Origin of the sequence: Pantoea sp. EEL5 (assembly GCF_049892805.1) — a bacterium.
Classification (GTDB): domain Bacteria; phylum Pseudomonadota; class Gammaproteobacteria; order Enterobacterales; family Enterobacteriaceae; genus Pantoea; species Pantoea ananatis.
In genome coordinates this window covers 112,636-168,517 of sequence record NZ_JBNDNJ010000001.1, presented here as the reverse complement: position 1 = coordinate 168,517, position 55,882 = coordinate 112,636, and the positions used below count along the sequence as shown (strand labels likewise).

Here is a 55,882-nt window from a genome sequence, read left to right as displayed (position 1 = left end):
CAGCTGCTAGTCGCGAGCGGCGCTTAACTGCGCGCGATCGTGGCGAAAGGTTAAGTCAGTTCGTGTCAGACATGTCGCCACAAACCACGTGAAAAAGGTGCCCTGCTTCAGGCACCTTTTTTCATCCGGCGATTGAGGGTGGTTTACAACGACATATCCACCACAATACGGCCTTCAATCTTGCCCGCATGCATCCGGGCAAAGATATCGTTAATATTGCTGAGCGGTTCCACCGCCACGCTGGCTTTCACTTTATGACGGCTGGCAAAATCCAGCGCCTCCTGTAAATCCTTACGCGTTCCGACGATAGAACCCCGCACCGTAATGCCGTCCAGCACCATATCGAAAATAGACAGATCGAACTTACCAGGCGGCAAGCCGTTTAGCACCATGGTGCCCCCACGACGTAATGTGCCGATCGCCTGCTCAAAGGCTTTAGGCGACACCGCCGTGACCAGCACGCCGTGCGCGCCGCCAAAGTGCTCATGAAACACCCTGGCCGGATCGACGTTTCTGGCATTTGCCACCACGCTGGCGCCCAGGCGCTGGGCAAAGGCCAGCTTATCGTCATCGATATCGACAGCCGCCACGTTCAGCCCCATCGCGACGGCATACTGTATAGCCATGTGCCCTAACCCACCGATGCCGGAAATCACCACCCAGTCACCGGGTTTGGTGTCGGTCATTTTTAACCCTTTGTAGACCGTCACGCCCGCACAGAGCACCGGTGCCACCTCGTTGAATGCGAGGTTTTCGGGGATGATGCCGACATAGTTGGCGTCCGCCACGCAGTATTCGGCAAAACTGCCGTTAACCGAATAGCCGGTATTTTGCTGACTGTGGCACAGCGTTTCCCAGTTATCGAGACAGTGCTCGCAGTGACCGCAGGCGGAGTAGAGCCAGGGCACGCCGACCCGATCGCCCACCTTCAGGTGATGTACGTTATCCCCCACCGCGACCACCTGCCCTACGCCCTCATGTCCCGGGATAAAAGGCGGAACCGGCTTCACCGGCCAGTCGCCCTCTGCCGCATGCAGATCGGTGTGACACACGCCAGTTGCCGCGATTTTTACCAGAATCTGCCCCGACCCAGGCTGGGGTACGGGCACCTGCTCAATCACCAAGGGTTCGCCGAACGCTTTAACAACTGCTGCCTTCATCATCGTGTTGATTTTCATCGTCATGATTTACGCTCCAGGGATAGGTTACGGACTTAAAACAGCCCCAGCGGTGCCGTGTCATAGCTGACTAACAGGTTTTTGGTCTGCTGGTACTGGTTGAGTGCCATTTTGTGTGTTTCGCGACCCACGCCGGACTGTTTGTAACCCCCAAAGGCAGCATGGGCCGGATAGATGTGGTAACAGTTGGTCCAGACGCGCCCGGCTTTAATGGCGCGCCCCATGCGGTAGGCTAAATTGCTGTCCCGCGTCCAGACGCCCGCTCCCAATCCAAACTGGGTTTCATTGGCAATACGCAAGGCTTCAGCCTCATCTTTGAAGGTGGTGATGCCGATAACCGGGCCAAAGATTTCCTCCTGAAAGCAGCGCATGCTGTTGCTGCCTTTAATCAGCGTGGGCTGAATATAGAAACCGTTATCCAGTTCGGACGATATCAAGGCCCGCTCACCCCCGGTCAGGATCTCGCCCCCTTCGTTGCGGGCAATCTCGATATACGACAAAATTTTATCGAACTGCTGACGCGAAGCCTGGGCGCCAATCATCGTGTCGGTATCGAGCGGATCGCCGCGACGAATGGTGGCGACTTTGGCCATCACCCGCGCCATGAAAGGCGCGTAAACGGACTCATGGATTAGCGCACGGGACGGACAGGTACACACCTCGCCCTGATTAAAGAAGCCCAGCACCAGCCCTTCCACCGCCTTGTCAATAAAGTCCGGCTCGCCATTCATGATGTCGGCGAAGTAGATGTTTGGAGATTTCCCGCCCAGCTCCACAGTACAGGGAATAATATTTTCTGCGGCACAGGCCATGATATGACGTCCCACCGGCGTAGAACCGGTGAAGGCGATTTTGGCAATGCGTTTACTGGTTGCCAACGCTTCGCCCGCCTCGCGGCCGAAACCCTGTACCACGTTTAGCACGCCTGCAGGAAACAGGTCGCCGATCATCTCCATCAGCAGCGTAATGCCCAGCGGAGTTTGCTCCGCAGGCTTAAGCACCACACAGTTACCGGCAGCCAGGGCCGGCGCCAGCTTCCATGCGGCCATCAGCAACGGAAAATTCCAGGGAATAATTTGCCCCACCACGCCCAGCGGCTCATGAAAATGGTAGGCCACGGTTTTTTCATCGATCTCGCCGGTGCTGCCCTCCTGCGCGCGCAAGCATCCTGCGAAGTAACGAAAATGGTCGGCCGCCAGCGGCAGATCGGCATTGAGCGTTTCCCGAATCGGTTTGCCGTTGTCCCAGCTTTCCGCCACGGCCAGGGTTTCGAGATTGGCATCAATGCGGTCAGCCACCTGGAGCAGCAGATTAGATCGGGTTTGTACGGAGGTTTTTCCCCAGGCTTCTGCAGCCCGGTGCGCGGCATCCAGCGCTAAATCAATATCGCGCGCATCGGAACGAGGAAACCGGGCAATGTCACTGCCGTTGACGGGTGAGGTATTCATGAAGTACTCACCACTCAGCGGCTCGATAAATTTGCCATCAATGTAGTTGCCGTAGGCAGATTTAAATGTCACTAACGCACCAGGTGTGCCGGGATGGGCATAACGCATCGCAAACTCCTTCTGTAGGGTAGACAGGCAGCGGCATGTTGATTTTTAACGGATAGCGCGCTGTCACCTGACGTTTGCAGGGCCTGTGCCAACTTCCCTTACGCGCTGAAAATCCAGATAAAAATATTAAAATCAATCACCTGAATAGTAATCTCACAGGCATGCGTTGAGGACTAACCGGCTTTGATCCCGCTTTGTGTTGCAAATCGCAACACCGCTAAAACCAAAACGCTACAATCCCGCTACACTTTTCCGAGCCCACGAGGTCATTCATGCAGCACAAGGTTTCCGATGCTCTATTGCCCGCTATCGATAACAACCCCCTGCTGAGTGATTCCTGGCTACGCAGCCAGCTCTACGGACTGGATCGTTCGGCCGATGATTTTCCTCGCGTACGTCAGGCCGAGCTGACAGAGCTGGTGGCCAGTAATACTGACCTCCAGCAGTTTGCTCAGCCCGTCATGCACAAGCTGGCCCAGAAGGTGACGCAGATGCAGTCGGTGGTCATTCTGTCTGACGCGGCAGGCCGGGTGCTGCACACCTTTGGCGAGATGCAGGCGATGCAAAAAGCACAGCGTTTCGCCCTTGCCCCCGGCAACATCTGGAGCGAATGTGGCCGTGGCACCAACGCCATTGGTACGGCGCTGGCGATAGACGACGGTTGTGAAATCGAGGGTAATCAACACTTCCTGACCCGCAACCAGGGGCTTTATTGTGCCGCCATGCCGCTGCAAATGCCCAACGGGCAGATTGCGGGGGTACTGGATGTCTCCGGCCCTGCACACTTTTCCCATGCCCATACGTTTGCCTGGGTCAAACAGGCGGCACGGCACATTGAGTATCTGTGGGTTAAGCAGAGCCTGCATCCCCAACAATGGCTGATGAGCCTGCACAGCGACGCACACCGGCTAGACAGCCCGGATGAGCTGCTGCTGGTGTTTTCAGACAACGTGCTGACTGCCGCAAATCGGCTGGCCCTGCGTGAGCTTGGCCTGCACGCCGAACAGCTTGGCGTCATCACATTTCAGCAGCTGTTTCCTCACGGCGATCTGCGGGCCACCGCACTGCCAACGCCGGTGATGATCGGACCCCAGCCTTATTATTTTCGTCTGCGTGCGCCCACCCGAACCCGCTTCAGCGTAGCAGCAGGCCCTGCGCGTCCGCTGCCTTTCTCACTGCAACATGAGGGAGATAAAATGGTGCGGCTGCTGAATGCCGGCGTTTCATTGTGCATTCGCGGGGAAACCGGCAGCGGAAAAGAGTACGTCAGCCGCGCGTTACATCAGCAAAGCCGCTGGCGGGAAGGAAAATTTGTGGCGATTAACTGCGCCGCGATTCCGGAATCCTTGATCGAATCTGAACTCTTTGGCTACCAGCCGGGGGCATTTACCGGCGCCAGCAAAAATGGCTACATCGGTAAAATCCGTGAGGCCGATGGCGGCGTCCTGTTTCTGGATGAGATCGGCGATATGCCACTGGCGCTGCAAACCCGGCTCTTACGCGTGTTACAGGAAAAAGAGGTCGCGCCGCTGGGATCCAGTCAGAGCTGGCCGGTTAACCTGGCCGTGATCAGCGCGACACATCGGGATCTGGCGCAACGCGTCGCCCAGGGCGACTTCCGCGAGGATCTCCTGTACCGGCTGCAGGAATTTTCATTCACGATCCCGCCGCTGCGTGACTGGTCTTCTCTTCCGGCGTTTATCACGCAACTCTGGGACGCGCTGGGCGGCGGCGCGCGTCAGATCGGCCTGTCTTCCGAAGTGCTGGCGACATTAACGCGCTATCCCTGGCCGGGCAACGTGCGCCAGCTACGCAGCCTGATGAAAGTCTTGCTGGCGCTGGCGGAAGATGGCGATAGCGTGGAGATCACGCATTTACCTGAGGAGTACCGCAGCGGCAACGCCGCGGCATCACCCGCGCGCCAGCAGCATGACGATCGTCTGATAAAAGCGACGTTGCAGCAGTTTAATGGCAACATCAGCAAAACGGCGCAGGCGCTCGGCGTTGCGCGCAGCACGCTGTATCGCCGCGCTGCACGCGAGAAGTGAGCTTAATCGCGGAAGTTTTTAAACTGGAATGGCTGGCCCAGATTTCCCCCGCGCACCAGCGCCATCGCCCCCTGCAGATCGTCACGTGACTTACCAGTGACGCGCAGGGATTCACCCTGAATCTGGGTCTGCACTTTCAGCTTGCTGTCTTTGATCAGCTTCACCAGCTTCTTCGCCACATCGGCTTCAATGCCTTTTTTCATTTTGGCATCCAGGCTCCAGCTCTTGCCGCTGTGCTCAATTTCTTCCGGCACGTCCAGGGCCGCGCCTTCAATGCCGCGCTTGAGCATTTTTTCACGCAGAATATCGACCAGTTGCTTTACCTGAAAGTCAGATTCACTGATGACTTTAATGGTTTCATTTTTTTCATTGAGTTCGTAACTGGCGGTGACGTTACGAAAATCGAAACGGGTGGACAGTTCGCGGTTAGCGTTATCTACCGCATTGCGAACTTCCTGCATGTCGACTTCTGAAACGATATCGAAAGATGGCATCTCTTCTTCTCCTGAGGCTAAACTGGCATGCATAATACGCGTCTTAGGCCACTAAATAAAATCACGCTGTGCAGCGCTATACTTAACCCATTGTCACAGCGCATAAATAATACGCCCGCGAGCGGGAGGCAGCATGAAAATAACCGTATTAGGATGCGGCGCGCTAGGCCAGGTCTGGCTTACCGCCCTTGCCCATTCTGGACATGATGTACAGGGATGGCTGCGTGTCCCCCAGCCCTACTGTTCAGCCAACGTGATTGATCCTCTGGGTCGCGTGTCGAACCGGACCTTTATTGCCAACGATCCGCTGTTTCTGGCCCAGAGTCAGCTGCTGCTGGTTACGCTGAAAGCCCCCCAGGTTTCGACAGCCGTTAAGAATCTGGAGAGCGTGATGACGGAAAACTGTCCCGTGCTGCTGCTGCATAACGGAATGGGGACGCTGGGGGAATTAAAGGGCCTGCGACAGCCGCTGTTGCGCGGCATTACCACGCACGCCGCCATGCGGGACGGAACGGTGATTAAACATGTCGCCAGCGGCGTCACGCATATTGGCCCCGGCAACCGTAAAAGCGAAGGCTGGAGCGCGATTGCCGACGTTCTACATGATGCACTGCCCGACGTCGCCTGGCATGACAATATCCGGGCCGCCTGCTGGCGCAAACTGGCGGTTAACTGCGTAATAAACCCGCTGAGCGTGGAGCACGATTGTCAAAACGGCGCGCTCCGCCAGTACAGCCGTGAAATACAAACCCTGTGCGATGAAATCAGTTGGGTGATGGAACGAGAAGGCCAGTCCGTTGACAGCCAGAGTCTGCAAGATCAGGTATTCGATGTGATAGAAACGACGGCGGCGAATACGTCGTCAATGCTGCAGGATATTCGCGCACAGCGGCTGACGGAGATTGAATACATCACCGGTTTCCTGCTGCGCCGGGCACGCACCCACGGCTTCGTGTTGACAGAAAACACGCGCCTGTATGACATGATTAAACGCAAGGAGTCTTTTTATGGGCGCGAACGCCTCAGTACTGGTCTGTCTGGCTCATGGCAGTGAAGAAATCGAAGCGGTCACCACGCTGGATCTGCTGGTACGTGGCGGGATAAAAACGGTTACCGCCAGCGTGGAAAGCGACGGCAGCCGTGAAATCCTCTGCTCGCGCGGGGTCCGCCTGCTGGCCGATGTCCCGCTGGTCGAGGTCGCGGATAACGCCTACGATGCCATTGTACTGCCCGGCGGATTGAAAGGCGCCGAGACGTTTCGCGACAGTCCGCTGCTGGTGGAAACCGTGCGGCAGTTTCATCTGACCGGGCGTATTGTTGCCGCCATCTGCGCCGCGCCTGGCACGGTGCTGGTGCCGCATAACCTGTTTCCCGTGGGAAACATGACGGGTTTCCCCGGTTTGAAATCCACCATACCGGATGATAAATGGATGGAGCGGCGCGTGGTGTGGGATCCGCGCGTCAATCTGTTAACCAGCCAGGGGCCGGGCACCGCGATGGATTTTGCGCTGAAGTTAATCGATCTGTTAGTCGGCAGTGATAAAGCGCGGGAGGTTGCCGCTCAACTGGTGATGGCGCCCGGCATTTACGATTACCAGGCCAGTTAAGATTCGGCGTCTGAAAAGCGGTACAGGTAGCACTGTGCCCGCTTCCCGGTCGGGTGCGCGGGCACAGCGTACGTTTTAAGGGCGGTAAACTTTGACGTTTTTAAAGCCCTGCTCATGCAGATACAGCGCCTGAAGTTTACTCATCACGCCGCGATCGCAGTACAACAGCCAGGTTTTATTCTGATCGAGGTCGCCAAACTGGGTGCTGAGTTTGTAGAAAGGCATCGACTTCACCTCTGTTCCCACCAACTCAAGCGGTTTGTCTTCCTGCTCATCCACCGAACGGATATCCAGTACGCTGTCGTTTTCGTTCAGCAAGCCGACCGTTTCAACCTCGACCACTTCGTCCTGCGTTTGCTCGGCAATTTCGCGGATATCCACGTTGGTCGCTTCGGCCACCATGCGTTCCAGAATCGAGAAGTCAAAATGGCTTTCTTCAGCGTCGATTTTGCCCTTCACCGCTTTGACGGTTGGGCTTTTGGAAATCACACCGCAATATTCCGGCATGGTACTGGCAAAATCTTCGGTGCCGATCTCACGCGCGACCTTGATGATGTGCTCTTTATCATGGGAGATCAGCGGACGCAGAATCAGCGTGTCCGATGCATTGTCGATCAAACGCAGGTTGGTCAGGGTCTGACTGGAAACCTGTCCAAGCGCTTCACCGGTCACCAGCGCCTGAACGCCATAGCGTTCAGCGACCATCGACGCGGCGCGAACCATCATGCGCTTCAGTACCACGCCCATCTGGCCATCGTCGACTTTTTCTAAAATTTCGCCCACGACCGGTTCGAAGTTTATCGCGACAAAACGGACCCGATGCGAACGACCGAAACGGTTCCAGATATAATGCGCCACCTGACGCACGCCGATTTCGTGTGCGGCACCGCCAAGATTAAAGAAGCAGTAATGCACCCGGCAGCCGCGACGCATCAGCATGTAGCTCGACACGCCAGAGTCAAAGCCGCCCGAGATTAGCGACAGCACATCTTCCTGCGTGCCAATCGGGAAACCGCCCAGCCCCTCATAGCGCGCGGTCACCAGCGTTAAGCGGTTCTCTTCCACTTCGAGATTGACCGTCACCTCTGGCTTTTTAAGCTGCACCGTGGCGCTCTCGATGTGCTGATTCAGGCCACCGCCGACGTAGCGTTCCACATCCTGCGAACTAAAGCTGTGTTTGCCCCGGCGCTTAACACGCACGCAAAACGTTTTGTTTTCAAGAGCATCGCGGTACTGCGCCAGCGTCTGCTCAAAAATATGATGAATATCGGTATATTCACGCTCTTCCACCGCAAGGACATGGTGGATACCGGGAATGCGCATGAGCTCATCAGGAATAACCGTGCGCATGGCTTCATCTTTGCAGCGCACTTCAATATGATCCCAGTAACGGACGACCGCGATCTCGTCGCTGACGGTTTTAAGCACGTTGCGAATATTGCTGGCAAGAATCTTAATAAAGCGCAGGCGCACCGACTGACTCTTGATGGTGATTTCGGGAAATAACTTGACGATAAACTTCATGGCGATACAGCTTCGTTGGGCAAATAAGTGCTAAAACAGGCTGCACTTAGCTGGTAAGATCATAAAATTGCGGGCTGCCAGGCGCATCCGCATCCGAGGCGCGGAAGTATATCACCTTTACCTGGTGACTGCTTCTGCAACAGCATGCACATTGATTATTTTGCTAATCATTCTCTCTCAGCTACCATGACCGATTGCATGATAACGTTCCAACCGTGAGTCGATCCTAACTATGCCGAAAAAAGCCGAACAGCCAGCCAGCTTTGAAACGTCATTGCAGCAGCTGGAACAGATTGTCAGTCGTCTGGAAAGTGGTGAACTGCCGTTGGAAGAGGCCCTCAATGAATTTGAGCGCGGCGTGCAGCTGGCACGCAATGGCCAACAGACGCTGCAACAGGCCGAGCAGCGCGTTCGTATTTTACTCAGCGATGATAAAGACGCCGACCTCTCCTCTTTTACGCCGGAAAACAACTAATGGATTTTCCTAAACTGCTCGACGCTTATCACAGGCAGGTGAATCGTGCGTTGACGGGCTTATTAGACGCCCTGCCTTTTCAGAGTTCTCCTCTGGTGAATGCCATGCAATATGGGGCATTATTAGGCGGCAAACGCCTGCGCCCGTTTCTGGTCTACGCCACCGGCGAGATGCTTCACGCCGACAAAGCGAGTCTGGATGCGCCCGCTGCAGCAGTTGAGTGTATTCATGCCTATTCACTGATTCATGACGATCTTCCTGCCATGGACGATGACGCTCTGCGTCGTGGGCAACCGACCTGCCATATTAAATATGGTGAAGATACCGCCATCCTTGCAGGCGATGCGCTGCAAACGCTGGCATTTTCTATCCTTGCCGACCAGCCCATGCCGGGCGTGAGCGCGGAATATCGGCTGGCCATGCTGTCAGAACTGGCAAAAGCCAGCGGCGTCGCGGGGATGTGCGGCGGTCAGGCACTGGATCTGGCGGCGGAAGGTCAGTCGGTGGGGCTTGCTCAACTTGAACAAATTCATCGTCATAAAACCGGTGCGTTGATCCGCGCGGCAGTTCGGCTTGGCGCGTTTGCCGCTGGCGAAAAAGGCCGCGAGGCGCTTCCGTATCTTGATCGCTATGCAGACGCTATCGGTCTGGCTTTTCAGGTGCAGGATGACATCCTGGATGTGACGGGTGACACAGCTGTCATCGGAAAACGCCAGGGTGCCGATCAAGATCTTGGAAAAAGCACCTATCCTTCACTGATGGGTCTGGATGATGCCCGCACTAAGGCACTGGATTTATATCAGGAAGCCGTCGATGCTTTGCACATGCTCTCTGCCAAATCCTATAACACCAAAGCCTTGAAGGCGCTGGCGAGCTTCGTAATTGAACGCGATAAATAACTTCCATGATGAGTCACTGATGAGTTTTGATATTACAAAATACCCGACACTGGCGCAGGCAGAAACGGTTCAGGCGCTGCGAGCCCTGCCAAAAGAGAAATTGCCTGCGCTCTGCAACGAGCTGCGCCAGTATTTATTAGACAGCGTGAGCCGCTCAAGCGGCCATTTTGCGTCGGGCCTGGGCGTGGTCGAGCTGACCGTGGCGCTGCATTACGTCTATAACACGCCGTTCGATCACCTGGTGTGGGACGTCGGTCATCAGGCTTATCCACATAAAATTTTAACGGGACGCCGCGATCGCATTGGCTCTATTCGCCAAAAGAACGGCGTGCATCCGTTTCCCTGGCGCGGCGAGAGTGAATACGATGTGCTGAGCGTGGGCCACTCTTCGACCTCCATCAGTGCCGGACTGGGCATGGCTGCGGCTGCCGAACGTGAAGGCAAAGGCCGCCGCACGGCCTGCGTTATCGGTGATGGTGCCATTACTGCGGGCATGGCGTTTGAAGCCATGAACCATGCAGGCGATATCAAATCGGATATGCTCGTGATTCTGAATGACAATGAAATGTCGATTTCAGAGAACGTCGGGGCGCTGAACAACCGGCTGGCGCAGATCCTCTCGGGCAAAACCTATGCGCGTCTGCGTGAAGGCGGCAAGCGTGTTCTGACCGGCCTGCCGCCGATTAAAGAATTAGTGAAGCGTACCGAAGAGCATCTCAAAGGCATGGTCGTGCCCGGAACCCTGTTTGAAGAGCTGGGTTTTAACTATATCGGCCCGGTGGACGGCCATGATGTGCTGACGCTGGTAAATACGCTGAGTAATATGCGCAGCCTGAAAGGGCCGCAGTTCCTGCATATTATGACCAAAAAGGGCAAAGGCTACGCGCCGGCAGAACAGGATCCTATTACCTGGCATGCTGTGCCGAAATTTGACGTCGCCAGCGGTGAGCTGCCAAAAAGCGCCGAAGGTTTGCCGAGCTACTCCAAAATTTTCGGCAACTGGCTGTGTGAGATGGCCGCTCACGATACGAAGCTGATGGCAATTACGCCTGCCATGCGTGAAGGTTCAGGCATGGTCGGTTTCTCTCGCAAATACCCCAACCAGTATTTTGACGTTGCCATTGCCGAACAGCACGCGGTGACCTTCGCCGCTGGCCTGGCGATTGGGGGCTACAAACCGGTGGTGGCCATCTACTCCACCTTCCTGCAGCGCGCCTACGATCAGGTCATCCACGACGTGGCAATTCAGAAACTGCCGGTGTTGTTTGCCATCGATCGCGGCGGCATCGTCGGCGCTGACGGGCAGACGCACCAGGGCGCGTTCGATCTCGCCTATCTGCGCTGCGTGCCGGACATGGTGATTATGACGCCAAGCGACGAGAATGAATGTCGCCAGATGCTGTATACCGGTTATCACTATCAGGATGGCCCGGCCGCGGTACGTTATCCGCGCGGTACCGGTACCGGTGCTGCGCTGACACCGCTGCAAAGCCTGCCGCTGGGTAAAGGCGTGGTAAAACGTCAGGGCGAAAAACTGGCCATCCTCAACTTCGGTACGCTGTTGCCGGAAGCGAGCAAGGTGGCGGAAGCGCTGAACGCAACGCTTGTGGACATGCGCTTCGTGAAACCGCTGGATACGTCACTGATCGCCGAACTGGCGGCCAGTCATGAGTCCCTGATTACGCTGGAAGAAGGCGCGATTAAAGGCGGCGCAGGCAGCGGCGTGAATGAGTTTGTCATGGCTAAACGCCTGGGCGTGCCCGTGCTGAATATCGGCCTGCCTGATGAGTTTATTCCGCCTGGTACTCAGGAAGAAATGCGCCACGACTACCAACTGGACATTGACGGTATTCAACAGCAGATCAGCCGCTGGCTGGCGCAGTAGGTCCCCTGCCCGCGCACTGTGGAGCGCGTCATTCCTGCTATGCTTAATCCCCTGGGTTAGACATAGCAGGAGTCTTCATGAAAACCATTCAATTAGCGAACACTGACTTAACGGTTTCCCGGCTTTGCCTGGGTTGTATGACCTTTGGGGAACCCGATCGCGGCAAGCACGCCTGGACACTCCCGGAAGAGAGCAGCCGTCCGCTCATCCAGCAGGCGCTGGAAGCAGGGATCAATTTTTTTGATACCGCGAACAGCTATTCTGACGGCAGTAGCGAGGAGATTGTGGGCCGGGCGCTCAAAGATTTTGCCCGACGTGATGAGGTGGTCGTTGCCACCAAAGTTTTCTTTCCCATGAGCAATCTTTCGCAGGGCTTATCTCGCCAGAACATCCTGCAATCTATCGACGACAGCCTGCAACGGCTGGATATGGAGTATGTCGATCTTCTGCAAATTCATCGCTGGGACTATGACACCCCGCTGGAAGAGACACTGGAAGCCCTTGACGCAGTGGTGAAGTCTGGTAAAGCGCGCTACATCGGCGCCTCCTCAATGCATAGCCACCAGTTTGCTCAGGCCTTAGCCCTGCAGGACCAACAGGGCTGGGCACGCTTTGTCAGCATGCAGGATCAGTACAACCTGATTCAACGTGAAGAAGAGCGGGAGATGCACCCTTTGTGTCTGCGGGAAAACATTGCGGTATTACCCTGGAGCCCCCTGGCACGCGGCAAACTGACCCGCCCCTGGGGAGAAACCACCGCACGATCCGTATCGGATGACGTCATTCCCTCGCTCTATGCCACAACCGAGGAGAACGACGCGATGATAGCCGAGCGCCTGGCAGAGGTTGCGGCGGACAAAGGCGTGACGCGTGCGCAGGTGGCGCTGGCATGGTTACTCAGCAAACCCGCCGTCACCGCCCCAATCATCGGTGCTTCGCGCGCCGGGCAGTTCGCCGAGCTGGCTAATGCCGTCAATGTGGAACTGACCGGGGACGAGATCGCCCATCTGGAAGAGGCCTATCAACCGCACCCGGCAACGGGTTATCAGTAAGCGGGTTGTGAAGCGTTTTGCATGCGGCGCTATGCGCTGTCCGACAGGCAAAGCGGTAGACCGTTCCCGCAGGGGAACGGCCATCATGCTGAACGACGAAATGAGGGAGAACGGGCGGGGTTTTTCGCTGTAGAGGCCCTGTGTGGCAAGCTTAAGCGGCCAAAAAGACGCCCGTCGCGTACAGCATCGCCGCCGCGATAATACCGGCGATAATATCATCTACCATGATGCCCATACCGCCATGCACGTTACGATCGAACCAGCGAATCGGCCAGGGTTTCCAGATATCGAGCACGCGGAACAGAACAAAACCACTCACCACCCATTGCCAGCTGTTGACCGGAATCGCCATCAGGGTAATCCACATCCCGATAAACTCATCCCAGACAATGCTGCCGTGGTCATGCACGCCCATATCCTTGGCGGTGCGATGGCAAAGGTAAACGCCCACACTAATGCCCAGCAAGACCACCAGCGAGTAGAGATCATGGGGGAGCAAGGTCATGAGCCACCAAAACGGAATGGCGGCCAGCGACCCTACCGTTCCGGGCATAAACGGGCTCAGGCCGCTGCCGAAGCCGGTCGCCAGCAAATGCCAGGGATTGCGCAGGCGCAGGCGGCTTTTCGCGAGGGTTTTATCTGAGGTCAAAATGGTCGAATCCTTTATGACGGAATTCCGTGGGTTTACCGTTTTCCAGCAGTGACAGCCCTTCTGACTCCGGTGCCATCTGGCCAATGCAGGTATAAGGCACGCCAAGATGCCCCAGCGCCACATCCAGCGCGCCACGATTGACTTCCGGCACGCTAAAGCACAGCTCGTAATCTTCTCCGCCGCTGAGCGCCCAGCGCAGCACCTGTTCGGCATCAAAGTTTTCACGCAGTGCAGAAGAGAGCGGCAGCGCATCCAGATTCAACCGTGCACCACAGCCGCTGGCTTTCAGTACATGGCCAAGATCGGAGATGAGTCCATCCGATAAATCAATGGCGGACGACGCCAGGGAACGCAGCGACTGTCCCTGTAAAATGCGCGGCATTGGGCGCAGGTGGCGCTTGATCAGGGCTTCGTGTATCGCCGGATCGTCAATGCGGCAGTGATGCTGTAATAACGCCAGCCCGGCAGCGCTGTCGCCCAGCGTACCGGTCACGTAGATCCAGTCACCCGGCCTGGCGCCCGAGCGTTTCAGCGCCTTGCCGTGGGGAATCAAGCCATGAATCCCCAACGTGAGGCTGAGGGGGCCACGCGTGGTATCGCCGCCCACCAGCTGCATGTCGTAGTATTCCAGCAGGTCAAACAGGCTTTCGCTAAAGCTGCTGAGCCAGGTTTCATTCACGTCAGGCAAGGTCATGGCCAGCGTCAGCCAGGCAGGATCGGCTCCCATCGCGGCCAAATCGCTCAGGTTTACCGCCAGAGATTTATACGCTAAATCCGCAGGATGGATGGAAGACAGGAAATGGACGCCGGAAACCAGCGTATCGGTGCTGACCGCCAGCGTCTGTTTTTCGGGCACGCTAAGCAACGCGCAATCGTCGCCAATGCCGAGTTCGACATCACGGCGGCTACGCGTTCTGCGATTGAAGTAGCGTGCGATGAGTTCAAATTCACCACATGACATAATTGCGTTCCGCTTAACCATTAATGAAAAAGGCCGGCAAGCCGGCCTTATTGATTATTTGCGTTGGGGTCTGATTTGTGGACCGGCTTTATCCAGTACGCCGTTGACAAATTTATGGCTGTCTTCGGCACCAAACACTTTCGCCAGCTCAATACCTTCGTTGATGGCCACTTTATAGGGCACATCAGAACGCTTGCTCAATTCATACAGCGAAACACGCAGAATGGCTTTTTCAACCTGTCCCAGCTCTTCGAGCTGACGCGACAGATACGGCTTCATCAGGCCATCCAGGTACGCGCTGTTGGTCGCCACACCGGACAGCAGTTCGCGGAAATAGGTAATGTCGACGTCTTTGACGTCTTGTTCCGCCAGAAACTGGTATTCCACATCGGCAATGTCGTTGTTGGACAACTGCCAGGAGTAAAGCGCCTGGACAGCGCACTCACGGGCGCGACGACGAGCAGCAGGTTTCACAAAATTCCCCTTACAAAAATCAGGCTTTAATGGCTTTCAATACGTTGATCATTTCAAGCGCGGTCAGGGCCGCTTCGGCACCTTTATTACCCGCTTTCGTTCCAGCACGCTCAATGGCCTGCTCGATATTTTCAGTCGTCAGTACGCCGAATGCCACCGGAATATCACTGTCCATGGCAACGCTGGCAATACCGGAGCTGGCTTCACCTGCGACATATTCGAAGTGAGCAGTGCCACCACGAATTACGGTACCCAGCGCGATCACGGCGTCGTACTTGCCGGTTTTGGTCAGCGCACGGGCTGCCAGCGGCAGTTCATAAGCGCCTGGAACCCAGACAACGGTGATATTGTCATCGCTGACCTGGCCAATGCGCTTCAGGGCATCAACCGCGCCGTCTAACAGGCTGTCATTGATAAAGTTGTTAAAACGCGCGATAACGATGGCAATGTTTGCCTCAGGCGTTGCAACGGCAGCTTCGATAACTTTCATACATATCCTTTCAGGGGTTTGTTTGGCCCCGCGCAGGGGGGCGGATTCTAACATACTCTTTGGCGGCGTGCTCTCGCTTTTCCGCCTCCGTTATTGCGGTGTCAGCGTCAGGCGCACATCATCGCCGACCTGACGGATATCGCGAAAGGCAAAGACCGGTGCATCGGCCAACTGCGTTAACCCCGCAAGCTGGCACAGGCCACGCGCGTCATTGCCCAGTAATTTCGGCGCAACATACACAATCAGCTCATCCACCAGCCCGGCCTGAATGAGCGCGCCGGCGAGCGTCGCACCGGCTTCCACCCAGACGCTGTTAATCTGCCGCTGGCCCAGCACCATCATCAGCGCCACTAAATCCAGCTGGCTGTCGCGCAGTGGAACAGGAATCTGCGTCACCGTTTCCGGCCAGTGCCGATCGTCGACCTGCTGGCGCATCAGCCAGGTTTCGCCTAATTGTTCAATAAGTTTGTGGTCCGGCGTTACGCGATTCTGGCTATCGACGATCACTCTTACCGGCTGACGTAGCTCGGCTTCATCCACCAGGCGCTGACTTTCGCTGTCCAGTTCTGACCAGCGCACCGTTAACGAGGGATTATCCGCCAGTACGGTTGCACTGCTGCTGAGGATGGCGGAACTCTGGGCGCGCAGCCGCTGCACGTCGCGCCGGGCCGCCGGCGAGGTGATCCACTGGCTTTCCCCACTGGCCATGGCGGTGCGGCCGTCCAGCGAGGCACCCAGTTTTAACTGTATCCAGGGAAAGCCGGTACGCATGCGTTTCAGAAAACCACGGTTCAGGGCTTCCGCTTCCTGCATCATCAGCCCGTGGCTGACCTCAATGCCCGCCTGATGCAGGCGGTGTAATCCCCGTCCGGCTACCTGCGGATTGGGATCCTGCATGGCCGCCACCACGCGGGTTACACCTGCGGCAATTAATGCATCACAACAGGGCGGCGTGCGCCCGTGGTGACTGCAGGGTTCCAGCGTCACATAGGCGGTTGCGCCACGTGCGCGATCCCCCGCCATACGTAACGCGTGCACTTCCGCATGCGGTTCCCCGGCGCGCTGATGCCAGCCTTCCCCAACAATCTGACCGTCACGCACAATGACGCAGCCTACATTGGGATTGGGTGTGGTGGTAAAACGGCCGCGGCGCGCCAACTCCAGCGCGCGCGCCATATAGCGTTCATCGGTCATGATTTAATCCTGTAATCTGGCAATCTCTTCGCCAAAATCACGCACGTCCTCAAAGCTGCGGTAAACAGAAGCAAAGCGGATATAGGCTACCTTATCGAGCTTCTTCAGCTCGTCCATCACCAGGTTGCCAATCAGCTTGCTGGGGATTTCACGTTCTCCTGTCGCCCGCAGTTGGGTTTTAATATGGCTTACCGCACTCTCAACGGCATCCGCACTGACCGGACGCTTCTCCAGCGCTTTCATCATGCCGCTGGCCAGCTTGTCTTCATTGAAAGGCTCACGCACGTCGTTGCTTTTCACCACGCGCGGCATCACCAGTTCAGCCACTTCAAACGTAGTGAAACGCTCATGGCACACCAGACATTGACGACGGCGCCGCACTGACGAACCCTCACTAACCAGACGAGAATCAATCACTTTAGTGTCTACAGCGGAGCAGAATGGGCAATGCATGACGTTTCCTGACACGAGATAAATGGGTTATACAGTGTAGCGCGAACTGCAGGTCAACAAAATCGATTCCCGTGCTTTCCCCTGCCTGCCTCACAGCCTGAGCGGGCAACAGGCCAGCGACGTTAAACAGTACGACACTTAGAGAGCCGCAGACGGGATGTGGTGAGCAGACCGCCAGCCTCCCTCACCAGAGACACCGGCACACAAGCAGGAACGCGTGAACGGGCCGTAACAGCTTCAGCGCATTACGGCAGCAGCCTTTGCCTGAGCGGGACAACGGGAGAAGGCTGACTCGGCTCCCCTGCCGTTCAGACAATTCCGTTAACGAACAAACCGCCGTCTGGCCGCTCAGGACAGGCTTGACGACATCGCTAACCTGGAAGATAACGTGCTGTTGGCCCTTTCAGGTTACCCAGGCGAAACCGGACAGAGCCATGCCATGAATATTAATGAAACACAGAAGCCACACCGGATAACCTTCACCCGGACAGTTTCTGGCCATTTCTTTATAACGGATAAGGATAAATAATGATCAGGATGGTTTGGGCCCCCGCCGCCCTCTCACTGATGCTGTTGAGCGGTTGCAGCACAACGGCCGGGCAGCCACAGGTTAAACAACTTCATCAGGAAGTTAGTCAGTTGAACCAGCAGATGCAGCGGCTTACCAGCCAGGCAAGCGCGGTGGAGATTCAGGGGCAGCTTAACGGACATTCGCAGCAGGGTGCCTGGTTATTACCTCAGGCCAATACGCCCGTTGAATTACAAACCCAGGCCGGCACGCTTCGCTTGTCTTTATCGCGTGTTGAGGCTGAAGCCAACGGCTCACGCGCTAACCTGACCCTACAGACGCGGGATAATACGCCGCTGCCGGGGCTGGAGGCTACCGTAGTCTGGGGCCAGCTCGATCCCGCGACCGGTAAACCGCTTGAGGCCGACAGCCTGACGCAAACCATCCGGATTCCCGCCTCGCTGACGCCACGCAGTTCGGTCATTGTGCCGTTGCGCCTGGGCGGTATTACGCCGGACCAGCTTGGCTATGTGCGGATTCATCAGGTACTGGCCAAAACGGCTGTACCCACACCATAAAGACAAAAAAAAGCCGCCAGTTGTCTGAACTGGCGGCTTTTTTATCATGCAACAATTACGGCAGGATTGAAGGCTGATCTGCGCCCTCTTTCTCCACTTTCTGTACCAGCATGTGTTCGCGTTTCATGCCCAGCTTCAACGCCAGCGCTGAAGAGACGTAGATCGACGAAATCGTACCAATGGTGACACCGATCAGCATGGTCAGCGAGAAGCCTTTCAGCAGCGCACCACCAAAGATGAACAGGATCAGGATCATCGCCAGCGTCGTCAGCGAGGTGATCAAGGTACGGCTCAACGTCTGGGTCAGGGACACGTTGGTAATGTCGTAAGAAGAGCCGCGACGAATTTTGCGGAAGTTCTCACGAATACGGTCCGAAACCACGATTTTATCGTTAAGCGAGTAACCGATAACCGACATCAGCGAGGCCACGATGGTGAGGTCGACTTCAACCCGGAACAGCGACAGCAGTCCACAGGTGATGATCACGTCGTGCGCCAGCGCCAGCACCGTACCCAGCGCCAGGCGCCACTCAAAGCGAATACCGATGTAGATCAGGATCGCAATCAGTGCCGACAGCAGAGCCAACGCTCCGGCCTGCGCCAGATCGCTACCCACGCTCGGTCCAACAAACTCGATACGTTTTACCGTGGCGTTTTGCTGGGTGGTCTGGTTAATCACCGTGACTACTTTGTTGCCTAACTCTGTGCCTGCAGGCCCCGTGACAGGCGGCATACGCACCATCACGTCGCGGCTGCTACCAAAGTTCTGGATCAGCGGCTCCTGAAAGCCCGCCTTGACCAGCTCGGCACGGATCGTGTCAAGGTCAGCGGGTTTTTCCAGGTTGATCTCAATCACCGTACCGCCGGTGAAATCGAGACCCCAGTTAAAACCACGTACGCCAACAATGGCAATCGAGATGATGATTAACAGTCCCGAAATGATAAATGCCAGCGTATCCCAGCGCATAAAGTCGACGACTTTACGGCCATGGTTTAACTGCTCAATGTTATATTCCTGTGCCACAACGCACTCCTCAGATAGACAGCTTTTTGATGCGCTTGCCACCGTACATCAGGTTAATGATGGCGCGGGTACCGACAATCGATGTGAACATTGAGGTCGCAATACCAATAGCCGTTGTAATCGCAAAGCCCTTAATGGAACCCGTACCGATCGCATACAGAATCACCACTTTGATCAGGGTGGTGACGTTAGCATCGACAATACTGGAGAAGGCGCCTTTGTAGCCCTCATGAATTGCCTGCTGCACGCTACGCCCGTTACGCAGTTCTTCTTTAATACGCTCGTTGATCAGTACGTTGGCATCGACTGCCACCGCCAGCGTCAGCACGATACCGGCAATGCCAGGCATCGTCAGCGTGGCGCCCGGCAGCAGTGACATGATACCGACAATCAGTACCAGGTTTGCCAGCAGTGCGCTGGTGGCAATCAGGCCCACCTTTTTGTAGTACAGCACCATAAACAGGATAGAGGCGACCAGGCCCCACAGGCAGGCTTCCAGACCCTGAGTAATGTTCTGCTGCCCCATCGTTGGACCAATAGTCCGCTCTTCCACAATCTGGATAGGCGCAATCAGCGCACCGGCACGCAGCAGCAGCGACAGCTGACGTGCTTCGTTCGGGTTACTGATACCGGTGATGCGGAAGCTGTTACCCAGGCGAGACTGGATATTGGCGACGTTGATCACCTCTTCCTGTTTCACCAGAATGGCACGACCGTTAGCATCTTTCTTGCCGCTGTCTTTGTACTCCACAAACAGGGTCGCCATCGGCTTACCGATGTTGTCCTTGGTGAAGTTAGACATGATATTACCGCCCGCGCCGTCCAGTGAAATGTTCACCTGAGGCTGGTTGTACTCATCCATGCTGGATGTGGAATCGGTAATGTGGTCACCGGTCAGGATCACGCGTTTATAGAGCACCACAGGGCGTCCATCACGCATGTCTTTCACTTCAGAATCACCCGGTACACGGCCGCTGGCGGCGGCGGTAGGATCCACGCTGGTGTTAACCAGACGGAATTCCAGCGTCGCCGTCGCACCTAAAATTTCTTTGGCGCGCGCGGTGTCCTGAATACCTGGCAGTTCAACCACGATGCGGTCAGAACCCTGACGCTGTACCAGCGGTTCTGCAACACCCAGTTGGTTTACACGGTTACGCAGGATAGTAATGTTCTGCTGAACTGCATATTCACGTGCTTCGCTGAGGCGGGCATCGGTCATGGTGGCGCGCAGGGCATCATCGCCACTGCTGTTAATGACGAGATCCTGATGACGCGAGGATAGCCACTTAACCGCAGCATCGCGGCTGGCTGCGTCACGGAAACGAATTTCCACGCCGTAGTTAGCAATCTTGTTGACGTTGGTATAAGGGATATTCTTTTCGCGCAGGTCGCTGCGCAGGCTGTCAGCATTCTGCTCTTGCAGTTTGCTCAGGGCAGTGTCCATATCCACTTCCATCAGGAAGTGCACACCACCACGCAGATCGAGGCCAAGCTTCATGGGCTGTGCCGCCAGCAGCGTCAGCCAGCGCGGCGTGGCCGGTGCAAGGTTAAGCGCGACCACATAGTTTTCGCCCAGCGCTTTCATGATCGCTTCGCGGGCACGCAGTTGCACATCCGTATTGGCAAAACGCGCGGTAATCGCGCCATTTTCCAGCGCAACAGACTTACTTTGAATATTGTCTTGTTTTAATACGTTCTGAATTTGATCCAACGTTTGCTCACTGGCGGCGCTTCCGCGCGCGCCAGTGATCTGAACAGCCGGATCCTCACCATAAAGGTTGGGAAGTGCATACACCAGGCCAATGACAAGCACCACGACCAGCATTATGTACTTCCACAAAGGATAACGATTTAACACGGCAGTTCCCTTAGGGAAGTAAAAATTACAGCGCCTTCATAGAACCTTTCGGCAGGACGGCAGCCACGAAATCACGTTTAATAACCACTTCAGTAGTGTCGTTCAGCGCAATCGCAATGTAGCCGGTTTCTGCCACTTTGGTTACGCGACCCACCAGGCCACCATTCGTCAGGACTTCATCACCTTTGGAGATAGAATCCATCAGCTTCTTATGCTCTTTTGCACGCTTCTGCTGCGGGCGCAGGATCATGAAGTAAAAGATCAGGCCGAAGACGACCAGCATGATCACCAGAGAATACGGACTTCCCTGAGACGGTGCGCCTGCTGCAGCCACAGCGTCAGAAATGAAAAAGCTCATTAAATTTCCCTCATTGATGAATTATCAGACGTTAAAGGCGGAACCGCTTTGCCCGTCCGTTGGTAGAACTCGCTAACAAAGCGCTCTAATTTACCCTCTTCGATAGCCTGGCGTAAACCCGCCATCAGACGCTGGTAGTAGCGCAGGTTATGAATCGTGTTGAGACGCGCGCCCAGTATTTCGTTACAGCGATCAAGATGATGCAAGTACGCGCGGCTGTAATTGCGACAGGTGTAACAATCGCACTCTGCATCCAGCGGTGAAACATCATCTTTATGCTTGGCATTGCGAATTTTTACCACGCCATCGGTCACAAATAAGTGGCCATTGCGCGCATTGCGCGTTGGCATGACGCAGTCAAACATATCCACGCCGCGACGTACGCCCTCAACCAGATCCTCAGGTTTACCCACGCCCATCAGGTAACGCGGTTTATCCGCTGGGATCTGCGGGCAAACATGCTCAAGGATACGGTGCATATCCTCTTTCGGTTCACCGACCGCCAGGCCGCCCACAGCGTACCCATCAAAGCCGATCTCTACCAGACCTTTCACAGAGACATCACGTAAATCTTCGTAAACCGAACCCTGAATAATGCCAAACAGCGCATTTTTGTTACCCAGGCTGTCAAAACGGTCGCGACTGCGTTGTGCCCAGCGCAGAGACATCTCCATGGAGCGCTTGGCATAATCCCAGTCCGCCGGGTACGGCGTGCACTCATCAAAGATCATCACGATGTCCGATCCCAGGTCGTACTGGATCTCCATCGATTTTTCCGGATCGAGGAAGATAGAATTGCCGTTGATCGGGTTGCGGAAATGGACGCCGGCTTCGGTGATCTTACGAATATCGCCCAGGCTGAAGACCTGGAAGCCGCCGGAATCGGTCAGAATAGGGCCTTTCCACTGCATAAAATCATGCAAATCGCCGTGCAGCTTCATGATTTCCTGGCCGGGACGCAGCCAGAGGTGGAAGGTGTTGCCCAAAATAATTTGCGCGCCGGTTTCCTGCACTTCTTCCGGCGTCATGCCCTTCACGGTGCCATAGGTGCCCACGGGCATAAAGGCCGGGGTTTCCACCACGCCACGATCGAAAATCAGACGACCGCGACGCGCGCGACCGTCTGTGGTATCAAGCTCAAATTTCACAAGACCTCCATCGGAGAAACAGTCCGATGTTCAAAGTAAACAGATCAGGCGCCCACTTTTTCCAGCGGCGCCTGGGGGTTTTTGCTGATAAACATCGCGTCGCCGTAGCTGAAGAAACGGTATTCTTCCGCCACCGCCGCACGATAAGCAGCCATCGTGTGCTGATAACCGGCAAAGGCCGAGACCAGCATGATCAACGTCGATTCGGGCAAGTGGAAATTGGTGATCAGCGCATCAATTACCTGATACTCATAGCCCGGATAGATAAAGATTTGGGTGTCATCAAAGAATGGCGCAATCAGCGCATCCTGACTGGCTTTGGCTGCGCTTTCCAGCGAGCGTACCGAGGTGGTGCCTACCGCCACCACCTTGTTGCCGCGCGCTTTGCAGGCCAGCACCGCATCCACCACCTCCTGCGGCACTTCCGCATATTCGGCGTGCATATGGTGCTCTTCAATCGTCTCTACGCGTACCGGCTGGAACGTCCCTGCCCCAACGTGCAAGGTGACAAAAGCCATCTCAACGCCTTTGTCTTTTAGCGCCTGAATTAAGGGTTCGTCAAAGTGCAGGCCGGCGGTCGGTGCCGCCACGGCGCCAGGGCGCGCGCTGTAGACCGTCTGGTAAAGCTCGCGATCCGCCTCTTCATCCGGGCGGTCAATGTACGGCGGCAGCGGCATATGGCCTACGCTGTTGAGAATGTCCAGCACGGCACGATCGTCTTCGAATGCAATCTCGAACAGCGCATCGTGACGCGCGACCATCGTGGCTTTCACGCTCTCATCGTCGCCCAGCAGTAATTCTGCGCCAGGCTTCGGCGCTTTGGACGCCCGAACGTGTGCCAGCACGCGCTTGTCATCAAGCATGCGCTCGACCAGCATTTCAATTTTGCCGCCGCTTGCTTTACGCCCGAACACCCGGGCCGGGATCACACGCGTGTTGTTAAACACCAGCAGATCGCCAGGCTGAAGCTTGTCCAGTACATCGGTAAAAACGCCATGGGCCAGCGCCCCGCTCGGGCCGTCCAGCGACAGCAAGCGACAACCGCTACGCTGCGCCTGAGGGTAATGGGCGATAAGGGATTCGGGCAATTCAAAAGCAAAATCGGCGACACGCATGAAAGACTTCTTACTCAGAAAAACAGGCGGCACAGTTTAGCGGAAAATCGAACAATTCTGAACAACTGGCTGCGCAAAGCGAGTTGCGCTTATAATAGCGCATGAATTTTCTTGCTCATCTTCACTTAGCCCATCTTGCAGACAGCTCACTCCTCGGCAATCTGATGGCGGATTTTGTTCGCGGTGCGCCGCATCAACACTGGCCCAAACCGGTGGCCGACGGCATTCTGATGCATCGCCGGCTTGATGTCATGACCGATGCCCTGCCGGAAGTGCGTGAGGCACGCCAGCTTTTTCGGGCAGAAACCTACCGCGTTGCGCCCATTACGCTGGATGTCGTTTGGGACCATTTTCTGGCGCGTCACTGGGATCGCTTCCATCAGGCGCACTCGCTACAACAATTTTCGGCCCACGCCGAAAGCGAAATTGTTCCGCAGCTGGCTGCCACACCCGACGAATTTAAAGCGCTCAATGCCGTAATGTGGCGTGAACGCTGGTTCGAACATTACGCCGACCCGGAACGTCTCGAACGGGTACTGAATGGCATGGCGAGCCGTCGCCCCAGGCTGGCCGCCCTGCGCGACTCTTATCACGATTTTACGGCGCATTACTCCGCGTTTGAGGCCTGCTTTTTTCAGTTTTATCCGCGTCTGATGCAGCTGGCAGCCAATCAACAGTTGTAACCTTCCCCTGACGGCGTCAGGTTTGTGAGCGCATTTCATCGCACCACAAACCTGTAACGCTGAAAAAGCGCGCAGTCAGTAGCACGGCCGTATTGCCATTGGTTCCGGTCTGCGGCTTAATAAGTCTTGCTTAACTATGATTCACGATGCTCTCACTGTCAGACCGCCTGTTCAGGCGCTTCCTTTATCCGATATGTTTTAAAAATCATAAGAGGGAAACATGTCATCCGCTTCGCATTCTGAGATTGACGCGCGCTATCATTACGCCTGCGAAATCGCCCGTGCGGCCGCAAGCCGCGCCTGGTCATGGTATCAACAGCGTCAAAAACTGGTGGTGGAACATAAGAGGGACCTTCAGGATGTGGTCAGTGACGCTGACCGCAACGTTGAAGAATTAATTAAGTCACTGATTTCGGAGCGCTATCCTGATGATGCCGTTCTGGGAGAAGAGAGCGGCGGTGACACTGAGGGTGCCCGTATTGTATGGGTGATCGATCCCATCGATGGCACCGCCTGTTTTGTGAACGGGTTGCATAACTGGTGCGTATCGCTGGCAATTGTTTGCGACGGTGAGCCCGTCGTGGGCGTGATTTGCGATCCCAATCATCACGAACTGTTTCATGCCCGCAAAGGCAGTGGTGCCTGGCTCAACGATACCCGACTTGAGGTGCATAAAGCCCAACAGCTTAATGAGGGCCTGCTGGGAATCAGTAATTCCAGTCGGATTCCCGGAGAGCACGTGACGCAGCTCATCGATGCCCTGCTCAGGCAAGGCGGGATGTTTATTCGCATCGGCTCCGGCGCGTTAACCAGTGCCTGGGCCGCTGCAGGTCGCTTGATTGGCTATTATGAAGCGCATATGCATCCGTGGGACGGCCTGCCGGGCATCGTATTGATGCGCGAGGCCGGTGGGGTGACTAACGATTATATGCGCAACGACGGACTGAAAAAGGGCAATCCTGTTTTGCTGGCGAATGCGGTAATCTATCCGCAAATTAAAGCGCTGCTCGCCACGCACGAAATTGAGGATTGATGATGTCTGCCTACCTGCCCCGACATTGGTTTATGCTCTGCACTTTTTGGCTCCTGGCGGGGCCGCTGTACGCCGCCCCCGAGTACCAACTTGAGAAAGTCGTGGAGCTGAGCCGACACGGGGTACGTCCGCCGACGCCGGGTAACCGCACAGAGATTGAAGCGGCAAGCCAGCAGCCGTGGTACGTCTGGAGCACGGCGGACGGCGAACTGACGGGCCATGGCTACAGCGCGGTCGTCAATAAGGCCCGCTGGGAAGGCGACCACTATCGCCAGTTGGGTTTACTTAACGCAGGTTGCCCTGACGCGAAGGCGATCTATGTCCGTGCCAGCCCGCTGCAGCGCACGCGGGCGACTGCCGAGGCGTTGGTGGATGGCGCGTTTCCCGGCTGTGGCGTGGCGATTCATACCGTTGCCGGCGACATCGATCCTCTCTTTCAAACCGAGAAACTGCCCTTTGCCCATACCGATCCCCAACGTGAACGAGAGGCAAAACGTGACGCGGCCGGGGATTTAGCGCAGCGTCAGCAGCAGCTTCAGCCCGCGATCACGCTGCTTAAACAGTCGGTATGCCGGCCCGGCAGCGATTGCCCCTTTTTCGATCGTCCGTGGGCGTTGAAACAGACGAAAAGCGGAAGCGTCTATGTTGAGGGCCTTAGCGCCATGGCCGCCATGGTCGAGACGTTGCGTTTGGGCTACAGCGAGAACCTCCCTTTCGCGAAACTGGCATGGGGACACATCACCTCTGCCCGGCAGATCACCGCTCTGCTTCCTCTGCTCACCACTAATTATGATCTCAGCAATGACGTGCTCTATATGGCACAACGTCACGGTTCCCTGCTGCTGTCCCAGATGCTTGAGGCCATTAAAGGTAACGACCCTGACGTGCGCTGGCTGCTTCTGGTGGCACATGACACCAACATTGCGATGGTGCGCCGCTTAATGGGATTTGAATGGCAACTGCCTGGTTATACGCGGGGCAATATCCCCCCTGGCAGCAGTCTGGTACTGGAACGCTGGCGCGACAGTAAGACGCATCAGCGCTTCCTGCGCCTCTATTTTCAGGCACAAAGTCTGGACGGCCTGCGTCAGTTACAACCCGTGAACGACAGCCATCCGCTTTTACGTCAGGAGTGGCGGCAGCCCGGATGTCAAATCACCGCAGTCGGGACGCTGTGCCCGTTGCAGGCTGCCCTGACGCAGTTGGGTAAACACCTGGATAACGACGCGATGGCTCCGGTCAGCATGATCTTGCCGCCTTCGGGCTAATGAACCCAGACAGGCCGGGCGTTTACGCTGATGCGCGCGCTGGCATTTGTCTTATTTTACGGCAACTTATTTAACGGGGATGCATTTTGCATTAGCATGATTTTGTCAATCATCCCTCTGTTTGTTTCACTTGCCCTGTCCCGTTTCGGCGAGTCATTTCGCCGATTTTATTTTGTGTTGCCGGTCATTATTGGCTGTCCCAACCCCGCACATATCGGGACCGGGACAGCAAGCGTGGGTTATTTGCGCACCAGCTTATAGCCCAGCAACAGCACCACGATCCATACCATCCCGACATACAGCGAAACGCGGGTATCCGGGAAATAGCCGATCAGGCCAATGATGAAACATAAAAACGCCACGCCTGCGCCTGCCGTCCAGCTTCCACCGGGCAAGGCAAAGGTTAACGTCCGGGCGGCCGCTTTGCCGATCTTGCGTCGAAACGCCATCTGCGACAGCAGAATCATGATCCAGACCCAAACGGTGGCAAAGGTCGCCAGCGAGGCGATAACCAGAAAGACTTTTTCTGGCATCAGGTAGTTGAGATACACCGCAATCAACATGGCGAACATCATCACCACCACCGTCACCCAGGGAATACCGCGTTTGGAGACCTTCATAAACATTTTGGGTGCATGGCCCTGCTGAGCCATGCCGTGCAACATACGCCCCACGCCGAAGACATCGCTGTTTATCGCCGACAGCGAGGCGGTCAGCACAACAAAATTCAGGATGGACGCGGCGGCGGCAATGCCCAGATGCTGGAACGTCAGAACAAACGGGCTGCCGTTAGTGCCGACCTGATTCCACGGGTAAATGGACATGATGACAAACAGCGTGCCCACGTAAAACACCAGGATACGCATCGGAACCGAGTTGATAGCGCGTGGGATAGAGGTTGCCGGATCTTTGGCCTCACCCGCCGTAATACCGATGATTTCAATGCCGCCGTAGGCAAACATCACCATCTGCAGCGACAGCAACATCCCAACGATACCGTGGGCAAAAAAGCCGCCATTGGTCCACAGGTTATGGATACCGGTCGGTTGGCCGCCGTTGCCAATCCCCCAGACGATCATGCCAAACCCGGCCAGAATCATCACAATAATGGTCGCGACCTTAAAGAAAGAGAACCAGAACTCCACCTCACCAAACACCTTCACGCTCATCAGATTGACCGCGCCGATGATCAGCACCACGCTCAGCACCCAGATCCAGTGCGGCACCTCCGGAAACCAGACGCCCATATAGATCCCGAACGCGGTGACATCGGCAATGGCCACGATCAAAATTTCAAAGCAGTAGGTCCAGCCGGTGATGTAACCCGCCATTGGCCCGAGATAATCCTGCGCATAGCGGGAAAAAGAGCTGGCCTGAGGGTTATTGACCGACATCTCCCCCAGCGCGCGCATGATGATGTACGCCACCGCACCGCCAATAATATAGGCCAGCAGCACGCTGGGGCCCGCCATTTTGATGGCGTCCGCCGAGCCGTAGAACAGCCCGGTGCCGATCGCCGATCCCAGCGCCATAAAACGGATGTGGCGCGTGCTCAGTCCGCGTTTGAGCTTGTTGGTTTCTTGCATAACAACCTGTACCTGTGAAATGAAAAAACCACGGGCAAGCCCGTGGTTAAAGAAGAATCGATCTTAGCCGTTACGAGTGAACCGACACCTGTTCAGCCCCTTTTAACCGATCAACCAGCGCCACAATCAGCAACATCACCAGTGATGGCGGCAACCAGGCAAGGCCCTGGTCGGCTAACGGCAGATGCTGACTCAATGCGGGTAACGCTGCTGTAAACCCGGTGGTTTTGATGGCGTCAAGGATACCAAAGAGCAGGCTGACCAGCATAGTCGGCGCGATAATACGGCTGCTTTTATTCCACCAGTTCAGCGTAAAACTCAGCACGACCAGCACGATACAAGGCGGATAAATAGCCGTCAGCACCGGAATCGAAATCTGAATCAGATGGCTCAGCCCCAGGTTCGATACCACCATCGAGAACAGGCCCAGTACAAAGACCAGCGTTTTGTAAGACAAGGGCAAATACTGTGCGAAAAACTCTGCGCAGGCACAGGTCAGGCCTACCGCGGTCACCATACAGGCAATAAAAATCAGGGCGGCAAGGAAGAAGCTGCCCATGTCACCAAAGGTCTGCTGAACGTAAGCATGGAGAATTGCCGCACCGTTGGCATTCTGATCCACTAATGCACCACTGCCTGCACCCAGTTTAAACAGACTAAGGTAAACCAGGGTCAAACCAATGCCGGCGATAACCCCGGCTAAAACCGTGTAACGGGTTAACAGCGCCGCATTATCAATCCCGCGCGAACGTGCTGCGTTGACGATGACAATGCCGAAGACCATTGCGCCCAGCGTATCCATAGTGAGATAGCCGTTAACAAAACCACTGGAAAATGCGGCGCGCTGATAGTCCGCCGTCGCAGGAATCGTTCCTCCCGCCGGCCACAGCAGAGCCGCGACGCCCAGCAGCGTCAGGGCTGCAATTTTTAGCGGTGCCAGAAAATGGCCGACCGTATCCAGCAATTTCCCCGGATAGAGGGAAATCACCATCACCAGCACAAAGTAAATCAGGCTGTAGATAAACAGCGGCAGTTCGCCATCGCCGGTAAGCGGAGCAATGCCCACCTCAAATGAGACCGTGGCGGTACGCGGCGTGGCAAAAAGCGGCCCTACCGCAAGGTAGCAGACCGTGGCCAGAACCACACCCGCAACTTTGCCGATGGGCGTGCTCAGGGCATCAATCCCGCCGCCGACGCGCGCAAGCGCGATCACGGTGATAACGGGCAGACCGACTGCGGTAAGCAGAAAACCAATAGCGGCCACCCAGACATGTTCGCCTGACTGAATACCCACCATGGGAGGAAAGATGATGTTACCCGCACCAACAAACAGGGCAAACGTCATGAAGCCCAGCGCGAGAATGTCTTTAACGGTTAAACGATGTGTCATACGGCCTGTCACTGATGTTGCGATGAAAGATAAGTTTGCGTTGCCCCCTCGCTGCGTTAATACAACGACCGACCAGATGATGACAGCGCATTATGCGCAGCGTCTGGTTTAGCGCAGGTGATTTAAGCTGCTTTTTTTCTGTTCACAGAGGGATAAATCGACAACGGCGGTAAGTAAAACGTTTATAGCGAAGAAAGGCAATACGGGATCGGAAAACCAGAGGGTTATTTCGCAATTTGAATCAATATTAGAGGATCACATCAATATTCTCTGCAACAGCATCAGATGATGTGCTTTAAAAATAAACAAGCGATGGTAAATATCAGCATAAAGGCGGGTTTGTATGCACAAGTGGCGCATTTATTGCGCCACGCTGCACACATTCCGCTATCACCAGACCTGATTCGCGACGTTCACGACCAGTCGAATCTTCTGCCACTGCTCTGCTTCGCTCAGGCTGTTGCCCTCTTCCGTCGAGGCAAAACCACACTGCGGACTGAGGCAAATCTGATCGAGGCTGATGTACTGGGTCGCTTCCTGCAGGCGCGCTTTCACCTGTTCGGCATCTTCCAGTTCACCCACCTTCGTGGTAATTAAGCCAAGCACCGCCTGCTGATGGCCGGGCTTGATGAACCGCAGTGGTTCGAATCCGCCAGAGCGATGATTGTCGTATTCAAGGAAAAACGCATCCACATTTACGGAGCCGAACAGGATCTCGGCCACCGGCTCGTAGCCACCTTCAGAAATCCAGGTGGAGCGGAAATTGCCACGGCACACATGCAGGCCCACGGTCAGGTCGGCCGGTTTCCCTTCTAACGCCTTATTCAGGACGCGCGCGTAGGTGCGGGCCAGCTGGTCTGGATCGTCGCCACGTTCGCGGATCTCCCGCTTTTGATCGTCTGAACAAAGGTAGGCCCAGACGGTATCGTCCAGCTGTAAGTAGCGACAGCCCGCGTCGTAAAAGGCTTTGATCGCCTCTTTGTAGGTCTGTGCCAGATCGTCAAAGTACACATCGAGATCGGGGTAAACGTCAGCGTCGATGACTTTTCGGCCGCCGCGAAAATGCAGCACGCTCGGGCTGGGAATCGTCATTTTGGCTACCGCATCGCCTGCTACGCTCTGCAGGAAACGAAAATGATCCAGCATCGGATGCCCGTCAAAACCCAGTTTGCCGGTGATTTTTACGCCGTGCGCTTTCGTCTGCACGCCGTTGAACTGAATGCCCTGCTCGGCTTCAAAATGCTCAACACCTTTCAGACCGTAGAAAAAGTCAAAATGCCACCAGCCGCGGCGAAATTCGCCATCGGTCACGACCTTGAGGCCATTTTCACGCTGCTTCGCGACCACGTCCCGAATCGCGTCGTTTTCAATATCGCGCAGTTCATCAGCGCCGATCTCACCCGCATGAAATTTTTCGCGGGCATGCTTAATAGCGGCGGGACGAAGAAAGCTGCCAACGGTGTCGGCGCGAAACGGGGCGGTTTGTCTTTGCATGATCACTCCTGGTCACCGGCCAGATAATTTCGGGCGGGAATAGTTACACAATGTTATTTTAGCCTTCCAGATGGCTAAACGTCTGGATGTAGATTCCCACGCGATGTGCTCATGTGCAAACGAATAATATTCACTGGAGATGAAATAATTTCATGTTGCGAGGCCGGATTCTGACTGTGCTCCCCTTGAGGTTTGCACCGAGGCAATCGGCGGGAATTTATGCCCCTGATGCGGCACAGGTCCCCGCCAGCCGTGCGGCAGGAACGGGAAAACATGGGCGAAGGCGGTAACCCCTTTGCCTGTGGGCGAGCGGTGAAACTTACCGGAGGGAGGCGCGCGCCAGGTTCATTTGCGTTTCAGACAGCGGCAGATAGCCGGCCTCGATGACGCGCTGCTGCCCTGCACTAGACAGAACCTGTTCCAGAAATGCGGCTAACAACGGCGGCAAGGGCTTACCTGGCACTTTATTAACGTACAGATAGAGCGGACGTGCCCAGGGATAGCGACCGCTGCGGATGGATTCAGGATCGGGCGCAACGGCTTCCCCCCTTTTTGTGATAACCGGCAGCAGTTTTACCCCACTCAGGTGAAAACCGAAGCTGGCATAACCGATGCTGCGCGGATCACCGGCGACCGCCTGTACCACCGCCGCCGAGCCGGGAAACTCCGCCACGTCGTTGCGGAAATCGCCCTGACACAGCGCCTGCTGCTTGAAGAATCCCCATGTGCCGGAGGCCGAGTTGCGGCCATAGCGCTGGATAGATCGCTGCTGCCACTCAGCCTGATGCAGACCCAAATCGCCCCAGCGTTCGGGCACCTGGTGTGCGCCACACAGACGCGTGACGGAGAACAACGCATCAAGCTGGCGGGGATCGATGGACGTCAGCGGATTGCGCTGGTTGACCACCACCACCAACGCGTCCATCGCCACCGGCACGGCCAAAGGAGGATAACCGTATCGCGCCTCAAACGCCTGGCGCTCATCCGCCTGCATGGGACGGCTCATTGCCCCTAACTGGACGGATCCGGCTGTCAGCGCGGTTGGCGCCGTTGAGGAGCCCGATGCCTGAACCTGCACATTTACCCCGGGTGACTGACGGCTAAAGTCATCGCCCCACAGGGTCATCAGATAGCCGAGCGTGTCCGAGCCTGCGCTGCTGAGATTGCCTGAAAGCATCACAGGCTGTGCCTGCACCAAGGCAGGCAAGAGAGAAAAGAACAGCAAAAAAAGAAGGCGCATCGTTCCGGTCCGTCAGCAGTTAATGAACCGCATTCTCCTGCATCCCGTTAGTCACAATCAACCGTGGTGCCAGGGTAAAGGTAAAACAGGTTTCCTGGTGCGGGATGCTGGTGATCTCCAGCCGCGCATTGTGATGGCTGAGCGCATGCTTCACGATGGCCAGCCCAAGACCGCTGCCGCCGGTCGCACGTGAACGCGCTTTATCCACCCGATAAAACCGCTCTGTCAGGCGCGGGATGTGCTCAGGTGGAATGCCGGGGCCGTTATCACAGACTGTAAATACCGCGCCCTGCTTGCTGCGCAGCCAGCTGATATCAATGCGCGTCCCCTCGGGCGTGTGGTTCACCGCGTTGTAGACCAGGTTGGAGATAGCACTGCGTAATTGTTCATCATTGCCAAACACTTTCAGGTGAGGATCGGTATGAAAATGGATGGCGTGACGTCCGCCGCTCAGGGTTTCAGCTTCATGCTGCAGGAGTTTGAGCATAACCGGTACATCAACCTTTTCTTTCAGATTAATGGCCGGAGCCGCCTCGATGCGCGACAGCGTCAGGAGCTGTTTGACCAGGCTATCCATTCGCCGGGTTTGCTCCGACATCGTGTGCAACGCTTTGTCCCGTGAGCGCTGATTCATGACGGAGTCATTCATCATTTCCAGATAGCCCTGAAGCACCGTTAAAGGCGTGCGCAGTTCATGGCTGACGTTGGCAAAGAAGTTTCGCCGTGCCCCTTCAAGCTGATGCATCTGGGTTACGTCGCGAGCCACCATCAGCCACTGGCCTTCGCTGTAGGGCATCACACGGAATTCCATGTGGTGCTGGTTATTCAGCACCAGCGTAAGCGGCTTATCGAAATCACGTTGCCGCAGATAGCGAGAAAATTCAGGATAACGCAGCAGATTAAGGATATTTTGCCCGTTATCTTCTGGCCAGCGCAGCCCCAGGTGCTGCTGGGCCAGGCCGTTGCACCAGAAAATAGTGCCCTCTTCGGTGGTAAGTATCACGGCGTCCGGCAGCGACTCCGCGCCGCTGCGAAACCGCTTAATCAGATTACCTAATTCGCGCCGCCGCCGCCGGTTGCGCAGTTGCATTTGATACAACCCGTAAAACAGCGGTTCCCAACTGGCCTGTCCGGACGGTGGCGTCATCGTGCGATCCAGCCACAGCCAGTGAGACAGGCGCATCAGGTTGTAAAAATGCCACAGTAAAATACCGACTACGCTCAGTAACAGCAGCCACGGCAAATAGCCGAACAGCAGGCCGAGCACCAGCGCAGGCAGACACGCCAGCACCAGTTCGGACAGTAATCTCTTCCAGGAGAGGCGTTCCAGCACGGTTAAAGCTCCGTTTAAAAGCGGGCAGAGAAACGATAACCTGTTCCGCGTACGGTTTGTACCATGCGATCGTGGCCGGTCAGTTCCAGCGCCTTACGTAAACGACGAATATGAACGTCAACCGTACGATCTTCAACATAGACGTTAGTGCCCCAGACATGATTGAGTAACTGCTCACGGCTGTAAACACGTTCAGGATGGGTCATAAAGAAATGCAGCAGCTTGTATTCTGTCGGCCCCATTTCCAGCGGTGTGGTTTCTGACATCACGCGATGCGAAGAGGGATCCAGGCTCAGGCCCTGCATTTCGATCACATCTTCTACCGCCATCGGCGAAATACGACGCATAACGGCTTTAATTCGCGCCATCAGCTCTTTCGGGGAAAACGGTTTGGTGATGTAGTCATCGGCACCGACTTCCAGTCCGCGTACCCGATCTTCTTCCTCGCCGCGCGCGGTGAGCATCATGACCGGTATATCACGCGTCATGGCTTCACGCTTAAGATGTTTAATAAATTGTATGCCGCTGCCGCCGGGTAACATCCAGTCCAGCAGGATCAGGTCAGGCCAGGGTTCAATCAGCTTGCTGACGGCGCTGTCATAATCTTCTGCCTCAATCGGCTGATAATCGTTTTGTTCCAGTACGAAACATAACATTTCACGGATTGGAGCTTCATCTTCCACAACTAAAATGCGCTTAGCCATTATTACTCCTGCAGGTAGGACGGCTTTCACTGATATTTGCGGCGCCATTATGCGTCAGTTTTGTGACACTTTTATGAAAAAGTTAGCCATAAAAACCGGCCTGCAACAACCATTTATGACAACATGACGACATGTTTTGTGGCTTTAGTGACTGAGCCAGTATAATTGCCGGGCAAATCGATTTGGCAGGGAGTTTTATGCGCATTATCCACACCGCGGACTGGCACCTGGGGCAGTTCTTCTATAACAAGAGCCGCGCCGCCGAGCACCAGGCCTTTCTTGACTGGCTGTTAATACAGATCGAACAGCATCAGGTCGATGCGCTGATTGTAGCGGGCGACCTGTTTGATACCGGTACGCCGCCCAGCTATGCGCGTGAAATGTTTAACCGCTTCGTGGTGGCGTTACAGCCCAGCGGCTGTCAACTGGTGGTGCTGGCGGGCAATCATGACTCGGTGGCAACGCTGAATGAATCGCGCGAACTGCTGGCCTGTCTGAACACCCGGGTCGTTGCCACGCCGCAGGAGAGTGACGACGTCATGATCCTGACAACCCGTCAGGGTGAACCCGGCGCGCTGCTGTGCGCGATTCCCTATCTGCGCCCGCGCGACATTATGCGCAGCCAGGCCGGTCAGTCTGGACGGGATAAACAGCTCAGCCTACTGGAGGCCATCAGCGCCCATTATCAGCGCAGCTTCGCGGCGGCACAGGCGCTGAACATGTCCCTGCCGATCGTGGCGACCGGCCACCTTACCGCCCTTGGCGTCAGCAAAAGTGACTCCGTGCGCGATATCTACATCGGCACGCTGGATGCGTTTCCTGCCTCGGCGTTTCCGCCGGCCGATTACATCGCCCTTGGACATATTCATCGCGCTCAGCGCGTCGCGAACAGCGACCATATTCGCTACAGCGGCTCCCCTATTCCGCTGAGCTTTGACGAGCTGGGCAGCGAAAAAAGTGTCTGTCTGCTGACTTTCAGCCCGCGCGGCCTGGAAACCCTGACCCTGCCGGTTCCCACCTTCCAGCCGATGCAGATGCTTAAAGGCTCTCTGGCGCAAATCAGTGAGCAGCTCGCCCACCTTTCCCCTCCCAGCGGAGAGAAGCCGGTCTGGCTCGATATAGAAGTCACCACCCAGGAGTACTTAAGCGATCTGCAGCGCCAGGTTGAAGCGCTGACGGCAGATTTACCGGTGGAAGTACTGCTGTTACGCCGCAGTCGTGAACAGCGCCAGCACAGCCTGGCGCAAACGGATAACGAAACCCTGAGCGAACTTAAGGTCGAAGAGGTTTTTGCCCGACGCCTGGCGCTTAATGAGGAGCTTGATGACAAGCAGATCGCCCAGGTCACGACCCTGTTTAAGCAGACGCTGGCCGACCTGGAGGCGAACCCATGAAGATCCTCACGCTGCGATTCAAAAACCTGAATGCGCTGAAAGGAGAATGGTTTATCGATTTTCGCACCGAACCTTTCGCCAGTAATGGTCTGTTTGCCATTACCGGCGCGACAGGTGCCGGTAAAACCACCTTACTGGACGCTATCTGCCTGGCGCTGTATCACCAGACGCCGCGCCTGGGTGCGATTTCTCAGGGCCACAACCCGCTGATGACGCGCGACTGCGCCGAATGCCTGGCCGAAGTCGAGTTTGAAATCAAAGGCGAGGCCTGGCGGGCATTCTGGAGCCAGAACCGCGCACGAGGCACGGCCGACGGCAAACTGCAGGCTCCCCGCGTCGAGCTGGCTCGCTGCGCAGATAATCAGATCGTTGCAGACAAAGTGGGCGACAAGCTCAAGCTTACCGAAACGCTTAGCGGCCTGGATTTTGAACGTTTTACCCGTTCAATGATGCTGTCACAGGGCCAGTTCGCCGCATTTCTTAACGCCAAAGCGAATGAGCGCGCAGAGCTGCTGGAAGAGCTGACCGGAACGGAAATTTACGGGCTGGTTTCCATGGCCGCGTTTGAGCGCCATAAAGAGGCCAAAAATGCGCTGGAACTGATGCGCAGTCGGGCAGGCGGCATGGCACTGCTTGATGAGGCGACTCGCGCCGGGCTGCAGCAACAGCAGGCAGCCCTGACTGAGGCCGAGCAGCAACTCAGCCGTCAGTTTGACACCGCTCAGCTTCAGCAGCAGTGGCTGCAGCTGGCACAGCAGCTGAGCGCGGACGCTGAACAGGTGAACGCCGCCCGTCAGGCCGCCGACGCGGCGAGTCAGGCGGCAGAGGCCGATCGCCAGCGTCTGGCACGAAGTGAACCGGCAGAAAAACTGCGCGGTGCGCTGCAACAGCGCGACAACCTGCAGACTGAACGCGCGGAGCTGCAACAGCGTCAGCAGCAGTTAAACCAGCAGATGCAGGCGACGGCCCACGAGCAGCAGCAGTTGCAGCAGCGTTATCAGGAAACCGAAGCGGCGCGCGAACAGGTGCGTTTGCAACAGCACCAGCAGGAAACGCTGCTGAGCGGACAGGTTATTCCACTCGATCAGGCGCTCTCGGCCCTGCAGCAGCAAATTCAACAGCTGCAGCATGAAACCGCACAGCAGCAGGCGAGCTGTACGCAGCGTGAACAGGCGATGCAAACCGAGCACCATAAGGTCAGCGATCTCCAGCAGGCGCTGGCACAGCAGCAGGCGCGTCGGCAACAGCTGGCGGATATGCCGGTTTGGGGCGAAAATCTTCCGCTGTGGCAGGACCGCTTTGCTCAACTGGCCCGCCATGAAACCGATCAGGCGGCGTCGGCACAGCAGATTCAGCAACAGGCGTTGCAGCTTCATCAGCGCCAGCAGCAGGTCGAACAGCTGCAACAACAGCTTGCGCCATTGAAGCAGGCCGGGCAGCTCACGCAGCAGGCCTTGTCTGACGCTGAGAAAGCACTAACATCGCTCCATAAGGCGCATCCTCCCGAAGCCTTGCGTCAGGCCTTAAAGCAGTTAACTCAACAGCGTGACGCACGTCAGACGCTGACGTTACTTGCAGCCCAGTGGCAGCCGCTACATCAGCAGCGCGGTCAGTATGAAAAACGGTTACAGGATCTGGAAAAAGCCTGCCAGCAGGCTGAGGCTGAATTACTGATGCTGCGGGAAACATGGAAGCGGGAGAAACAGCAACTCACCGACGTTGAGAAGATTTGCCAGCTTGAAAGCCATATTGCCGATCTGGAGGAACACAGGGCGCGGCTGGAGGCCGGGCAACCCTGCCCTTTGTGCGGTTCCTGCGAACATCCCGCAGTTGAAACCTACCGCACGCTCGAAGTCAGCGCCAACCAACAGCGCAAAGCCGTGCTGCAAAAACAGGTGGAAGCACTGAGCGAAACCGGTACGGCCAAAAATGAGCAGATAAAACACCTGAAGGGCCAGCAGCAGTCACTGCGCGACGAGCTCGCCAGTGTAGTGCAGCAGCTGGATGCATTGACCCAGCGCTGGCAGGCACTGAGCGGTGAGCTTGCGCTTACCTTCACTCTGAACGACACCGACGCGCTGGACCACTGGCTGCAGGCGCAAAGCCGTCAGGAACAGGCATTAACTTCGCAGACAGAGACGCTGGAACACGCCGAGCGAACGTATCAGGCGGCAAAAGAACAGCATCTACAACAGCAGCAGACACAGCAGCAACACCAGCAAACGCTGCAGTTGACGCAACAGCAGCTGGAGAACGAACACCAGGCGTTACTGACTTTACAGCGCCATCACCAACAGGCTCAGGCGAATGCTCAGCCGCTCCAGGAGGGGCTGGCGCAACAATTCGCAGGCTTCGGCCTGACGCTGCCTGACAGCGCACAGCGCGACAGCTGGCTGGCTGAACAGCAACAGCGCTGGCAGCAGTGGCAGGAAAGTGAGCGGTTGCTTGCTAACTTGCAGCCTCAGTTGGCGCGCGCGGAAAGCCAGGCTGACGCCCTGCGCCAACAGCTGCAGCTTGAGCAGCAGCGCCTGAATCAGCAGCAACAGCAGCTCGCCGCACTGGACCAGCAATACCGCGAAAAACGTCAGCAGCGTGAGGCGTTGTTTGGCGATCGGGATGTCATTCAGGCCCGTCGGCAGATGCAGGAGAGCGTCGAGCATCATGAGGCGCAGCTGACGCAGCAGCGTGAACGGCTGCAGCAGTCTCAGGCTGAAGCCAGCCGCCTCCACGGCCAACTGACGTTGCTGGAGAGCCAGCTACACAGGTTGGGCACTCGCCTGACGGACGCTGAGCAGCACTTCAACGCCGCGCTGACTGCGGCTGAATTCCCGGACGAGGCGAGCCTGCGCGCCGCGTTGCTTGACGAGCATGAAGCGCAACAGCTTCGCCAGCGACTGCAGCAGATCGATCAGCATCTGCTCCATCAACAATCTCGCCTGGCAGAGCTGCAGCAACGGCTGGCAACCCATGAGCAGGCTAAACCCGATAAGATGCCTGAGTCCGCCGATGCACTGACCACACAGCTGGAAGCGTTGCGGCATTCTCTGAGGGAGAACGCCAGTCAGCAGGGACAACTGCAGCAGCAGTTGCAAAGCGACGCCAGCCTGCGGACCCAGCAGCAAACGTTGCTGGCACAGATTGCGCAGGAGGAAACCACGCTGGCGCAGTGGGCGTTGCTTAACGATCTGATCGGCTCGGCGACCGGGGATAAATTCCGGCGCTTTGCCCAGGGACTCACGCTCGATCACCTGGTGGCGCTGGCTAACCGCCAGCTGGATCGTCTGCATGGTCGCTACCTTTTACAGCGCCGCGCCATCGATGCGCTGGAACTGGACGTGGTGGATACCTGGCAGGCGGACAGCGCACGCGATACCCGCACGCTGTCAGGTGGAGAAAGCTTTTTGGTGAGCCTTGCGCTGGCGCTGGCGCTGTCCGATCTGGTCAGCCATAAAACCCGCATCGAGTCGTTATTTCTTGATGAGGGTTTCGGCACGCTGGACGCAGAGACGCTGGATACCGCCCTGGATGCGCTGGATGCGCTCAATGCCAGTGGAAAAACCATTGGCGTGATCAGTCACGTCGAGGCGATGAAAGAGCGCATTCCGGTGCAAATTAAGGTCCGCAAAATGAATGGCCTGGGTTACAGCAAACTTGAATTGCCGGGTACGTAAGAGGTTAATTATGTTGAGATGTACAGGAATAATGGCGGCCACGATGCTGCTGCTGGCAGGATGCAGTCATCATCCTGATGCTTCCGAAGCGCAATGCGCGTCAGGCCTGCCCCAGGCGCAGTGCCAGGACGTGAACCGCTATATTCGCGAGGTCAATGCGTCCGTCATGCGCAATTTTCACAATGCGAAAAACTATGTGGGCCAGCGTTGCCTGGTGACGGCACAGCGTCGCCCGGATGGGCGCTATAACGTGATGCGAACGGAAGGAAATGAGTCGCTGTGCCTGAAGGCCTGGCAGAGCGTCAGCAGCGCGCGGGATATGCCTTTGCCTCCACCGCACGCCCCACAGCAGCTCGTCTTTGCCTTCGCGCCAGTTCGCTGAGCCAGCCCTGTGCATCCTTCAGTATGTTGCACAGGGCCGCAGGCCACGGCGGCGTTTATTCCGGCCACAGCCAGGCCGCGCCGCGCACACCGCTTGAATCCCCGTGCATCGCTTTCAGCACCGGCGTTTCACACTCGCCGCCAAAAACCCATTTCTTCATCAGCGTGGGCACCGTCTGGTACAGGCGGTCCACGTTGCTCATGCCGCCGCCCAGCACAATCACGTCGGGATCGATCAGGTTGACAACCTGAGCCAGGGATTTTGCCAGACGGATTTCATAGCGGCTCATTGCCAGGGCAGCCACGGGATCCTGCTGCTCCAGCAGTTTGACAATCTCAGCGCCTTTGCGCGCCACACCGCTTAACCGCTGATAGTCGATAGCAAAGCCGGTACCGGAAACAAAGGTTTCAATGCAGCCCTGCTGGCCACAATAACAGGGGACTTCCGCGCGGTAACGCAACTCGTCTTCATCCATCCACGGCAAAGGATTATGACCCCATTCGCCCGCATTGCCGTTGCCGCCAATGCGTGACGCGCCGTTTATCGCTACGCCTGCGCCCGAACCGGTGCCGATGATTACCCCAAACACCAGTGCCTGCCCCGCGCCTGCGCCATCGACCGCTTCGGACACGGCCAGACAATTCGCGTCATTGGCTATGCGGATGTCACGATTCAGCGCCTGCGCCAAATCTTTATCCAGCGGCTGACCGTTTAGCCAGGTGGAGTTCGCGTTTTTCACCCGCTGCGTATAGGGCGAAATCGTGCCCGGAATACCTAAGCCTACCGTCCCGGTTTGGCCGGTTTTTTCTTCGGCGAGGCGGACTAAATCAACGATGGCCTGCACGGTCGCCCGGTAGTCGTCACGGGGCGTGGAAATCCGATGGCGAAACAGCTCTTTTCCCTCGCCGGACAGCGCAATCACTTCTGTTTTGGTGCCGCCCAAATCAATGCCTATGCGCACGGTTTATTCCTCATTATTCGTTAGGGTGTTTTCTACACTAAAAGGCGAATGCCTGAAAGGCAATGAAACCGCTCCGATGTTTCGCTATCATGCGCACACTTAGTGAGATTTGTGCGCCCGATCGCGCCACGGTAAGGAATCCCGATGTTGTGGTTTAAAAATATGATGGTTTATCGTCTGAATCGTGACATTCCGTTGTCCGCAGACGACATGGAAAAACAGCTGGAGGCTTTCACCTTCTCGCCCTGCGGCAGTCAGGACATGAGCAAGACCGGGTGGGTGGCACCGATGGGCAATCGCAGCGATGCCCTGACCCACGTCAACAACGGTCAGATTGTCATTTGCGCGCGCAAAGAAGAAAAAATCCTGCCCTCTCCGGTCGTGAAGCAGGCGCTGGAGGCCAAAATCGACAAGCTTGAGGCAGAGCAGAGCCGCAAGCTAAAAAAGACGGAAAAAGATTCGCTGAAAGATGAAGTGCTGCACAGCCTTTTACCGCGTGCGTTCAGCCGTTTCAGTCAGACCTATATGTGGATCGACACCGTGAACAACCTGATCATGGTGGACTGCGCCAGCGCTAAAAAAGCCGAAGACACGCTGGCTCTGCTGCGTAAAAGCCTGGGTTCGCTGCCAGTTGTGCCCCTGACGCTGGAAAGTCCGATTGAACTTACCCTGACCGAATGGGTGCGTTCCGGGGATGTTCCGGCCGGTTTTGCCCTCATGGACGAAGCCGAGCTCAAGGCCATTCTGGAAGATGGCGGCGTGATTCGCTGCAAGAAACAGGATCTGGTGTGCGATGAAATTGCCAACCATATCGAAGCCGGTAAGCTGGTGACCAAGCTGGCGCTGGACTGGCAGGAGCGTATTCAGTTCGTATTATCCGACGACGGCTCGGTGAAACGCCTGAAGTTCAGCGATACGCTGCGTGACCAGAATGATGATATCGATCGGGAAGATTTTGCGCAGCGTTTTGATGCAGACTTTATTCTGATGACCAGCGAACTGGCGGCCCTAACCAGCAATCTGGTTGAAGCGTTAGGTGGCGAAGCTCAGCGTTAATGCATTTGGCCGCAGATTGCCTGCGGCCGTTCTTCTTAGTCTTTCAGATAGCGGCAAAGATATGCGCTCGGCTCGCCTACCTGCAGATGAAACTCGCTGTGGCCCGGTACGTTAAACACCGATCCCGCCTCAAACCATTTCCACTCTGTCTCACCCGGCAGCAACACTTTCATTGAGCCGCTTACCACGGTCATCTCTTCCGGTTGGGCGGTGCCAAACGTGTATTCACCTTCTGCCATAACACCGACGCTGGCACGGCCGGTGCTCGCACTGTCAAAACCGATGGATTTAACTTTTCCGTCAAAATACTCACTTACATTGAGCATAAACCTTCCTCACAGCACATTAGGGTGACTGGCAGTGTAGAAGGGAACTTGCTGATCTGTCACGCGAAATAGTGAGTGATTGTGATCGCCGCGCGGCAATGGCTGCCGCGGGAACCGGGGGAAATCAATGGCTTCCTTGCCAGAGCAGAGGCTTACTCTTTTTCTACATCTTCATAGCGATCTTTTGCATCATGCGCTTCCTGCTCTGATTCGTGCTCGCTGATTAACGAATCTGGCTTGGGATGGTCGGCCCGCAGTTGCCATGACGTCACTTTTTTGCCTTCGGGGCCTTTTTCCACAGTGACAACGCGCGCTTCTCGGGGGTAAGGAGGTCTTGTCGGCATAATGTGTCCCTCTTCGCTAAATGACATTCCACACGACAGGCGATTGCCTGCCATGGGATAAGTATAGTCAATACGGCGGAAAGGACGGCGAAAGCGGGATAAATCTGAGGGTTAACTGGCACGCGCCAGAGATAACGACTGCAGGATCTGTTCAACGACGCGTTCAGGTGCCAGCATGGCGTTCACCTCGTGATGCGCGGCAGAACGGTACAGGTGCGCACGGGCGCGCAGCACTTCACCCATTTCTTCCGCGATGGGGCGTCCGGTTAACGTGGGGCGCTGAGCATTTTCCGGCTGGCTTTCCAGACGACGAGCCAGGATATCAGGCGGTGCACTTAACCAGATCACCTGACCGTGCTCACGCATATAACGGCGATTACCTTCCGCCAGCACCATTCCGCCACCGGTGGCGATAATGGTTGACGGGGCGGTTACGGCTTTGAGCGAGTCGGTTTCACGCGCACGAAAGCTCTCCCATCCTTCCGCAGCCACAATTTCCGCTACGGTACGCTGCGTCGTGAATTGCAGGTGATGATCGGTATCGCGAAACGCATAACCCAGCGCATGAGACAGGGCTTCACCGATAGTGGTTTTTCCGCATCCGCGCGCACCGATCAAAAAAATGGACAAGGACATCAGGGCAGTTCCTCCGCCGCGCAGCCCATCACAGCTGCAGGTTAGGCTCAATAATAGGACGCATCATAGCGGGAATTTATTTCGTCCTCTACCCATTGAGCGTATTTTACGCATGATTGCACCCACTCTTGCAAAAAAACAAATAAATACAGAAGGTTAACGATGCACATTTTGTGCATTAGGTAAAAAAGTTTACGTCAGCAACATTTGCTTACCGCCACGAATTTACATTGCTGCACGTCGCCCCCATATACTGTTAACAGTCGCAACGGGAGAGTCATCATGCAACGCGAAGAACAAGAACTGATTGAAAATCTGTTTAGCCGTTTGAAACAAGCTGAAAGCCAGACTGCGGCACGCGATGCTGCTGCCGAACAACTGATCAAACAACACCTGCAGGCGCAACCAGGCGCGCCCTACTATATGGCTCAGGCCATTTTGATTCAGGAAGCGGCACTTAAAAAACTGAATGAGCGGGTTCAGGAGCTGGAAAATCATCTGGCTCAGCAACAGGCTCAGCAACAGCAGCAGCAGCCAAAAAGCAGTGGCGGGTTTTTATCCAGCCTGTTTGGCGGCGGCAGTCAGCAGGCCCAACCGGCTCAGCCATCGCCCCAGTGGAACAGCGCACCGCAACAGCCGCAGCAGCAGCCCTATGCCAGCGCACCTGCGCCCCGTGGCAGCGGATTTCTGGGCGGCGCACTGCAAACCGCCGTGGGCGTAGCAGGCGGTGTGGTCATGGCCGATATGCTGACCAGCATGTTCCACCACTCGCAGCCGGAAGAGATCGTTAACATCATTAACGAACCCCAGTCGCTGCCTCAGGTCGATGACAGCCTGAATACCTTTAATGGCGGGAACGATCAGTCGTTTCTCGATCAGGGAACAGGTGCCGACAATCAGTCCTTCCTGGATCAAAGCAACGGCTGGAGTGACACCTATGCCGACAATGGCGATCTGAATGACTTCGGCGGCAATGATTACGATGACGACGACAGTTTTGTTTGATTTAACGTTGTCGCTGTCTGAGCCAGCTGTCTAGTTCATTGGCAAACTGCTGGCGGTCCCGCGGGCTCATGGCGGCGGGACCGCCTGTCTGTACGCCGCTGGCGCGCATCGTGTCCATAAAATCACGCATCGTCAACCGCTCGCGTATGGTGGCAGGTGAATACCGTTCCCCGCGCGGATTCAGCGCCGACGCCCCTTTTTCAATCACCTCTGCGGCCAAGGGAATATCTGCCGTAATCACCAAATCGCCAGCCTGCACACGCTTCACGATTTCATTATCGGCAACATCAAACCCAGCCGGCACCTGTAGCGTGCGCAACCAGGGCGATGGCGGTACGCGTAAAAATTGATTCGCAACAAAGGTGACCATGGTTTGCGTTCTGTCCGCCGCCCGGTACAGCACGTCTTTTATGACGTTTGGGCAGGCGTCCGCATCGACCCAGATAGACATTGGTGTTCCTTATTCTGGAAAATAGCGACGATGTTAACCTGTTTTGCAAAACGGGGTTAAGTAAAATTCCCCGGCTTCCGCTATGGCCAGATCTCGCGTTTAGAACGCACGTCAGCCCCAGAATATCGTCAACGATGAAGGGAGTGCTCAACGCGCGTTCACCACAAAAACGTGCCGCCATCACTCTCTTTTGCTCTCTGGCACCGGCCGCCGTGCGTTACCGCTAACTTGTTATTAATCCTGTCTGCAGTAAGCTACAGCGTTGATAACGGTGAAAACAGGAAAGGAGACGGTGATGCTGGAAAAGAAAATCGGATTTATTGGCGGTGGCAACATGGCAAAAGCCATCATTGGCGGGCTGATAAACAGCGGGCAAATGACACCGTCAGCTATCTGGATTTACGACCGCAAACCGAGCACCAATCAGCAAATGGCCGAACAGTACGGTATTAACGCCGCGGAGAGTGCGGAAGCGCTGGCCCAGCACGTGGATATTCTGTTTGGTGCGGTCAAACCCAATGTGATCCTCAAAGTGCTGAAAGAACTGGCTAACAGCCTGAAAAAAGAGGCAGTAGTCGTTTCAATTGCCGCGGGCGTGACGCTGGATAACCTGGCTTCCGTGCTGGGGCACGATCGTAAGATCATTCGCGCAATGCCAAACACCCCTTCCCTGGTCGGTGAAGGCATGACCTCCGTTACGCCCAACGTGCTGGTTGAACAGAGCGAGACCGATGAAGTGGTCGCGATATTTGAGAGCTTTGGTCAGGCGGCGGTCGTCGATGAATACCTGATCCACTCGGTGGTTGGCGTCAGTGGTTCAGCTCCGGCTTACGTGTTTATGTTTATTGAAGCCATGGCCGATGCCGCCGTGGCGGGCGGCATGCCGCGCGCGCAGGCTTACCGGTTTGCGGCCCAGGCCGTGAAAGGCTCCGCACAGATGGTGCTGCAAACGGGTAAACATCCCGGTGAGTTGAAAGATATGGTCTGCTCGCCCGGCGGCACCACCATTGAAGCGGTGAAAGTGCTGGAAGAAAAAGGCTTCCGTTCAGCCGTGATCGAAGCCATGCAGCAGTGCATGGCGAAGTCGGACAAGCTGAGCCGCAGTTAACCGATATATCTGGCAAACATGCCGTTTGCCAGACGGTTTTGCGGGCCCATTATTGTGCAGAATGGTGGGCCTGATACCATGCCAGTGCCTGTTCCATCGTCATGGGCTCCTGCATCTTTTCGACCAGCGCGGCGGTCAGCGTGTAGAGTCCACACGAGAAAACCGCAGCCAGCCGCCCTTCCTTGCCGTAAAAGGCCATAAACGTTTTCTCTTCCAGCGATCCCACCTGCTGGTAGTCGTCCCAGTCTGTGGCATGACCAATATATTCATAGCGGGTACCATAATGCGCGGTCCAGAAAAACGGCACGCGGTCATAGTGATGAATATTTCCCAGCATGTTCATTGCTGCGGTCTGGCCCTGCTGCTCTGCCACGCGAAAATGCTCGATGCGCAGCGGCCCCTGGGCGGAAGGATAGGTTGCAATATCGCCGGCTACCCAGACGTTTTCTGCCACGCGTAGCTGCTCATCCGTTTGCAGGCTGCCATCTTCAACCCGCGGCAGGTCGTGAATAAACGAGGTGGCCGGTTTAACGCCGGTGGCGAACAGCACCACATCGGCAGCGATCTGCTGACCGGTTTTTAACCGCACGCCCGTCACGTGGTTTTCGCCCTGAAGCGACGCAATCTCACCTTCCACAAATGTTACGCCGTTGGCCTGATGCAGTTGATGGAAATAACGGCCTATAGCTTCACCAAACTGCGCCGCAAACGGCAGCGCGTGACGTGCGATGACGGTCACCTCAACGTCACGGTTACGCAGCGACGAGGCCAGCTCCATGCCAATAAAGCTGTTACCGATAATCACAATCTGCTGGCTTCGATCGACGGCCGCTAGCAGGGACGCGGTATGCTGCTTGTTACGCAGAATATGTACGCCCGCTAAATCAGCGCCGGCAAGCGACGGCTTTACAGGCTCTGCGCCCGTTGCAATTAATAATTTATCGAACTGCAACGTGCTATCGTCGGCAAACACCAGACGGTGCGCCTCATTATCAACTCGCTCAACGCGCTTTTGGATGCGCTCGACGTGATCGAGTATGTCACTGCCAAGCAGCGACGGCACATCATCGATATCCATTTTGCCTGAGGGAACAAATTTCGTCAGCGCCGTGCGGTCGTAAGGGGCTTCCGGTTCACTCTCTACCAGCACCAAGCGGCCCTTAAAGCCGTCGTGGCGTAATCGCCACAGTGCCGCACTCCCGGCCGCGCCCCCGCCCAGTACCACAAAGACCGGGGCGCTGGCACCGCTGCCCACTGGCGAAGCAGGCGACATCGCTTTAGGGTTAACCAGAATCTGGCCATTTTCGATGCGAACGGGATACTGTTTCAGGTCGGCCAGCGCCAGCGGCTCGCACATTTTACCGCTGCTCAGTTCAAACGCCGCTTTATGCCAGGGACAGATGAGCCTGTCGCCGCAGATAGCGCCCTGCTCAAGCGGCGCGCCTGCATGAGGGCATTTTGCCTGGAAAGCCTGGACGCTGTCAGCCTCACGGATGAGTAAAAACTCTGTTTCACCCAGCTTTTTTTTAACCGGCTGACGTTGCGGTAAATCCTTGAGAGCAATAACAAATTGATAGTTCACGACATGGCTCCTTTTCCAACCGTCACGGGTAAAAGCACCGCGCCCGAACGCGCGCGGCGCAATCCCTTATAAACAGTAAGTGTGGCAAAGGATTGGAAAAGCTTGCGCCTCAATGGCGATTTTTTTCGCTAATCATCTGTTTCTTCAGTAATTAAAAGCGTGCTGCAGCGCACTGATGGCAGGCGATGAGAGGAGGCGGCCACCGAAATGGCCGGCTGAGTCTTAGCTTTTTTTGAGGCACTGACTCATAAAGGTTTTACGTGCATCACCGGTCAGCTTTTTATCTCCGGCCTGGAGATTACAGGTTTTCATTTTTATTTGTTGCGGCGACATGTCCGCGACTTTGCTGTCTTTCTTCAGGCAATCGCTCATAAATTGCTTACGCACATCGCCTTTTAACGATTGGCTGCTGGCATGTTCATTACACATCGCCATTTTTTGCTGCTGCGGCGTTTTATCTGCCGCGCTGGCGTGGCTGCTCATCATTATTCCTGCCAGGACTATCATCAGGATATTGCCTTTCATTGTTTTCACTCCGTTGTGATAAAGACAGTGTTTATTCTGGCATGCCAGAAAAGAATCAGACGACTTTTGCTTTGGAATAATACAGAGATCGCAATTTTATTCTGGTGATCAGCGTGATTTCAGCTGTGGGGCCGGTGAAGTAATCGGGTGACAGCGTTTTTTAATAACGCGGCATTGTGATCGTTGTGATCCACTCCGGCATGAATCATGGCCGTATCAATGCTGTTAACGAGGGACTGATGCTGCTCAGGCGGCATCATGCGCAGCATTGCGGTGATCACAAGTTCCAGCGCTTCGATCTGCACGACCTGCTCTTTAGACGCTTCTTCTTTTTCTGCCAGCGTAATTAATAGCTCAGCAATCAGATTTTTCATGCCGGTGCCTCTTCAGCAGGGTGAGGAAAAAAATATCACCCGCCAGAATAAAAAAAAAGGAATTTTTTATTCTGTTTATCAGCACATTAAAATAACAGCGCGGGGGCGGTGTTATCTTATTCTATTTATTGTGAGCGAAACGTTTTTATTCTACTGACAAGCGAGGCGTAACCATTTTGTCATCATGGTAAGCGTCGATAAATGCCCTGTTTTTGCTGCCAGCACGTTCTGCATTTAACTGGCAAAGCGTATCAGACGCTTCTCTGGCCACGGATTTGTCATCATGGTAAGCGTCGATAAATGCCTTGTTTTTGCTGCCAGCACGTTCTGCATTTAACTGGCAAAGCGTATCAGACGCTTCTCTGGCCACGGAAAGACATGACAGGAAATCTTTCAGCGTCACCGCCTTTCGAAAGGTCAGATCCCGCAGTCCCATGCCACGAACCCTGCAGATTTCCTCTTCACACTACGCGTGTGTCGGGCGACGTTTCCCGAGATAAGCACGATTTTTTTGCCTCCGCTCTGGGGTTTATCTGCGGTAATAATAAACTTATTAATCAGTTAACTACGTGCTAAAGCCCTGTCGTAACCTGTCGGCATTATTTGAAAATCACTCATCACATTTGAAAAATATTTCAGGTTGTTACTGACAAGACGTAACGGCAGACCTATGTTTAAAAAACCGCCAGATTCGTGCGGGACGTGGGTCGTTCTGATCAACGTAATGCGCCCGATTAAACCCTTGCCGTGCATATCGGGAGCCACTAACTCACCTGACTCTGCCTGCTGCGCATTCGCGTACCGGGCGGGCTGTCTGTTTGCGGAGATGGAGAATGAGAGTGCAATCTAACAGCGCCAGCCGTGCTATCACCGATTATTTCAACAGCCCGGACTGGAATGTCCCGCCAGAGTCGGATTTGCTGGCCGTTATTATGCGGGAACTGATGGAAGCCGGACAGCCCACGACCAATAAAGCCGTTATCGCACGCGTGATCAACAAGCTGGAATTTGAAGGGGATGAGCAACGCCTGCAACGCTATCGTGCCCTGTTAGCCCGGCTGATGGAGGCGCGGCCCCACGAGTGAGCCGCTGTTAACTTACTTCGCCAGCCGGTACTGGTTGGCCTCGCTTACGCTGGCCCGACCGCTGCTGCGCTGAAACAGGCAAAGCTCTCGTCCCCGGCGGTTTTTCATGTGCTTCTGCGGATAGAGCCCTTCAAGCAGTAACGCGCTGTAGCCTACGCTGTCATCGTACTCAACAACCTGACCCAGTACTTTTACCTTGCTTAAGGTGCTGGCGTTGATGCACGCCTGCCGCATCACCTGCTGGCTTTTCTGCCATGCCTCCGGGCTTGAAGCCAGAGCAACCGGGCTGACCAGCAGCAAAAATAAGACTGAAATCCTCTGGAAATATTCCATGCGTTGCTCCTTCTTCGGGCTTAACCAGAAAAAAAATTCCCGCCTGAGCGGGAATAAACAAGACGAGCATTGCATATTGATGTAACGAGGAAATCCTTACCCTGTTGATTGAACCGATCGATAACGGTTATCGCCTACCCACAGGGTACAGGCGTTATCTTCGCCTGACGCCATGACAACTCTATGACAATGCGCTGTTTATTTGCCACTTAACCGCAATAGACACGGCTGATATTACCGCTTTTGTCGGCCATAAAGTTCAGACGGGTGAAATTAAAGTCCATCGTTACCGCTGAATTCCACGGTATGGCACGCACTTTTTGCGTGAAACGCTGATTATCGATGGCAGACAACGGCTTACCCACAAAGTGTTGATACTGAGATGCGCCACAGCTGTCCGCCTGCGCATCCAGCGGCACGGCGGCCTTGTCGGATTGTGTGGCCGACTGGCAGCCCGTCAGCAGTAAAAAACCGGCGGCCACCAGCGCTTTTCCATAATGATTCACGTGTTTTCTCCTCATGGACGTGTAAAACCTGACTCCGAAGAGTAACAAGCCTGTCAGCAGGTATGAACCGCTAAAATCAAACTTACCGCACAATACCAGGGATTAAATGCCAGGGAATGCGGTTATTGACAGATGAATCGCACTTGCTGGCTAAAATTACCGCGAGAAGCCTCTGATAGTATTTGCGGAATCACCCATGACACGATGAGTTATTGAGGAAGCGCGAGTGGAACTGATCCTTTTTATTAGCTTTGCCCTCTTGTTGACCCTGATCGCGGTCAGCATCCGCTAGCCAGTCATCATGCCCTTGGTGCTGCACGTCTTGTTCTCAGGCTGCCGCGCAAGCGTCTGACAGCCTGTTGCAACCCTCTCTGACGGTGGGTTTGCCTCCTGAATCCATGCACATCAAACCGGCATAACGCCCTGACGGCGTTGAACAAAAAATATTGTATCGTACGCTCTCTCGACAGCGATCCGACGCGTTGCTACTATGCGTTTATCATCGCTGGCTGGGTCGCCTATGAACACCAATTCCGACAGAGTGACGCTGACACTGTTTTATGTCGGCAGCTTTGTTGTCTATTACCTCGTTACCATGCTGATTACCCTATTTCCGAATTACGGTATTCTGCGTAATGACGGTTTGCTGGTGCCTGTACTCTGCCTGTTCGAGTTTGCGGTCATCTATCCGCTGTATCGGTTCTACTGCCAGCGTCGTACGGATATTCCATTGGGCTTTTTACGCTCAGGTCAGACGTTACTTTTTATTGGCGCCCTGTTTATTTTAATGGCGGCGCAAACCCAGTACTTACAGCCTGAAGGCTGGCTGGTCGCGCAAACGCAGCAGGGACGCAGCTCGATGCTTATCCTGTTGCTCACCGCCGTCTTGCTGGCCCCGGTATTTGAAGAAGTGCTGTTTCGCGGCTTTTTGTTGCAGGGCTTTCTGCTCTGGGCACCCAACAGCCGTTTTGCCTGCATGCTACTGACCTCCCTGCTCTTTGCGCTGATGCATACGCAGTATGTTCACTGGGAAACCGTGGTAGCGCTGACGCTCTTCTCTCTGCTGCTTTGCTATGCCCGCCTGCGCAGCAATTCGCTGGCCTTGCCGGTCTTTCTGCATACGCTGAACAACCTGATTGCTATCCTGCCCGCTTGGTATTTCGCCTGACAGGCATCATTTTTTTATTGCCCCTCCGTCAATAACCTGCGAAAAATCAGCTAGTATCCTTTTTTAACCACAGGGATGGATGGTCTGTAAGCCAATGATTACCATGCTGGATGTGGCCCGCAAGGCCGGAGTTTCTAAAGCCACCGTCTCGCGCGTGCTGGCGGGAAATCGTTACGTCAGTAAAAGTACGCAGCAAAAGGTCTATCAGGCCATTGCCGAAACCGGTTATCGCCCCAATCTGCTGGCGCGCAGCCTGGCCACGCAAAAGTCCCAAAATATTGGCTTAATTGTTACCCACTCGCTTTTTAACGGCCCCTACTTCAGCGAGCTGCTGTTTCAGGCTGCCACCCTGACCAATAACTACGGTCGCCAGTTAATTCTGGCTGATGGCAAAACCTGCGCTGACGACGAGCGCGCCGCAATTGAGTTTCTGCTCGACCTGCGCTGTGACGCGATCATTATCTATCCCCGCTTTCTGGACACCGAGGCACTGGATGCCATTATCGAGCAGCACGATATCCCAATTATGGTGGTGAATCGCCAGCTGCCGCGTCATCCGGCCCACTGTGTCTGGGCTACACATCAGCACAATACCTTTCAGGCGACGCGTTATCTGATCGCGCGCGGGCATCACGACATTGCCTTTATTCGTGGTATGACGGGTTCCCCTACCGCGGCCGCTCGCCTGGCAGGTTATGAGCAGGCCCTGGCTGAGCAGGGGCTTGCGGACAGGGCCTGCATCGTGCAGGGCGCGTGGACGCCGGCCAGTGGGATGGCGGCGGCAAAGCAGCTGCTGGACGCGGGCGTGACATTCAGCGCCCTGATGGCGAGTAACGATGACATGGCAATCGGGGCCGCGCTGGCCCTTCATGCCGCGGGAAAACGGCTGCCACAGGATGTTTCTCTGCTGGGATTTGATGATATCCGTATGGCCGAGTTTTTCCTGCCGCCGCTGACCACCGTGCATGTGCCGGTCGCAGAAATGATTCAGCACACGCTGGCGCAGCTGGTCGCCATGCTGGAAGGTCAGGAGGTGGAAGCCTTGCCGCCCTTTAGCGGACATCTGATTGAGCGCGCCTCGGTCGCGGACGGGCCTCATAAGCGGTAAGTCGCGGCATCCCTGCCGCGCGGTCTTAGTAGTACACCGACGCGTTCAGCGTTGCGCCGTTACTGCGAATCAGCTTCTGATACCAAAAGAAGCTTTTTTTGCGGTAGCGTGCCAGGTCCTTTAACGCTTTTTCATCGCGGTTCACATAAATAAATCCGTAACGTTTGCTGATGCCCTGATGGGTACTCACCAGATCAATAGCAGACCACGGGCAATAACCGAACAGCTCGACGCCATCGGCAATGGCCAGCTGCAGCTGAGCGATATGCTCACGCAGATAGTCGATACGGTAATCATCATGCACCTTGTTGTCGGCCGCCAGGGTATCAAACGCCCCTAAGCCATTTTCGGTAACGATGAGCGGCAAGGCATAACGTGCATATATCTGGCGCGCGGTGATGCGAAAGCCCACCGGATCGATATACCAGCCAAACTGATTTTGCTGCAGATGCGGATTATTACAGCCCACGTAGACGGAGCGATCGATGCCGGCCATTTGCTGATCGGCATGGGGCCGACTGTCGGGGTCATGATGTTCGCCCTCTGCCCCGACGGTGGCCGAAGCATAATAGTTAAAGGCGATAAAATCGGGCTGACCGGCGGCGATGATGGCCATATCCTCATCCTCGATCGTCGGAAGCCAGCCGCGCTGTTTTAAGAAAGCCCATACCACAGGGTTGTAGCGCCCGTGAACGGCTAAATCCAGATAAAGCCAGTTACGGATTGCAGAGAAATTGTCCGCCGCCAGCACATCCTCTGGCCGCGAGCTTGCCGCATAGACGCAGGAGATATTCGGTGCCGGGCCAATTTTAGCGTCTGGCAAGCGTTCGTGGCAGGCAATCATCGCCTTTGCCTGCGCCAGCATCATGTGGTGATTTTGCTGATACAGGGTTTTCTGTGGATCGGCGGTGCCAGCCGGTAACGTCCCGATCACGTCGCCTTTCAGGATCATCATGTTCTGTTCGTTGATGGTCAGCCAGTATTTGACCTGGCTGCCATACTGCTCAAAACAGGTAATGGCAAAACGTTCAAATGCCGCTACCGTGCGGCGAGAAGACCAGCCTCCGTCCTGCTGCAGGGCCCAGGGCAGATCGAAGTGATAAAGCGTGACCAGCGGTGTAATGTCGTGCCGGCAAATCTCATCAATTAACTGCTGGTAAAAGGCCACGCCCGCCTCGTTTAACGCGCCGTCGCCTTCCGGGTAAAGACGGCTCCAGGCGATGGAGAAGCGGTAGGTTTTTAGTCCCATTTCCGCCAGCAGGGCGATATCCTCTTTAAAGCGGTGGTAGTGGTCACTGCAAACGGTAAAATCCGTAATTGCCTGGCTGAACGTAGCTTTGTCGATAACCGACGGCCCTTTACCATCTGCATCCCATCCGCCCTCCACCTGATATGCCGAGGTCGAGGCGCCCCAGAGAAAACCGTCCGGAAATGCGGTCAGTGTCGAATGTTGCATAAAATCTCCTTTTTTAACGTGCGGCAAGCTCCCGACGTAGTTGAATAATTTCTTCTGCCAGCTCCCGGCAAAGCATCGCGTTCATCAGGTGATCCTGGGCGTGAACCATAATCAGGTTGACCGGAATTTTTCCGCTGCCCTCATCAGCACCGATGAGCCGGGTCTGTATCTGATGCGCCGCCTTTGCCGCCGCCGTCGCGGCGGTCAGCATGCTGTCTGCTCGTTCCCAGTTTTGCTGACGAGCTGCACGCAACGCTTCCATCGAGCAGGAGCGCGCTTCGCCCGCCTGAATAATCAGTTCGATTACCGTGCTTTCATCGATTTCCATGCATTACTCCTTTACCGGTTGTGCTGCGCTCAGTTCCTGCTGCAGCAGTTGACGCTCGTACATTTTAAAAAACGGGTAGTAAATCAACGTGGCAATCGTCACCAGCACGGCAATCAGCACGATGACGCGCCAGTCCCAGCCGGTTGACCAGGCCGCACCAATTGGGGCGGGCGTGGTCCACGGTGCCAGCGAGATGACGTGGTTAATCAGATTGGTTTTAGTGGCGATCCAGGCAATGACGGCATTGACCAAGGGAGCAAGAACGAAGGGAATAAACAGAATGGGGTTCATCACGACAGGCGAGCCAAAAATAACCGGCTCGTTGATGTTGAACATACTGGGCACGATGCTGAGTTTGCCAATGGAGCGCAGATGGGCAGACTGGCTTCGCAAATAAAGTAATACCAGCCCCATGGTGGAACCGGAACCGCCAATCACGATAAAAAACTGCCAAAAGGGTTCGATAAACACATGGCTGACAGGCTCACCCGCATTCAGTGCCTGCTGGTTCAGGCCGAGATTGGTCAGCCAGAAGGCCTGCAAAATCCCGCCGACAATCACGGCACCGTGAATGCCTGCGAACCACAACAGGTGGCACAGCAGGACGGCGACCAGCACGGCGGGCAGTGAATCCGAGGCGGAGATGATCGGAGAGAAGATCGCCATGATGGCCTGCGGCAGCAGCATGCCAAACTGTGCCTGTACCCACAGGCTAAGCGGAAATAAGGTAATAAAAATGGTAATGATGGGAATGAGCAGGTCAAAGGACTGACGAATTTTCGGCGGCACCTGTTCGGGTAATTTAAAGCCGATGTTGTGTTTCTGCAAAAAGTGCATCAGCTCCGTGGCAAAAAGCGCGACCAGAATGGCGGTAAAAATCCCCTCCCCGCCCAGCGATCCTACCGGCAGCATTTTGCCCGTTTGCGGTGCGGCCACGACCAGAAACGCCATCAGCGACAGGCTGGCCGCCATAAAGCCGTTCATCTTATAGCTGTTTGCCAGGTTGTAGGCGATAGCACTGGCGATATAGAGCGCCATAATGCCCATCGTCATGTTGTACGGCATCATGATTTGTTCTTCATGTGCCTTGACCATGCCGAGCCACCACTGTGCGAAGGCCCAACTGCTGTCTGCCGAAAAAGGAGGATGCGCAAACAGCAGCATGAAGGAACCCACAATCAGAAACGGCATTGAGGCAATAAATCCATCGCGGATGGCGATGACGTGGCGCTGGCTGGAGAGGCGTCCCGCCAGCGGACTGATGCGGTTTTCGATAACGCCGAATAACGATTCGCTTAAGCGGCTCATCCCTTAACTCCTGCTCAGGAAAACGAGAATAACGCTGCACAGGCAAATACAGGCCTGCAATATATTTTTCAGTTTCTTACTCATCAGGGATGAATAAGCTTAAGTGCATCACTTAATATCTTTTCACCCTTCATCATTCCGTAATCCATGCTGTTAATCACTGCGATGGGTTTACTGTGTTGTTGGGCGACAGGCTCAAAATCCGCCAGCTTATATTTAATCTGCGGCCCCAGCAGGCAGCAGTCATAGTCGGCAATAAGATCAGTAAACTCCTCAATTCCCACAGCTTTTATCTCTACCGCTATGCCTTGTTCTTTAGCGGCTTTTTCCATTTTCTGTACCACCATACTGGTGGACATTCCGGCGGCGCAGCACAGCAAAATCTTTGGCATTGTTAATTCCTCCGTGTGATGAATGATTAACGAATACACAGGGTAAAGATTTTCTGCAACCGGTTTCAGATTTGCATGTCAGAAGTGTGAGAAATATCAAAACGTACCGGCATCGATGTTG

At 55.6% G+C, this 55,882-nt stretch carries 57 protein-coding genes (1 of these 57 cut by a window edge); 21 read left to right on the top strand and 36 right to left on the bottom strand.

The genetic code is table 11. From position 1 onward, the window contains the following. Positions 1 to 10: the final stretch of an MFS transporter gene (locus ACPXSQ_RS00800; protein ID WP_015700837.1), read on the top strand. 1,355 nt of this gene lie to the left of the window's left edge; only the last 10 of its 1,365 coding nucleotides appear in the window; its start codon lies beyond the left edge, outside the window; it ends in the stop codon at positions 8 to 10. 133 nt (positions 11 to 143) lie between these two features. On the opposite strand, the gene adhP is transcribed toward ACPXSQ_RS00800, so the two are convergent. Both adhP and exaC read right to left on the bottom strand, forming a co-directional pair. Then, the gene (gene adhP / locus ACPXSQ_RS00795) at positions 144 to 1,184 is read right to left on the bottom strand and encodes an alcohol dehydrogenase AdhP (RefSeq protein ID WP_014593073.1); all 1,041 of its coding nucleotides are present in this window, start codon (positions 1,182 to 1,184) and stop codon (positions 144 to 146) included. A gap of 29 nt (positions 1,185 to 1,213) precedes the next feature. Beyond that, positions 1,214 to 2,734 (bottom strand): acetaldehyde dehydrogenase ExaC, encoded by a 1,521-nt coding sequence (exaC, locus tag ACPXSQ_RS00790; protein ID WP_029568491.1) that lies wholly within the window; start codon positions 2,732 to 2,734, stop codon positions 1,214 to 1,216. A gap of 272 nt (positions 2,735 to 3,006) precedes the next feature. Between exaC and ACPXSQ_RS00785 the strand changes: the two genes are divergently transcribed. Next, positions 3,007 to 4,782: a sigma-54-dependent Fis family transcriptional regulator gene (locus tag ACPXSQ_RS00785; protein ID WP_029568490.1), complete on the top strand. Its 1,776-nt coding sequence runs from the start codon at positions 3,007 to 3,009 to the stop codon at positions 4,780 to 4,782. A gap of 2 nt (positions 4,783 to 4,784) precedes the next feature. Here ACPXSQ_RS00785 and ACPXSQ_RS00780 read toward each other — a convergent pair whose 3' ends face one another. Beyond that, complete coding sequence (locus tag ACPXSQ_RS00780; protein WP_014606447.1) at positions 4,785 to 5,276, bottom strand: YajQ family cyclic di-GMP-binding protein; 492 nt, start codon at positions 5,274 to 5,276, stop codon at positions 4,785 to 4,787. 133 nt (positions 5,277 to 5,409) lie between these two features. Here ACPXSQ_RS00780 and panE point away from each other — a divergent pair, with 133 nt between their 5' ends. Continuing rightward, a complete protein-coding gene (panE, locus tag ACPXSQ_RS00775; RefSeq protein WP_072138608.1) occupies positions 5,410 to 6,330 on the top strand; it encodes a 2-dehydropantoate 2-reductase in 921 nt (306 codons plus the stop codon). Continuing rightward, positions 6,284 to 6,883: a protein deglycase YajL gene (gene yajL, locus ACPXSQ_RS00770; RefSeq protein WP_013024870.1), complete on the top strand. Its 600-nt coding sequence runs from the start codon at positions 6,284 to 6,286 to the stop codon at positions 6,881 to 6,883. Before panE ends, yajL begins: the two co-directional genes overlap by 47 nt. A gap of 75 nt (positions 6,884 to 6,958) precedes the next feature. Here the strand turns inward: yajL and thiI are convergent, their stop codons facing one another. Continuing rightward, the gene (gene thiI / locus ACPXSQ_RS00765) at positions 6,959 to 8,407 is read right to left on the bottom strand and encodes a tRNA uracil 4-sulfurtransferase ThiI (RefSeq protein WP_013024869.1); all 1,449 of its coding nucleotides are present in this window, start codon (positions 8,405 to 8,407) and stop codon (positions 6,959 to 6,961) included. Between the two features lie 232 nt (positions 8,408 to 8,639). Here thiI and xseB point away from each other — a divergent pair, with 232 nt between their 5' ends. From xseB to ACPXSQ_RS00745, 4 genes are all read left to right on the top strand, one after another. Then, entirely contained in the window at positions 8,640 to 8,882 is a 243-nt protein-coding gene (gene xseB / locus ACPXSQ_RS00760; RefSeq protein WP_013024868.1) for an exodeoxyribonuclease VII small subunit, read from the top strand. After that, entirely contained in the window at positions 8,882 to 9,781 is a 900-nt protein-coding gene (gene ispA, locus ACPXSQ_RS00755) for a (2E,6E)-farnesyl diphosphate synthase (protein ID WP_210484710.1), read from the top strand. Before xseB ends, ispA begins: the two co-directional genes overlap by 1 nt. Before the next feature lie 19 nt (positions 9,782 to 9,800). Beyond that, a complete protein-coding gene (dxs, locus tag ACPXSQ_RS00750; RefSeq protein WP_026021088.1) occupies positions 9,801 to 11,666 on the top strand; it encodes a 1-deoxy-D-xylulose-5-phosphate synthase in 1,866 nt (621 codons plus the stop codon). A gap of 77 nt (positions 11,667 to 11,743) precedes the next feature. Further along, a complete protein-coding gene (locus tag ACPXSQ_RS00745) occupies positions 11,744 to 12,718 on the top strand; it encodes an aldo/keto reductase (RefSeq protein ID WP_019106644.1) in 975 nt (324 codons plus the stop codon). 151 nt (positions 12,719 to 12,869) lie between these two features. On the opposite strand, the gene pgpA is transcribed toward ACPXSQ_RS00745, so the two are convergent. The 6 genes from pgpA to nrdR all read right to left on the bottom strand — a co-directional run bounded on the left by pgpA (position 12,870) and on the right by nrdR (position 16,942). Further along, the gene (gene pgpA / locus ACPXSQ_RS00740; RefSeq protein WP_013024863.1) at positions 12,870 to 13,367 is read right to left on the bottom strand and encodes a phosphatidylglycerophosphatase A; all 498 of its coding nucleotides are present in this window, start codon (positions 13,365 to 13,367) and stop codon (positions 12,870 to 12,872) included. Then, complete coding sequence (thiL, locus tag ACPXSQ_RS00735) at positions 13,354 to 14,331, bottom strand: thiamine-phosphate kinase (RefSeq protein ID WP_014606449.1); 978 nt, start codon at positions 14,329 to 14,331, stop codon at positions 13,354 to 13,356. The genes pgpA and thiL overlap by 14 nt, the downstream gene beginning before the upstream one ends. 54 nt (positions 14,332 to 14,385) lie before the next feature. Continuing rightward, entirely contained in the window at positions 14,386 to 14,805 is a 420-nt protein-coding gene (gene nusB / locus ACPXSQ_RS00730; protein WP_013024861.1) for a transcription antitermination factor NusB, read from the bottom strand. 19 nt (positions 14,806 to 14,824) lie between these two features. Further along, positions 14,825 to 15,295: a 6,7-dimethyl-8-ribityllumazine synthase gene (gene ribH, locus ACPXSQ_RS00725; protein WP_014593064.1), complete on the bottom strand. Its 471-nt coding sequence runs from the start codon at positions 15,293 to 15,295 to the stop codon at positions 14,825 to 14,827. A gap of 90 nt (positions 15,296 to 15,385) precedes the next feature. Next, the gene (gene ribD / locus ACPXSQ_RS00720; RefSeq protein WP_014593063.1) at positions 15,386 to 16,489 is read right to left on the bottom strand and encodes a bifunctional diaminohydroxyphosphoribosylaminopyrimidine deaminase/5-amino-6-(5-phosphoribosylamino)uracil reductase RibD; all 1,104 of its coding nucleotides are present in this window, start codon (positions 16,487 to 16,489) and stop codon (positions 15,386 to 15,388) included. 3 nt (positions 16,490 to 16,492) lie between these two features. Beyond that, positions 16,493 to 16,942 carry a transcriptional regulator NrdR gene (gene nrdR / locus ACPXSQ_RS00715; protein WP_006117986.1) on the bottom strand — a complete coding sequence of 150 codons (450 nt, stop codon included), beginning with the start codon at positions 16,940 to 16,942 and terminating at the stop codon, positions 16,493 to 16,495. Positions 16,943 to 17,470: 528 nt separating this feature from the next. Here nrdR and ACPXSQ_RS00710 point away from each other — a divergent pair. Next, on the top strand, positions 17,471 to 18,028 hold the full coding sequence (locus tag ACPXSQ_RS00710; protein ID WP_013024857.1) for a DUF3251 domain-containing protein: 558 nt from the start codon (positions 17,471 to 17,473) through the stop codon (positions 18,026 to 18,028). 55 nt (positions 18,029 to 18,083) lie between these two features. Here the strand turns inward: ACPXSQ_RS00710 and secF are convergent, their stop codons facing one another. The 5 genes from secF to queA are packed head-to-tail and all read right to left on the bottom strand — an operon-like array spanning position 18,084 to position 23,531. Continuing rightward, a complete protein-coding gene (secF, locus tag ACPXSQ_RS00705; protein ID WP_014606451.1) occupies positions 18,084 to 19,052 on the bottom strand; it encodes a protein translocase subunit SecF in 969 nt (322 codons plus the stop codon). A gap of 10 nt (positions 19,053 to 19,062) precedes the next feature. After that, positions 19,063 to 20,910, bottom strand: coding sequence for a protein translocase subunit SecD (gene secD / locus ACPXSQ_RS00700; RefSeq protein ID WP_013024855.1), 1,848 nt, complete (start codon positions 20,908 to 20,910; stop codon positions 19,063 to 19,065). Between the two features lie 25 nt (positions 20,911 to 20,935). Next, on the bottom strand, positions 20,936 to 21,268 hold the full coding sequence (yajC, locus tag ACPXSQ_RS00695) for a preprotein translocase subunit YajC (RefSeq protein WP_006117993.1): 333 nt from the start codon (positions 21,266 to 21,268) through the stop codon (positions 20,936 to 20,938). Continuing rightward, positions 21,268 to 22,416 (bottom strand): tRNA guanosine(34) transglycosylase Tgt, encoded by a 1,149-nt coding sequence (gene tgt / locus ACPXSQ_RS00690; protein WP_104933206.1) that lies wholly within the window; start codon positions 22,414 to 22,416, stop codon positions 21,268 to 21,270. The genes yajC and tgt overlap by 1 nt, the downstream gene beginning before the upstream one ends. A 44-nt stretch (positions 22,417 to 22,460) precedes the next feature. Beyond that, entirely contained in the window at positions 22,461 to 23,531 is a 1,071-nt protein-coding gene (queA, locus tag ACPXSQ_RS00685) for a tRNA preQ1(34) S-adenosylmethionine ribosyltransferase-isomerase QueA (protein WP_014593059.1), read from the bottom strand. A 101-nt stretch (positions 23,532 to 23,632) separates the two neighbouring features. On the opposite strand from queA, the gene ACPXSQ_RS00680 reads away from it, so the two are divergent. From ACPXSQ_RS00680 to ACPXSQ_RS00670, 3 genes are all read left to right on the top strand, one after another. After that, on the top strand, positions 23,633 to 24,214 hold the full coding sequence (locus tag ACPXSQ_RS00680) for an ACP phosphodiesterase (protein ID WP_013024852.1): 582 nt from the start codon (positions 23,633 to 23,635) through the stop codon (positions 24,212 to 24,214). Between the two features lie 220 nt (positions 24,215 to 24,434). Then, complete coding sequence (locus ACPXSQ_RS00675; RefSeq protein WP_024472071.1) at positions 24,435 to 25,247, top strand: inositol monophosphatase family protein; 813 nt, start codon at positions 24,435 to 24,437, stop codon at positions 25,245 to 25,247. Next, positions 25,247 to 26,515 (top strand): histidine-type phosphatase, encoded by a 1,269-nt coding sequence (locus ACPXSQ_RS00670; protein WP_014593057.1) that lies wholly within the window; start codon positions 25,247 to 25,249, stop codon positions 26,513 to 26,515. The genes ACPXSQ_RS00675 and ACPXSQ_RS00670 overlap by 1 nt, the downstream gene beginning before the upstream one ends. 239 nt (positions 26,516 to 26,754) lie before the next feature. Here the strand turns inward: ACPXSQ_RS00670 and proY are convergent, their stop codons facing one another. The 6 genes from proY to phoB all read right to left on the bottom strand — a co-directional run bounded on the left by proY (position 26,755) and on the right by phoB (position 34,262). Beyond that, a complete protein-coding gene (proY, locus tag ACPXSQ_RS00665; protein WP_013024849.1) occupies positions 26,755 to 28,101 on the bottom strand; it encodes a proline-specific permease ProY in 1,347 nt (448 codons plus the stop codon). 70 nt (positions 28,102 to 28,171) lie between these two features. Next, entirely contained in the window at positions 28,172 to 29,491 is a 1,320-nt protein-coding gene (gene brnQ, locus ACPXSQ_RS00660) for a branched-chain amino acid transport system II carrier protein (protein WP_014593055.1), read from the bottom strand. A gap of 390 nt (positions 29,492 to 29,881) precedes the next feature. Continuing rightward, positions 29,882 to 30,985, bottom strand: coding sequence for a cobalamin-independent methionine synthase II family protein (locus tag ACPXSQ_RS00655; protein ID WP_013024847.1), 1,104 nt, complete (start codon positions 30,983 to 30,985; stop codon positions 29,882 to 29,884). 319 nt (positions 30,986 to 31,304) lie between these two features. Beyond that, complete coding sequence (locus ACPXSQ_RS00650; protein WP_022622670.1) at positions 31,305 to 32,225, bottom strand: PstS family phosphate ABC transporter substrate-binding protein; 921 nt, start codon at positions 32,223 to 32,225, stop codon at positions 31,305 to 31,307. Between the two features lie 19 nt (positions 32,226 to 32,244). Beyond that, positions 32,245 to 33,558 carry a phosphate regulon sensor histidine kinase PhoR gene (gene phoR, locus ACPXSQ_RS00645; RefSeq protein ID WP_013024845.1) on the bottom strand — a complete coding sequence of 438 codons (1,314 nt, stop codon included), beginning with the start codon at positions 33,556 to 33,558 and terminating at the stop codon, positions 32,245 to 32,247. Between the two features lie 14 nt (positions 33,559 to 33,572). Then, a complete protein-coding gene (gene phoB / locus ACPXSQ_RS00640; RefSeq protein ID WP_014606457.1) occupies positions 33,573 to 34,262 on the bottom strand; it encodes a phosphate response regulator transcription factor PhoB in 690 nt (229 codons plus the stop codon). A 197-nt stretch (positions 34,263 to 34,459) separates the two neighbouring features. Between phoB and sbcD the strand changes: the two genes are divergently transcribed. Genes sbcD through ACPXSQ_RS00625 form a run of 3 tightly spaced genes read left to right on the top strand, consistent with a single transcriptional unit; the run spans position 34,460 to position 39,709 of the window. After that, positions 34,460 to 35,656: an exonuclease subunit SbcD gene (gene sbcD / locus ACPXSQ_RS00635; protein WP_022622671.1), complete on the top strand. Its 1,197-nt coding sequence runs from the start codon at positions 34,460 to 34,462 to the stop codon at positions 35,654 to 35,656. Then, complete coding sequence (locus tag ACPXSQ_RS00630) at positions 35,653 to 39,327, top strand: AAA family ATPase (protein ID WP_426142482.1); 3,675 nt, start codon at positions 35,653 to 35,655, stop codon at positions 39,325 to 39,327. Before sbcD ends, ACPXSQ_RS00630 begins: the two co-directional genes overlap by 4 nt. 10 nt (positions 39,328 to 39,337) lie before the next feature. Then, a complete protein-coding gene (locus tag ACPXSQ_RS00625) occupies positions 39,338 to 39,709 on the top strand; it encodes a cell envelope integrity TolA C-terminal domain-containing protein (protein ID WP_019106654.1) in 372 nt (123 codons plus the stop codon). Positions 39,710 to 39,764: 55 nt separating this feature from the next. Here ACPXSQ_RS00625 and mak read toward each other — a convergent pair whose 3' ends face one another. Beyond that, positions 39,765 to 40,670: a fructokinase gene (gene mak / locus ACPXSQ_RS00620; RefSeq protein WP_013024840.1), complete on the bottom strand. Its 906-nt coding sequence runs from the start codon at positions 40,668 to 40,670 to the stop codon at positions 39,765 to 39,767. Positions 40,671 to 40,814: 144 nt separating this feature from the next. On the opposite strand from mak, the gene rdgC reads away from it, so the two are divergent. After that, on the top strand, positions 40,815 to 41,726 hold the full coding sequence (rdgC, locus tag ACPXSQ_RS00615; RefSeq protein WP_013024839.1) for a recombination-associated protein RdgC: 912 nt from the start codon (positions 40,815 to 40,817) through the stop codon (positions 41,724 to 41,726). Positions 41,727 to 41,761: 35 nt separating this feature from the next. On the opposite strand, the gene ppnP is transcribed toward rdgC, so the two are convergent. The 3 genes from ppnP to aroL all read right to left on the bottom strand — a co-directional run bounded on the left by ppnP (position 41,762) and on the right by aroL (position 43,032). Beyond that, positions 41,762 to 42,052: a pyrimidine/purine nucleoside phosphorylase gene (gene ppnP, locus ACPXSQ_RS00610; RefSeq protein WP_013024838.1), complete on the bottom strand. Its 291-nt coding sequence runs from the start codon at positions 42,050 to 42,052 to the stop codon at positions 41,762 to 41,764. 152 nt (positions 42,053 to 42,204) lie between these two features. After that, positions 42,205 to 42,396: a YaiA family protein gene (locus tag ACPXSQ_RS00605; protein WP_014606461.1), complete on the bottom strand. Its 192-nt coding sequence runs from the start codon at positions 42,394 to 42,396 to the stop codon at positions 42,205 to 42,207. A 111-nt stretch (positions 42,397 to 42,507) separates the two neighbouring features. Continuing rightward, on the bottom strand, positions 42,508 to 43,032 hold the full coding sequence (gene aroL / locus ACPXSQ_RS00600; protein ID WP_014593048.1) for a shikimate kinase AroL: 525 nt from the start codon (positions 43,030 to 43,032) through the stop codon (positions 42,508 to 42,510). A 282-nt stretch (positions 43,033 to 43,314) separates the two neighbouring features. On the opposite strand from aroL, the gene ACPXSQ_RS00595 reads away from it, so the two are divergent. Further along, entirely contained in the window at positions 43,315 to 44,037 is a 723-nt protein-coding gene (locus ACPXSQ_RS00595) for a DUF2076 domain-containing protein (protein ID WP_015700856.1), read from the top strand. 1 nt (position 44,038) lies between these two features. On the opposite strand, the gene ACPXSQ_RS00590 is transcribed toward ACPXSQ_RS00595, so the two are convergent. Next, the gene (locus ACPXSQ_RS00590; protein WP_014593046.1) at positions 44,039 to 44,488 is read right to left on the bottom strand and encodes a YaiI/YqxD family protein; all 450 of its coding nucleotides are present in this window, start codon (positions 44,486 to 44,488) and stop codon (positions 44,039 to 44,041) included. Positions 44,489 to 44,783: 295 nt separating this feature from the next. On the opposite strand from ACPXSQ_RS00590, the gene proC reads away from it, so the two are divergent. Then, the gene (proC, locus tag ACPXSQ_RS00585; RefSeq protein ID WP_029569700.1) at positions 44,784 to 45,596 is read left to right on the top strand and encodes a pyrroline-5-carboxylate reductase; all 813 of its coding nucleotides are present in this window, start codon (positions 44,784 to 44,786) and stop codon (positions 45,594 to 45,596) included. Between the two features lie 49 nt (positions 45,597 to 45,645). Here proC and ACPXSQ_RS00580 read toward each other — a convergent pair whose 3' ends face one another. The 4 genes from ACPXSQ_RS00580 to ACPXSQ_RS00565 form a co-directional block, all read right to left on the bottom strand. Continuing rightward, complete coding sequence (locus ACPXSQ_RS00580; RefSeq protein WP_014606463.1) at positions 45,646 to 47,178, bottom strand: FAD-dependent oxidoreductase; 1,533 nt, start codon at positions 47,176 to 47,178, stop codon at positions 45,646 to 45,648. Between the two features lie 222 nt (positions 47,179 to 47,400). After that, entirely contained in the window at positions 47,401 to 47,703 is a 303-nt protein-coding gene (locus ACPXSQ_RS00575; RefSeq protein WP_014606464.1) for a PsiF family protein, read from the bottom strand. A 119-nt stretch (positions 47,704 to 47,822) separates the two neighbouring features. Beyond that, a complete protein-coding gene (gene iraP / locus ACPXSQ_RS00570) occupies positions 47,823 to 48,077 on the bottom strand; it encodes an anti-adapter protein IraP (RefSeq protein ID WP_014593043.1) in 255 nt (84 codons plus the stop codon). Positions 48,078 to 48,222: 145 nt separating this feature from the next. Next, the gene (locus ACPXSQ_RS00565) at positions 48,223 to 48,513 is read right to left on the bottom strand and encodes a hypothetical protein (RefSeq protein WP_128392293.1); all 291 of its coding nucleotides are present in this window, start codon (positions 48,511 to 48,513) and stop codon (positions 48,223 to 48,225) included. A 397-nt stretch (positions 48,514 to 48,910) separates the two neighbouring features. Between ACPXSQ_RS00565 and ACPXSQ_RS00560 the strand changes: the two genes are divergently transcribed. Next, positions 48,911 to 49,162, top strand: a complete 252-nt coding sequence (locus ACPXSQ_RS00560; protein ID WP_014606466.1) for a biofilm development regulator YmgB/AriR family protein — start codon at positions 48,911 to 48,913, stop codon at positions 49,160 to 49,162. A gap of 12 nt (positions 49,163 to 49,174) precedes the next feature. On the opposite strand, the gene ACPXSQ_RS00555 is transcribed toward ACPXSQ_RS00560, so the two are convergent. Together ACPXSQ_RS00555 and ACPXSQ_RS00550 are read right to left on the bottom strand one after the other, a co-directional pair. Then, on the bottom strand, positions 49,175 to 49,495 hold the full coding sequence (locus ACPXSQ_RS00555) for a hypothetical protein (RefSeq protein ID WP_015700863.1): 321 nt from the start codon (positions 49,493 to 49,495) through the stop codon (positions 49,175 to 49,177). A gap of 209 nt (positions 49,496 to 49,704) precedes the next feature. Beyond that, entirely contained in the window at positions 49,705 to 50,001 is a 297-nt protein-coding gene (locus tag ACPXSQ_RS00550) for an I78 family peptidase inhibitor (RefSeq protein WP_014606468.1), read from the bottom strand. A gap of 520 nt (positions 50,002 to 50,521) precedes the next feature. On the opposite strand from ACPXSQ_RS00550, the gene ACPXSQ_RS00545 reads away from it, so the two are divergent. Beyond that, positions 50,522 to 51,169 carry a CPBP family intramembrane glutamic endopeptidase gene (locus ACPXSQ_RS00545; RefSeq protein ID WP_014606469.1) on the top strand — a complete coding sequence of 216 codons (648 nt, stop codon included), beginning with the start codon at positions 50,522 to 50,524 and terminating at the stop codon, positions 51,167 to 51,169. Between the two features lie 94 nt (positions 51,170 to 51,263). Continuing rightward, positions 51,264 to 52,277, top strand: coding sequence for a LacI family DNA-binding transcriptional regulator (locus ACPXSQ_RS00540; protein WP_022622681.1), 1,014 nt, complete (start codon positions 51,264 to 51,266; stop codon positions 52,275 to 52,277). Between the two features lie 25 nt (positions 52,278 to 52,302). On the opposite strand, the gene ACPXSQ_RS00535 is transcribed toward ACPXSQ_RS00540, so the two are convergent. From ACPXSQ_RS00535 to ACPXSQ_RS00520, 4 genes are all read right to left on the bottom strand, one after another. Then, positions 52,303 to 53,733: a glycoside hydrolase family 1 protein gene (locus ACPXSQ_RS00535; protein WP_210475914.1), complete on the bottom strand. Its 1,431-nt coding sequence runs from the start codon at positions 53,731 to 53,733 to the stop codon at positions 52,303 to 52,305. Between the two features lie 13 nt (positions 53,734 to 53,746). Further along, on the bottom strand, positions 53,747 to 54,061 hold the full coding sequence (locus ACPXSQ_RS00530; RefSeq protein ID WP_013024822.1) for a PTS lactose/cellobiose transporter subunit IIA: 315 nt from the start codon (positions 54,059 to 54,061) through the stop codon (positions 53,747 to 53,749). Positions 54,062 to 54,064: 3 nt separating this feature from the next. Continuing rightward, on the bottom strand, positions 54,065 to 55,369 hold the full coding sequence (locus ACPXSQ_RS00525) for a PTS cellobiose transporter subunit IIC (protein ID WP_013024821.1): 1,305 nt from the start codon (positions 55,367 to 55,369) through the stop codon (positions 54,065 to 54,067). 83 nt (positions 55,370 to 55,452) lie between these two features. After that, a complete protein-coding gene (locus ACPXSQ_RS00520; protein ID WP_015700865.1) occupies positions 55,453 to 55,761 on the bottom strand; it encodes a PTS sugar transporter subunit IIB in 309 nt (102 codons plus the stop codon). Positions 55,762 to 55,882 lie beyond the last annotated feature (121 nt).

What these genes read in the sequence shown, in the direction of transcription:
- adhP (WP_014593073.1), bottom strand. Translation starts at nt 1,184, where the DNA reads ATGACGATGAAAATCAACACGATGATGAAGGCAGCAGTTGTTAAAGCG.
- exaC (WP_029568491.1), bottom strand. Translation starts at nt 2,734, where the DNA reads ATGCGTTATGCCCATCCCGGCACACCTGGTGCGTTAGTGACATTTAAA.
- ACPXSQ_RS00785 (WP_029568490.1), top strand. Translation starts at nt 3,007, where the DNA reads ATGCAGCACAAGGTTTCCGATGCTCTATTGCCCGCTATCGATAACAAC.
- ACPXSQ_RS00780 (WP_014606447.1), bottom strand. Translation starts at nt 5,276, where the DNA reads ATGCCATCTTTCGATATCGTTTCAGAAGTCGACATGCAGGAAGTTCGC.
- panE (WP_072138608.1), top strand. Translation starts at nt 5,410, where the DNA reads ATGAAAATAACCGTATTAGGATGCGGCGCGCTAGGCCAGGTCTGGCTT.
- yajL (WP_013024870.1), top strand. Translation starts at nt 6,284, where the DNA reads ATGGGCGCGAACGCCTCAGTACTGGTCTGTCTGGCTCATGGCAGTGAA.
- thiI (WP_013024869.1), bottom strand. Translation starts at nt 8,407, where the DNA reads ATGAAGTTTATCGTCAAGTTATTTCCCGAAATCACCATCAAGAGTCAG.
- xseB (WP_013024868.1), top strand. Translation starts at nt 8,640, where the DNA reads ATGCCGAAAAAAGCCGAACAGCCAGCCAGCTTTGAAACGTCATTGCAG.
- ispA (WP_210484710.1), top strand. Translation starts at nt 8,882, where the DNA reads ATGGATTTTCCTAAACTGCTCGACGCTTATCACAGGCAGGTGAATCGT.
- dxs (WP_026021088.1), top strand. Translation starts at nt 9,801, where the DNA reads ATGAGTTTTGATATTACAAAATACCCGACACTGGCGCAGGCAGAAACG.
- ACPXSQ_RS00745 (WP_019106644.1), top strand. Translation starts at nt 11,744, where the DNA reads ATGAAAACCATTCAATTAGCGAACACTGACTTAACGGTTTCCCGGCTT.
- thiL (WP_014606449.1), bottom strand. Translation starts at nt 14,331, where the DNA reads ATGTCATGTGGTGAATTTGAACTCATCGCACGCTACTTCAATCGCAGA.
- ribH (WP_014593064.1), bottom strand. Translation starts at nt 15,295, where the DNA reads ATGAAAGTTATCGAAGCTGCCGTTGCAACGCCTGAGGCAAACATTGCC.
- ribD (WP_014593063.1), bottom strand. Translation starts at nt 16,489, where the DNA reads ATGACCGATGAACGCTATATGGCGCGCGCGCTGGAGTTGGCGCGCCGC.
- nrdR (WP_006117986.1), bottom strand. Translation starts at nt 16,942, where the DNA reads ATGCATTGCCCATTCTGCTCCGCTGTAGACACTAAAGTGATTGATTCT.
- ACPXSQ_RS00710 (WP_013024857.1), top strand. Translation starts at nt 17,471, where the DNA reads ATGATCAGGATGGTTTGGGCCCCCGCCGCCCTCTCACTGATGCTGTTG.
- yajC (WP_006117993.1), bottom strand. Translation starts at nt 21,268, where the DNA reads ATGAGCTTTTTCATTTCTGACGCTGTGGCTGCAGCAGGCGCACCGTCT.
- queA (WP_014593059.1), bottom strand. Translation starts at nt 23,531, where the DNA reads ATGCGTGTCGCCGATTTTGCTTTTGAATTGCCCGAATCCCTTATCGCC.
- ACPXSQ_RS00680 (WP_013024852.1), top strand. Translation starts at nt 23,633, where the DNA reads ATGAATTTTCTTGCTCATCTTCACTTAGCCCATCTTGCAGACAGCTCA.
- ACPXSQ_RS00675 (WP_024472071.1), top strand. Translation starts at nt 24,435, where the DNA reads ATGTCATCCGCTTCGCATTCTGAGATTGACGCGCGCTATCATTACGCC.
- ACPXSQ_RS00670 (WP_014593057.1), top strand. Translation starts at nt 25,247, where the DNA reads ATGATGTCTGCCTACCTGCCCCGACATTGGTTTATGCTCTGCACTTTT.
- proY (WP_013024849.1), bottom strand. Translation starts at nt 28,101, where the DNA reads ATGCAAGAAACCAACAAGCTCAAACGCGGACTGAGCACGCGCCACATC.
- brnQ (WP_014593055.1), bottom strand. Translation starts at nt 29,491, where the DNA reads ATGACACATCGTTTAACCGTTAAAGACATTCTCGCGCTGGGCTTCATG.
- ACPXSQ_RS00655 (WP_013024847.1), bottom strand. Translation starts at nt 30,985, where the DNA reads ATGCAAAGACAAACCGCCCCGTTTCGCGCCGACACCGTTGGCAGCTTT.
- ACPXSQ_RS00650 (WP_022622670.1), bottom strand. Translation starts at nt 32,225, where the DNA reads ATGCGCCTTCTTTTTTTGCTGTTCTTTTCTCTCTTGCCTGCCTTGGTG.
- phoB (WP_014606457.1), bottom strand. Translation starts at nt 34,262, where the DNA reads ATGGCTAAGCGCATTTTAGTTGTGGAAGATGAAGCTCCAATCCGTGAA.
- sbcD (WP_022622671.1), top strand. Translation starts at nt 34,460, where the DNA reads ATGCGCATTATCCACACCGCGGACTGGCACCTGGGGCAGTTCTTCTAT.
- ACPXSQ_RS00630 (WP_426142482.1), top strand. Translation starts at nt 35,653, where the DNA reads ATGAAGATCCTCACGCTGCGATTCAAAAACCTGAATGCGCTGAAAGGA.
- ACPXSQ_RS00625 (WP_019106654.1), top strand. Translation starts at nt 39,338, where the DNA reads ATGTTGAGATGTACAGGAATAATGGCGGCCACGATGCTGCTGCTGGCA.
- rdgC (WP_013024839.1), top strand. Translation starts at nt 40,815, where the DNA reads ATGTTGTGGTTTAAAAATATGATGGTTTATCGTCTGAATCGTGACATT.
- ppnP (WP_013024838.1), bottom strand. Translation starts at nt 42,052, where the DNA reads ATGCTCAATGTAAGTGAGTATTTTGACGGAAAAGTTAAATCCATCGGT.
- ACPXSQ_RS00605 (WP_014606461.1), bottom strand. Translation starts at nt 42,396, where the DNA reads ATGCCGACAAGACCTCCTTACCCCCGAGAAGCGCGCGTTGTCACTGTG.
- aroL (WP_014593048.1), bottom strand. Translation starts at nt 43,032, where the DNA reads ATGTCCTTGTCCATTTTTTTGATCGGTGCGCGCGGATGCGGAAAAACC.
- ACPXSQ_RS00595 (WP_015700856.1), top strand. Translation starts at nt 43,315, where the DNA reads ATGCAACGCGAAGAACAAGAACTGATTGAAAATCTGTTTAGCCGTTTG.
- ACPXSQ_RS00590 (WP_014593046.1), bottom strand. Translation starts at nt 44,488, where the DNA reads ATGTCTATCTGGGTCGATGCGGACGCCTGCCCAAACGTCATAAAAGAC.
- proC (WP_029569700.1), top strand. Translation starts at nt 44,784, where the DNA reads ATGCTGGAAAAGAAAATCGGATTTATTGGCGGTGGCAACATGGCAAAA.
- ACPXSQ_RS00575 (WP_014606464.1), bottom strand. Translation starts at nt 47,703, where the DNA reads ATGAAAGGCAATATCCTGATGATAGTCCTGGCAGGAATAATGATGAGC.
- iraP (WP_014593043.1), bottom strand. Translation starts at nt 48,077, where the DNA reads ATGAAAAATCTGATTGCTGAGCTATTAATTACGCTGGCAGAAAAAGAA.
- ACPXSQ_RS00565 (WP_128392293.1), bottom strand. Translation starts at nt 48,513, where the DNA reads ATGGGACTGCGGGATCTGACCTTTCGAAAGGCGGTGACGCTGAAAGAT.
- ACPXSQ_RS00560 (WP_014606466.1), top strand. Translation starts at nt 48,911, where the DNA reads ATGAGAGTGCAATCTAACAGCGCCAGCCGTGCTATCACCGATTATTTC.
- ACPXSQ_RS00555 (WP_015700863.1), bottom strand. Translation starts at nt 49,495, where the DNA reads ATGGAATATTTCCAGAGGATTTCAGTCTTATTTTTGCTGCTGGTCAGC.
- ACPXSQ_RS00545 (WP_014606469.1), top strand. Translation starts at nt 50,522, where the DNA reads ATGAACACCAATTCCGACAGAGTGACGCTGACACTGTTTTATGTCGGC.
- ACPXSQ_RS00540 (WP_022622681.1), top strand. Translation starts at nt 51,264, where the DNA reads ATGATTACCATGCTGGATGTGGCCCGCAAGGCCGGAGTTTCTAAAGCC.
- ACPXSQ_RS00535 (WP_210475914.1), bottom strand. Translation starts at nt 53,733, where the DNA reads ATGCAACATTCGACACTGACCGCATTTCCGGACGGTTTTCTCTGGGGC.
- ACPXSQ_RS00530 (WP_013024822.1), bottom strand. Translation starts at nt 54,061, where the DNA reads ATGGAAATCGATGAAAGCACGGTAATCGAACTGATTATTCAGGCGGGC.
- ACPXSQ_RS00525 (WP_013024821.1), bottom strand. Translation starts at nt 55,369, where the DNA reads ATGAGCCGCTTAAGCGAATCGTTATTCGGCGTTATCGAAAACCGCATC.
- ACPXSQ_RS00520 (WP_015700865.1), bottom strand. Translation starts at nt 55,761, where the DNA reads ATGCCAAAGATTTTGCTGTGCTGCGCCGCCGGAATGTCCACCAGTATG.